At 70.1% G+C, this 43,096-nt stretch carries 42 protein-coding genes, 1 tRNA gene and 4 pseudogenes; 23 read left to right on the top strand and 24 right to left on the bottom strand.

Annotated features, from left to right (window positions below; translation table 11 throughout):
* The 7 genes from RUMESO_RS13365 to argF form a co-directional block, all read left to right on the top strand.
* A partial coding sequence (locus RUMESO_RS13365) for a DUF2927 domain-containing protein (protein ID WP_245639275.1) occupies nucleotides 1-888 on the top strand: 888 nt, incomplete at its 5' end.
* 115 nt (nucleotides 889-1,003) lie between these two features.
* A complete protein-coding gene (locus RUMESO_RS13360; protein ID WP_037280970.1) occupies nucleotides 1,004-2,122 on the top strand; it encodes an SPFH domain-containing protein in 1,119 nt (372 codons plus the stop codon).
* 107 nt (nucleotides 2,123-2,229) lie between these two features.
* Nucleotides 2,230-3,342, top strand: coding sequence for a TFIIB-type zinc ribbon-containing protein (locus RUMESO_RS13355; protein WP_037280968.1), 1,113 nt, complete (start codon nucleotides 2,230-2,232; stop codon nucleotides 3,340-3,342).
* A gap of 37 nt (nucleotides 3,343-3,379) precedes the next feature.
* Nucleotides 3,380-4,300: a carbohydrate kinase family protein gene (locus RUMESO_RS13350; protein ID WP_037280966.1), complete on the top strand. Its 921-nt coding sequence runs from the start codon at nucleotides 3,380-3,382 to the stop codon at nucleotides 4,298-4,300.
* Nucleotides 4,297-4,734, top strand: coding sequence for a D-aminoacyl-tRNA deacylase (gene dtd / locus RUMESO_RS13345; protein WP_037280964.1), 438 nt, complete (start codon nucleotides 4,297-4,299; stop codon nucleotides 4,732-4,734). Before RUMESO_RS13350 ends, dtd begins: the two co-directional genes overlap by 4 nt.
* A 171-nt stretch (nucleotides 4,735-4,905) precedes the next feature.
* Nucleotides 4,906-6,084, top strand: coding sequence for an aspartate aminotransferase family protein (locus RUMESO_RS13340; RefSeq protein ID WP_037280962.1), 1,179 nt, complete (start codon nucleotides 4,906-4,908; stop codon nucleotides 6,082-6,084).
* Between the two features lie 77 nt (nucleotides 6,085-6,161).
* Nucleotides 6,162-7,088, top strand: a complete 927-nt coding sequence (gene argF, locus RUMESO_RS13335; protein ID WP_037280961.1) for an ornithine carbamoyltransferase — start codon at nucleotides 6,162-6,164, stop codon at nucleotides 7,086-7,088.
* A 27-nt stretch (nucleotides 7,089-7,115) separates the two neighbouring features.
* Here the strand turns inward: argF and RUMESO_RS13330 are convergent, their stop codons facing one another.
* From RUMESO_RS13330 to RUMESO_RS13315, 4 genes are all read right to left on the bottom strand, one after another.
* Nucleotides 7,116-7,541 carry a periplasmic heavy metal sensor gene (locus RUMESO_RS13330; RefSeq protein ID WP_281177566.1) on the bottom strand — a complete coding sequence of 142 codons (426 nt, stop codon included), beginning with the start codon at nucleotides 7,539-7,541 and terminating at the stop codon, nucleotides 7,116-7,118.
* A 92-nt stretch (nucleotides 7,542-7,633) separates the two neighbouring features.
* A complete protein-coding gene (locus RUMESO_RS13325; RefSeq protein ID WP_037280997.1) occupies nucleotides 7,634-7,987 on the bottom strand; it encodes a hypothetical protein in 354 nt (117 codons plus the stop codon).
* On the bottom strand, nucleotides 7,974-8,564 hold the full coding sequence (locus RUMESO_RS13320) for an RNA polymerase sigma factor (RefSeq protein ID WP_037280995.1): 591 nt from the start codon (nucleotides 8,562-8,564) through the stop codon (nucleotides 7,974-7,976). Before RUMESO_RS13320 ends, RUMESO_RS13325 begins: the two co-directional genes overlap by 14 nt.
* A gap of 117 nt (nucleotides 8,565-8,681) precedes the next feature.
* Nucleotides 8,682-9,296 carry an EF-hand domain-containing protein gene (locus RUMESO_RS13315; protein ID WP_082484035.1) on the bottom strand — a complete coding sequence of 205 codons (615 nt, stop codon included), beginning with the start codon at nucleotides 9,294-9,296 and terminating at the stop codon, nucleotides 8,682-8,684.
* Nucleotides 9,297-9,742: 446 nt separating this feature from the next.
* Here RUMESO_RS13315 and RUMESO_RS13310 point away from each other — a divergent pair, with 446 nt between their 5' ends.
* Nucleotides 9,743-10,111 (top strand): DUF983 domain-containing protein, encoded by a 369-nt coding sequence (locus RUMESO_RS13310; protein WP_037280991.1) that lies wholly within the window; start codon nucleotides 9,743-9,745, stop codon nucleotides 10,109-10,111.
* Here RUMESO_RS13310 and RUMESO_RS13305 read toward each other — a convergent pair.
* Nucleotides 10,037-11,008, bottom strand: coding sequence for a fatty acid desaturase (locus tag RUMESO_RS13305; RefSeq protein WP_082484031.1), 972 nt, complete (start codon nucleotides 11,006-11,008; stop codon nucleotides 10,037-10,039). The genes RUMESO_RS13310 and RUMESO_RS13305 overlap by 75 nt on opposite strands.
* A gap of 118 nt (nucleotides 11,009-11,126) precedes the next feature.
* Between RUMESO_RS13305 and RUMESO_RS13300 the strand changes: the two genes are divergently transcribed.
* The 3 genes from RUMESO_RS13300 (at nucleotide 11,127) to RUMESO_RS13290 (ending at nucleotide 13,824) form a co-directional block, all read left to right on the top strand.
* On the top strand, nucleotides 11,127-11,984 hold the full coding sequence (locus RUMESO_RS13300) for a helix-turn-helix domain-containing protein (RefSeq protein WP_037280957.1): 858 nt from the start codon (nucleotides 11,127-11,129) through the stop codon (nucleotides 11,982-11,984).
* Nucleotides 11,985-12,040: 56 nt separating this feature from the next.
* The gene (gene tspO / locus RUMESO_RS13295; protein WP_037280987.1) at nucleotides 12,041-12,502 is read left to right on the top strand and encodes a tryptophan-rich sensory protein TspO; all 462 of its coding nucleotides are present in this window, start codon (nucleotides 12,041-12,043) and stop codon (nucleotides 12,500-12,502) included.
* A 143-nt stretch (nucleotides 12,503-12,645) separates the two neighbouring features.
* Nucleotides 12,646-13,824, top strand: coding sequence for a pre-peptidase C-terminal domain-containing protein (locus tag RUMESO_RS13290; protein ID WP_051521314.1), 1,179 nt, complete (start codon nucleotides 12,646-12,648; stop codon nucleotides 13,822-13,824).
* A gap of 341 nt (nucleotides 13,825-14,165) precedes the next feature.
* Here the strand turns inward: RUMESO_RS13290 and RUMESO_RS27860 are convergent, their stop codons facing one another.
* The 4 genes and pseudogenes from RUMESO_RS27860 to RUMESO_RS13270 all read right to left on the bottom strand — a co-directional run.
* On the bottom strand, nucleotides 14,166-14,288 hold the full coding sequence (locus RUMESO_RS27860; protein WP_281177565.1) for a hypothetical protein: 123 nt from the start codon (nucleotides 14,286-14,288) through the stop codon (nucleotides 14,166-14,168).
* A 717-nt stretch (nucleotides 14,289-15,005) separates the two neighbouring features.
* Nucleotides 15,006-15,079 (bottom strand) — tRNA-Gly (locus RUMESO_RS13280).
* Between the two features lie 44 nt (nucleotides 15,080-15,123).
* Nucleotides 15,124-15,798 carry an SOS response-associated peptidase gene (locus RUMESO_RS13275; RefSeq protein WP_037280953.1) on the bottom strand — a complete coding sequence of 225 codons (675 nt, stop codon included), beginning with the start codon at nucleotides 15,796-15,798 and terminating at the stop codon, nucleotides 15,124-15,126.
* Between the two features lie 241 nt (nucleotides 15,799-16,039).
* A pseudogene (locus tag RUMESO_RS13270) lies at nucleotides 16,040-17,610 on the bottom strand (bifunctional metallophosphatase/5'-nucleotidase); the annotation flags it as partial.
* A 219-nt stretch (nucleotides 17,611-17,829) separates the two neighbouring features.
* Here RUMESO_RS13270 and RUMESO_RS13265 point away from each other — a divergent pair.
* Entirely contained in the window at nucleotides 17,830-18,087 is a 258-nt protein-coding gene (locus RUMESO_RS13265; RefSeq protein ID WP_342670780.1) for a DUF952 domain-containing protein, read from the top strand.
* Nucleotides 18,084-19,139 (top strand): quinone-dependent dihydroorotate dehydrogenase, encoded by a 1,056-nt coding sequence (locus RUMESO_RS13260; protein ID WP_037280951.1) that lies wholly within the window; start codon nucleotides 18,084-18,086, stop codon nucleotides 19,137-19,139. Before RUMESO_RS13265 ends, RUMESO_RS13260 begins: the two co-directional genes overlap by 4 nt.
* Nucleotides 19,140-19,143: 4 nt before the next feature.
* Here the strand turns inward: RUMESO_RS13260 and RUMESO_RS13255 are convergent, their stop codons facing one another.
* From RUMESO_RS13255 to RUMESO_RS13245, 3 genes are read right to left on the bottom strand one after another with little or no spacing between them, the layout of a single operon-like run.
* On the bottom strand, nucleotides 19,144-20,457 hold the full coding sequence (locus RUMESO_RS13255) for an MATE family efflux transporter (RefSeq protein WP_037280949.1): 1,314 nt from the start codon (nucleotides 20,455-20,457) through the stop codon (nucleotides 19,144-19,146).
* The gene (locus tag RUMESO_RS13250; protein WP_037280947.1) at nucleotides 20,454-20,942 is read right to left on the bottom strand and encodes a PaaI family thioesterase; all 489 of its coding nucleotides are present in this window, start codon (nucleotides 20,940-20,942) and stop codon (nucleotides 20,454-20,456) included. Before RUMESO_RS13250 ends, RUMESO_RS13255 begins: the two co-directional genes overlap by 4 nt.
* Nucleotides 20,939-21,379: a PaaI family thioesterase gene (locus tag RUMESO_RS13245; protein WP_037280945.1), complete on the bottom strand. Its 441-nt coding sequence runs from the start codon at nucleotides 21,377-21,379 to the stop codon at nucleotides 20,939-20,941. Before RUMESO_RS13245 ends, RUMESO_RS13250 begins: the two co-directional genes overlap by 4 nt.
* Nucleotides 21,380-21,482: 103 nt before the next feature.
* On the opposite strand from RUMESO_RS13245, the gene RUMESO_RS13240 reads away from it, so the two are divergent.
* The 7 genes and pseudogenes from RUMESO_RS13240 to RUMESO_RS13210 all read left to right on the top strand — a co-directional run bounded on the left by RUMESO_RS13240 (nucleotide 21,483) and on the right by RUMESO_RS13210 (nucleotide 28,959).
* Nucleotides 21,483-21,866, top strand: coding sequence for a MerR family transcriptional regulator (locus tag RUMESO_RS13240; RefSeq protein ID WP_425414906.1), 384 nt, complete (start codon nucleotides 21,483-21,485; stop codon nucleotides 21,864-21,866).
* Between the two features lie 130 nt (nucleotides 21,867-21,996).
* Entirely contained in the window at nucleotides 21,997-22,392 is a 396-nt protein-coding gene (locus tag RUMESO_RS13235) for a MerR family transcriptional regulator (protein ID WP_037280943.1), read from the top strand.
* A gap of 28 nt (nucleotides 22,393-22,420) precedes the next feature.
* A complete protein-coding gene (locus RUMESO_RS13230; RefSeq protein ID WP_037280941.1) occupies nucleotides 22,421-24,196 on the top strand; it encodes an acyl-CoA dehydrogenase in 1,776 nt (591 codons plus the stop codon).
* A gap of 87 nt (nucleotides 24,197-24,283) precedes the next feature.
* Entirely contained in the window at nucleotides 24,284-24,922 is a 639-nt protein-coding gene (locus tag RUMESO_RS13225; protein WP_037280938.1) for a glutathione S-transferase family protein, read from the top strand.
* Nucleotides 24,923-24,933: 11 nt separating this feature from the next.
* Nucleotides 24,934-26,145: an acetyl-CoA C-acetyltransferase gene (locus RUMESO_RS13220; protein ID WP_037280936.1), complete on the top strand. Its 1,212-nt coding sequence runs from the start codon at nucleotides 24,934-24,936 to the stop codon at nucleotides 26,143-26,145.
* Nucleotides 26,146-26,248: 103 nt separating this feature from the next.
* Complete coding sequence (locus RUMESO_RS13215; RefSeq protein WP_037280934.1) at nucleotides 26,249-26,677, top strand: hypothetical protein; 429 nt, start codon at nucleotides 26,249-26,251, stop codon at nucleotides 26,675-26,677.
* Nucleotides 26,678-26,753: 76 nt separating this feature from the next.
* Nucleotides 26,754-28,959, top strand: a pseudogene (locus RUMESO_RS13210) (3-hydroxyacyl-CoA dehydrogenase NAD-binding domain-containing protein).
* 22 nt (nucleotides 28,960-28,981) lie between these two features.
* Here RUMESO_RS13210 and RUMESO_RS13205 read toward each other — a convergent pair.
* Nucleotides 28,982-29,914: a DMT family transporter gene (locus RUMESO_RS13205; protein WP_037280932.1), complete on the bottom strand. Its 933-nt coding sequence runs from the start codon at nucleotides 29,912-29,914 to the stop codon at nucleotides 28,982-28,984.
* Nucleotides 29,915-30,057: 143 nt separating this feature from the next.
* Between RUMESO_RS13205 and RUMESO_RS13200 the strand changes: the two genes are divergently transcribed.
* Nucleotides 30,058-31,074 carry a hypothetical protein gene (locus RUMESO_RS13200; protein WP_037280930.1) on the top strand — a complete coding sequence of 339 codons (1,017 nt, stop codon included), beginning with the start codon at nucleotides 30,058-30,060 and terminating at the stop codon, nucleotides 31,072-31,074.
* A 155-nt stretch (nucleotides 31,075-31,229) separates the two neighbouring features.
* Here the strand turns inward: RUMESO_RS13200 and upp are convergent, their stop codons facing one another.
* The 6 genes from upp to RUMESO_RS13170 form a co-directional block, all read right to left on the bottom strand.
* Nucleotides 31,230-31,925 carry a uracil phosphoribosyltransferase gene (gene upp / locus RUMESO_RS13195; protein ID WP_082484029.1) on the bottom strand — a complete coding sequence of 232 codons (696 nt, stop codon included), beginning with the start codon at nucleotides 31,923-31,925 and terminating at the stop codon, nucleotides 31,230-31,232.
* Complete coding sequence (locus RUMESO_RS13190; protein WP_037280928.1) at nucleotides 31,922-32,908, bottom strand: adenosine deaminase; 987 nt, start codon at nucleotides 32,906-32,908, stop codon at nucleotides 31,922-31,924. Before RUMESO_RS13190 ends, upp begins: the two co-directional genes overlap by 4 nt.
* The gene (locus RUMESO_RS13185; RefSeq protein WP_037280926.1) at nucleotides 32,905-34,080 is read right to left on the bottom strand and encodes a phosphopentomutase; all 1,176 of its coding nucleotides are present in this window, start codon (nucleotides 34,078-34,080) and stop codon (nucleotides 32,905-32,907) included. The genes RUMESO_RS13190 and RUMESO_RS13185 overlap by 4 nt, the downstream gene beginning before the upstream one ends.
* Nucleotides 34,077-35,390: a thymidine phosphorylase gene (locus RUMESO_RS13180; protein ID WP_037280925.1), complete on the bottom strand. Its 1,314-nt coding sequence runs from the start codon at nucleotides 35,388-35,390 to the stop codon at nucleotides 34,077-34,079. Before RUMESO_RS13180 ends, RUMESO_RS13185 begins: the two co-directional genes overlap by 4 nt.
* Entirely contained in the window at nucleotides 35,390-35,776 is a 387-nt protein-coding gene (locus RUMESO_RS13175) for a cytidine deaminase (protein ID WP_037280923.1), read from the bottom strand. Before RUMESO_RS13175 ends, RUMESO_RS13180 begins: the two co-directional genes overlap by 1 nt.
* An 84-nt stretch (nucleotides 35,777-35,860) precedes the next feature.
* Nucleotides 35,861-36,961 (bottom strand): cupin domain-containing protein, encoded by a 1,101-nt coding sequence (locus tag RUMESO_RS13170; protein ID WP_037280921.1) that lies wholly within the window; start codon nucleotides 36,959-36,961, stop codon nucleotides 35,861-35,863.
* A 94-nt stretch (nucleotides 36,962-37,055) separates the two neighbouring features.
* On the opposite strand from RUMESO_RS13170, the pseudogene RUMESO_RS13165 reads away from it, so the two are divergent.
* Nucleotides 37,056-39,360, top strand: a pseudogene (locus RUMESO_RS13165) (NADP-dependent malic enzyme).
* A 4-nt stretch (nucleotides 39,361-39,364) separates the two neighbouring features.
* Here the strand turns inward: RUMESO_RS13165 and RUMESO_RS13160 are convergent.
* The 5 genes from RUMESO_RS13160 to RUMESO_RS13140 all read right to left on the bottom strand — a co-directional run bounded on the left by RUMESO_RS13160 (nucleotide 39,365) and on the right by RUMESO_RS13140 (nucleotide 42,607).
* Nucleotides 39,365-40,258 carry a hypothetical protein gene (locus RUMESO_RS13160; RefSeq protein WP_037280919.1) on the bottom strand — a complete coding sequence of 298 codons (894 nt, stop codon included), beginning with the start codon at nucleotides 40,256-40,258 and terminating at the stop codon, nucleotides 39,365-39,367.
* A gap of 76 nt (nucleotides 40,259-40,334) precedes the next feature.
* Entirely contained in the window at nucleotides 40,335-40,703 is a 369-nt protein-coding gene (locus RUMESO_RS13155; RefSeq protein WP_051521313.1) for a hypothetical protein, read from the bottom strand.
* Between the two features lie 31 nt (nucleotides 40,704-40,734).
* On the bottom strand, nucleotides 40,735-41,154 hold the full coding sequence (gene csgH, locus RUMESO_RS13150; RefSeq protein WP_037280917.1) for a curli-like amyloid fiber formation chaperone CsgH: 420 nt from the start codon (nucleotides 41,152-41,154) through the stop codon (nucleotides 40,735-40,737).
* A 62-nt stretch (nucleotides 41,155-41,216) separates the two neighbouring features.
* A complete protein-coding gene (locus RUMESO_RS13145; RefSeq protein ID WP_037280915.1) occupies nucleotides 41,217-41,663 on the bottom strand; it encodes a hypothetical protein in 447 nt (148 codons plus the stop codon).
* Between the two features lie 179 nt (nucleotides 41,664-41,842).
* Entirely contained in the window at nucleotides 41,843-42,607 is a 765-nt protein-coding gene (locus RUMESO_RS13140) for an NAD kinase (RefSeq protein WP_037280974.1), read from the bottom strand.
* 165 nt (nucleotides 42,608-42,772) lie between these two features.
* Here RUMESO_RS13140 and glyA point away from each other — a divergent pair.
* Nucleotides 42,773-43,096 (top strand): annotated as a pseudogene (glyA, locus tag RUMESO_RS13135) (serine hydroxymethyltransferase); the annotation flags it as partial.

Here is a 43,096-nt window from a genome sequence, read left to right as displayed (position 1 = left end):
CCCGCGGTGCGGCCCGCGCCTCCGCCGCCCGCTCCCGTGACGGCTGCGCCGAAGACCGAGCCGGTCGCGCCGCCTCCGCCCTCGGAGGAGAGCCTGGCCCTCTCCGAGTATTACCGCCACCTGCAGGAGGATCTCCTGGCCCAGGGGCTCCTGCGCGGGGACGCAGGCGACGAGGACGCGCCCTTCACCGACACGATGCTGGCGCGCGACTTCATCCAGATCGCGCTCTACGACGAATACGCCCCCGGGGCCGACACCAGCACGCCCCAGGCGCAGCTCAGCCGGTTGCGCCGCTGGGACCAGCCCGTCCGCATGGAGATGGTCTTCGGCCCTTCGGTCGCCGCCGGGCAGGCGGCCAAGGACCGCGCCAGCGTCCAGGCCTACGCCGCGCGCCTCTCCCGCCTCACGGGCGTGCCGATCGAGCAGGTGAGCGGCAATGCCAACTTCCACGTGGCGGTCCTGAGCGAGGACGACCGCAGGGACTTCGCTCCCAAGCTGCGCGACATGGTGCCCGGAATCGCCGAGTCCTCGGTGCGCGCCTTCACGAATCTGCCGCGTTCCACGCTCTGCCTCGTTATCGCCTTCGGCTCGGGCGAGGGGTCGGGCTACACGCAGGCCGTCGCCCTCATCCGGGCCGAGCATCCCGACCTCCTGCGCACCGCCTGCATCCACGAGGAGCTGGCCCAGGGCATGGGCCTCGCCAACGACAGCCCGACCGCGCGCCCGTCGATCTTCAACGACGACGAGGAGTTCGGGCTGCTCACGCGCCACGACGAGCTCCTCCTCCAGATGCTCTACGACCCGCGCCTCAGGACCGGCATGACCATCGACGAGGCGACGCCGATCGTGCAGCGGATCGCGGCCGAGCTGGTGGGCGGCCCGGTCTGAGGGCCCGCAAGGTCAGGAAAGCCCGACGTAGCGAAACGGCCCTGTCATCGCTATATCTGGACGCGCCCGGCCCGGGGCGTCGCCCCGGCCGCCACCCACTCAGGAGCTGCCCGCCATGGCCTTCTTCGACTTCCTGTCCGGCCAGTTCATCGACGTCATCGCCTGGACGGACGACACCCGCGACACCATGGTCTGGCGCTTCGAGCGCTACGGCCACGAGATCAAGTACGGCGCCAAGCTCACCGTCCGCGAGGGGCAGGCCGCCGTCTTCGTCCACGAGGGACAGCTCGCCGACGTGTTCGGGCCGGGGCTCTACGAGCTTCAGACCAACAACATGCCGATCATGACCACGCTCCAGAGCTGGCCCTACGGCTTCAAGTCGCCCTTCAAGTCCGAGATCTACTTCGTCAACACGACCCGCTTCAACGACCAGAAGTGGGGCACGAAGAACCCGATCATGTGCCGCGACCCCGAATTCGGCCCCGTGCGCCTGCGCGCCTTCGGGACCTACTCGATGCGCGTCACCGACCCCGGCACCTTCATCAAGGAAATCGTGGGCACCGACGGGGAGTTCACGACCGACGAGGTGAACACCCAGATCCGCAACGTCGTCGTGCAGGAGGTCAGCAAGGTCCTCGCCGGGTCCAAGATCCCGGTGCTCGACATGGCGGCCAACACCGGCGACCTCGGCAAGATCGTGGCCGACGCGATCATGCCCACGATCACGGCCTATGGCCTCTCGATCCCCGAATTCTACATCGAGAACGTCTCGCTGCCCGAGGAGGTCGAGAAGGTCCTCGACAAGCGCACCTCGATGGGGATCGTGGGAGACCTGCACAAATACCAGCAGTTCTCGACCGCCGAGGCGATGACGACCGCCGCCGCCAACCCGAGCGGCGGGATGGGCGCAGGCCTCGGCATGGGGATGGGCATCGGCATGGCCGGGGCCGCCGGTCCCTGGGGCGCCCGTCCGGCCGAGCCGGCGCCGGCCGCCTCCGCCCCGCCCCCGCCGCCTCCCCCTCCGGCCGAGACGCAATGGCACCTCGCCGACAACGGGCAGACGAAGGGTCCGTTCGGCAGCGGCGACCTGTCCCGCATGGCGCGGGAGGGCACGCTCACGCGCGACTCGCTCGTCTGGACCGCCGGCCAGGACGGCTGGAAGAAGGCCGGGGAGGTGGGCGCCCTCGCCTCCGTCTTTGCCCAGGTTCCCCCGCCCCCGCCGCCCGCCGGCTGACCCCGACGCCGGAGCCACGGGAACGGTTCCACACAGAGGGCGGGTGTTGCCACCCGCCCGGCCCCTTCGCATAACCTTCGCCTAGACCGCGCCTCCAGGGGACCTTCATGCCCGACCACCGCTTCCCCTGCGAGAACTGCGGGGCCCAGCTCGTCTTTGCCCCCGGCCAGACCTCTCTGACCTGCCCCTATTGCGGCCACGTCCAGCAGATTCCCGAAGGCGCGGAGGAGGAGCAGGAGGAGGCGCTCCAGGAGATCGACTACTCCGAGACCATCGCGGGGATGCAGCGGACCGCCGAGAAGGAGGAGACGCGGGTCTTCAAGTGCCCCAACTGCGGGGCCGAGACCTCCTTCCCCGAGGGAACGCAGGCCACCGTCTGCCCCTTCTGCGCCACGCCCCTCGTCGCGCAGGCCGGGATCAGCCGCCACATCAAGCCTGCTGCCCTCATCCCCTTCCAGATCGACGAGCGGACGGCGCACAAGGCGATGTTCGACTGGCTGGGGTCGCTCTGGTTCGCGCCGAACGGTCTCAAGGAATACGCCCGGCAAGGGCGTAGGCTCGACGGCATCTACGTCCCTTACTGGACCTTCGACGCCGACACCGCGACGGACTACCGGGGGCGGCGAGGGGACGACTACTACGTTACCAAGACGCGGACGGTGAACGGCCGGACCGAGACCTATCAGGAGCGGCACACGCGCTGGCGCAACGTCAGCGGCCACGTCGCGCGCTTCTTCAACGACGTTCTGGTGATGGCGTCGAACAGCCTTCCCCGCACGCACACCGACGCGCTCGAGCCCTGGGACCTTGGCGCGCTCGCGCCCTACCGGCCGGATTACCTCTCCGGCTTCGCGGCCGAGGCCTACCAGGTGGAGCTGGAAGAGGGATTCACCCTCGCCCGCACCAAGATGGACCAGGTGATCGAGGGCGACATCCGCCGCGACATCGGCGGCGACCATCAGCAGATCATCTCGAAGCAGACGGTCGTCAGCGAAGTGACCTTCAAGCATGTCCTGCTGCCCGTCTGGATGGCCGCCTACAGGTTCCAGGACCGGAGCTTCCGCTTCGTGGTCAATGGCCAGACCGGCAAGGTCCAGGGCGAGCGTCCCTGGTCCAAGTGGAAGATCTTTTTTGCCGTGCTCGCAGGGCTCATTCTCGCCGGCGGGGCCGCCTATGTCTACCAATGGGCGGTGGCGAACGGTTACATCCGGACTCAATGACGCTACTAGGGCAGCGAACCGACCAAGAGGCCCCGGAATGATTCTATCCTGCGGCGAAGCGCTGATCGACATGCTGCCCCGCACTACCCCGGCGGGCGAGTCCGCCTTCGCGCCCTATGCGGGCGGCGCCGTGTTCAACACCGCCATCGCGATCGGGCGCCTGGGCGCGCCGTCGGGGTTCTTCTCGGGCCTCTCGTCGGATCTCTTCGGCGACCTGCTGCGACAGGTGCTTCGGGAATCCAAGGTGGACACCTCCCCGGCCCATGTCTCGCCCCGCCCGACGACGCTGGCGTTCGTCCGACTGACGGACGGTCATGCGACCTACACCTTCTACGACGAGAACACCGCCGGCCGGATGCTCTCGCCCGACGACCTTCCCGTCCTCGGCGAGGCCACGCAGGCGCTCTTCTTCGGTGGCATCTCCCTGGTGGGCGAACCGGCCGCCACGGCCTACGAGGCGCTCCAGGCGCGTGAGGCGCCGCGTCGCGTCACCATGGTGGACCCGAACATCCGTCCGAGCTTCATCACGGACGAGGAAGGCTACCGCGCCCGCATCGAGCGAATGCTGCGCCGCGCCGACATCGTGAAGCTCTCGGACGAGGACCTGCACTGGCTCGTGGGGGCGGGCGACAGCCACGACCAGGCACGCAAGATCCTCGACCTGGGACCAAGCCTCGTCTGCGTCACCGAGGGCGCCCGGGGCGCCGTCGGCCATACACGGGTCGGATACGTCCAGGTTCCCGCCCCCCGGGTGACCGTGGCTGACACCGTCGGCGCGGGCGACACCTTCAACGCGGGAGTCCTCGCCGCGCTCTGGAAAGCCGGGCTCCTGACCAAGGCCGCGATCCGTTCCCTCGACGAGGAGGCGCTGCGCGACGCGCTGTCCCTTGGCGTCCGCGCCGCCGCCATCACCGTGAGCCGTCCCGGTGCCAACCCGCCCTGGGCGCACGAGTTGTGAGGGCCCTGGTCCAGCGCGTCTCCGAGGCCGCCGTGCGCGTGGACGGCGAGACGCTCGGGGAGATCGGGCCGGGGATGTTGGTCCTCGTCTGCGCCATGCAGGGCGACGACGACACGAGGCCCCGCATCCTGGCCGAGAAGCTGTCCAAGCTCCGCGTCTTCAAGGACGATGCGGGCAAGATGAACCTGTCGCTCAAGGACACCGGCGGCAGCGCCCTGGTCGTGAGCCAGTTCACGCTCGCCGCCGACACCTCGCGCGGGAACCGGCCGGGCTTCTCCTATGCCGCACCACCGGCCGAGGGCGAACGCCTCTACGAGATGTTCGCGAAGGAGGTCGAGGCGCTCGGCATCCCTGTCGCCCGGGGCCGGTTCGGCGCCGACATGAAGGTCTCGCTCGTCAACGACGGCCCGGTGACGATCTGGGTCGAAGTTTAGGCTTGCGTGCCCTCGGGTCAGCCTCTATGGCCGCTGCATGAGCCAGAGCCTCGCTGTCCGACGTCGACGCTGACCTTCCGGCCCCTCTCGGGGCCTGCTCCCGCTCGTCCTCCCGTTGACACCGTTCCGGCCCTCCTGCATCGAAGGGCCTTCCATTTCCGGGGCCAGTCCATGATTTCTGCCGTCCTGCCCACCTACAACCGCGCGCCCCTCTCCTTCGAGCGCGGCGAAGGCGCCTGGCTTTATGCCGAGGACGGCCGCCGATACCTCGACCTCGGCGCCGGGATCGCCGTCAACGCCCTCGGCCACGCGAACCCGGCCCTGACGGAGGCGCTGACGGCGCAGGCCGGGAAGGTCTGGCACCTGTCGAACCTCTATCGCATCCCGGAGCAGGAGCGGCTGGCCGAGATGCTTGTGGACAGGACCTTCGCCGACACCGTGTTCTTCACCAACTCGGGCACCGAGGCCGCCGAGCTCGCCGTCAAGATGGCCCGGCGCTACTGGTACGACCACGGCCGCCCCGACCGCACCCGCATCCTGACCTTCGAGGGGGCATTCCACGGCCGATCCTCCGCCGCCATCGCCGCCGCCGGGTCCGAGAAGATGACCAAGGGCTTCGGCCCCCTCCTTCCGGGGTTCACGCAGCTCGCATGGGGCGACCAGGAAGCGCTGGAAAAGGTCATCCGCGAGCCTGACGTCGGCGCGGTGATGATCGAGCCCATCCAGGGCGAGGGCGGCATCCGCACCCTCCCTGATGCCTGCCTCAAGGAACTCCGGGCGCTCTGCGACGAGACTGGCGCACTCCTGATCCTCGACGAGGTGCAGTGCGGGATAGGCCGGACGGGCAGGCTCTTCGCCCATGAATGGGCGGGTGTGACCCCGGACATCATGATGGTCGCCAAGGGCATCGGCGGTGGCTTCCCGCTGGGCGCGGTCCTCGCCACCGAGAAGGTGGGCAGCGTGATGACCGTGGGCACCCATGGCTCGACCTACGGAGGCAACCCGCTGGGTTGTGCCGTGGGCGCCGCCGTCATGGGGATCGTGTCGGACGAGGGCTTCCTTGCCGAGGTGCGCCGGAAGGCCGGCCTGTTCCGGCAGGGGCTCGAAGGGCTCGTGGCCTCTCGTCCCGACGTGTTCGAGGGCGTGCGCGGCACGGGCCTGATGCTGGGCCTCAAGACCAAGGTCGCCCCCGCCGACTTCGTCAAGGCGGGTTATGACGCCGGCATCCTGACCGTTCCCGCCGCCGACAACGTCGTCCGTCTCCTGCCGCCGCTCAACATCCCCGACGAGGACATCGCCGAGGCCCTCCGACGACTCGACCAGGCCGCGAGCAGCCTGAAGGCCGCCTAACCTCTTTCCTTGGCTCCCAATATCCTCCGGGGGTCCGGGGGTGGAAAACCCCCGGGGCCTTCCGCAAGAGAGACGCGATGAAGCACTTCCTCGACATCGACAAGACCGCCCCGACCGAGCTCCGGTCCATGATCGACCATGCCCAGAGCATGAAGTCCGCCCGCAATGGCCGCCCCAAGGGCAGCCCCGACGACGAGCAGCCGCTCAAGGGCCGCATGGTCGCGCTGATCTTCGAAAAGCCCTCGACTCGCACCCGCGTCAGCTTCGACGTGGGCGTGCGGCAGATGGGCGGGCAGACCATGGTCCTCTCCGGCGCCGACATGCAGCTCGGCCACGGCGAGACGATCGCCGACACCGCGCGGGTCCTGAGCCGCTACGTCGACCTCATCATGATCCGCACCTTCGAGGAGGCCACGCTCCTCGAGATGGCGGAATACGCTACCGTCCCGGTCATCAACGGCCTGACGAACCGGACCCATCCCTGCCAGATCATGGCCGACCTCATGACCTACGAGGAGCACCGGGGCCCCATCGCCGGGCGCAAGGTCGTCTGGTCCGGCGATGGCAACAACGTCTTCGCCTCCTGGGCGCAGGCGGCGGGGCAGCTCGGCTTCGACATCACCTTCACCGGCCCGCCGACGCTGGACCCCGACCCCGCGCACCTCGACTTCGCGCGGTCCAAGGGATCGCGCGTGCAGGTCAAGCGCGATCCCTTCGAGGCCGTGAAGGGCGCGGACCTGATCGTGACCGACACCTGGGTCTCGATGCACGATCCGCAGAGCGCCAAGGAGCGGCGGCACAACCAGCTCCGCCCCTACCAAGTGAACGAGCACCTAATGGCCGCCGCCAAGCCGGACGCGCTGTTCATGCACTGCCTTCCCGCGCATCGCGAGGACGAGGTGACGAGCGCGGTGATGGATGGTCCGCAGTCGGTGATCTGGGATGAGGCCGAGAACCGCCTCCATGCCCAGAAGGCCGTCATGCGCTGGTGCCTGGGCGTCTAGCGTGGAATCCGTCCGGGGCTCGACCGTTCAGTCGGGCCCTGGTCCGTGACCCAACTCGGCCTGCAGCCGATCGGCGAGGGCCGCGCGCTGCTCCGCCGTCATGGCGGCAAGGCGATCGAGCAGTGCGCCCTGAATCATGCGCTCCAACCCCTGAATCCTCTCGGCCTGGGCCGACAAGGCGGCCTCGGCGCGGATCCGATCGAAGGGCTCGGCCCTCAACGTCGCCAGAATCTCGCCAAAGGCAGCGGCACGCTGCGCCTTGGACAGCGGCTGGAGGTCCGGGTTGCCGCGGAGGCTCTGCAGGATCGCACGGCGGTCAGCGGCGTCCATCGCGCGCGCGAAGGGACCAAGCGCGAGCTCCACCGGGCGCGGACCACGGCCGCGGCCGTGGTCGCTCACGATGTCGCCGATCACCACCCCTGCCACGAGGAGGTTCAGCGCGAGCGATACCATCAGAAGCACCCGCATCCAGAGCGGCGCGCCAGCGGCGGGCGAGGCGCCCGGCTTCGCGGCATGGCCCGGGGCGGAGAGGTTTCGACGGCCATTCAGCCCTCCAGAAGGCTCAGGGGATCGACATCGACCCCGAGGTTCACGCTCACCTGCTCGCCCCAGACGGAAGCGGCGATGTCCGACAAGGCGGCCGGCTGCGCCACGCCGATCCAGAGCCCGGCCACCGTCGAGGCGACGAGGCCTCCCACCGCCGGCCAACCGCCCAGGGTCCGCAGCCAGTTCCGCCAGCCCGGCCCTGCCGACACTGGCCGGACAGGCCGTTCGCGCTCCGCCGCGACGGCCTCGGCATCCGCGAGGATGCGGGCCATCAGGTCGTCCCCGGGCTCGGGCCGCAGCGCCCTCGCTTCGGAGAAGAGGTTCTCGAGGTCGTCCCGTTCAGTCATCGCCATACCCCAGTTCCTCCTTTCGTCCCCTTAGCGTCGCAGCGAGCGCCCGTTTCCCACGCGCCGTCAGTGATTCCACCGCTTCGACCCCGATTTCCATGATCGCCGCGATCTCGGGGTTGGAGAGCCCCTCGAGGTGCCTCAGCGCCACGGCCTGGGCCTGCCGGTCGGGCAAGGCGGCCAAGGCATCCGAAAGAGCCCGCATCCTCGCCTCGCCCTGCATCCGGTCGGTGACCGACGGCGTAGGGTCGGGCGGCTCGGCCACGTCGTCGAGGCCCACCCCGCGTCGCCGACGCAAGCGGTCGGTGCAGAGGTTCGAAGTGACCCGGTAGAGCCAGGTCGCGACCCGCGCCTCGCCTTGCCGCCAGTCCGGCGCCACGTGCCAGAGCCGCAGCATGACCTCCTGAGTCACGTCCTCCGCCTCGGCCCGGTCCGACAGCATTCGCGTGGCCTGCCCCAGAACGCGCGGAGCCAGCGATACCGTCAACTCCCGCGCCGCCTCCCTGTCGCCGTTGGCATAGGCGAGCAGCAACGCCCCCTCGGCATCGAGGGGCGCGGGCGAGGCGAAGGGCGTCTCGTCCATCAAGGGCATCGCTCGTGCGGGGTGGCTCATCGGGTCCTGTCCGGATAGTGCCCCCGGCGGGCAAAGGGAACCCGCCGGGGAAGGGACCGGCCCCGCTCAGGCCCGGTCCCATCGCGGTCAGCCGCCGTGGCGGCCGTGCCCGCCCAGGAACCGGCCCAGGAATCCCCCGGGACCACCCCGCCCCATCTGTCCCGCATCCAGCTCCTCTTGCGTGATCCCGCCGTCGTTGTCGGCATCGAGCCGATCGAAGATGGGCGCGAGTTGGGGCGTGCGGGCGTCGATCTCCTCGGATTGGAGGAGGCCGTCGCCGTTGTCGTCGAACCGGGCAAGGCGCTCGGCGGCGCCGGCCGTCTGGATCTCCAGCCGGATCGCCTCCTGCAGAGCGACCAGCTCCTCGGCCGAGAGCCCGCCGTTGCCGTCCGCATCGGCGGCGGCGAAGCGGGCCGTCTTCCTGGCCTCGATCTCCTCCTGGGTGATGCGGCCATCGCCGTCGGTGTCGTAGATCGCGAGCGCGAGCGGCGCCATGTTGGGAACCTCGCCCATCGCATCCGGACCGCCCTCGCCGCGGCCTCCCCGCCGTCCGTCCCGCTCCATGTCGCTCCTCGGTCCCATGTCATCCATGGGATCCATGTCACCCCTTGGGCCCATGTCGCCCATGGGCCCCATCTCGCCGCCGGGGCTCATCCCGGGCATCCGGCCCATGCGGTCCATCATGTCGCGCATCTGCCCCATGAGGTCGCGTATCTCCTCGGCCGTGGGGGTTCGGAGCCCTCCCCAGGCACGGGCGTCACGGCCTCGGCCTGGGCTGGCGGCGCGGTGTCGGCCTGGGGGCGGTCGCGGTCTGCGCAAACGCCGCTGCGCCCGTCGCGCCGGCCAGGAGACCGGCCATCAGGATTGTTCGTCTCATCGTTGGGCTCCTCTTCCATCGCTCCGTCGGGCCCGTTCGAGCCGGACATGCCCCTTGAACGGGACAGCCGCCGGTTTCCGTCGCACACCGTCGCGGGGCGCAGCGACATGGCGCCGCAAGGTGCGTACCGGGCCTTTTCAAAGCTGCCGTCAGGGTCCAGATCAGCCCGGCACCTCCCCCAACGACGAGGTCCGTCATGGACGACCACGCCCGCGCGGCCCAACCTTCTCCCGGCTTCATCGCCCCGGCGGCCGTCACGGTCCTCGAGACCATGGACGAGCGCCCGGTCTGGCCGGCCGTGCGTCGCGGGTTCCTCCGCCGCTGCCCGAACTGCGGCGAGGGTCGCTTGTTCGAGGGATACCTGAAGGTCACCGACAGTTGCCCCGCCTGCGGCGAGGTGCTCTCGCATCATCGCGCCGACGATGGACCGGCCTACCTCACGATCCTCATCGTGGGGCATATCGTGGCGGTCCTGATGCACTTCGTCTGGGTGACCTTCCGGCCCGAGCCGCTGGTCTTCGCCACGTTCCTGACGGTGGTCGCGGTGGGGATGTCGCTCTGGCTGCTACCGCGCTTCAAGGGCGCCATCGTGGGTTACCAGTGGGCCCACCGGATGCACGGCTTCGGCGACGGGCCCTGAGGTCTCGCGGCGGAGGATCGGGTGTGGCACCGGGTCCTTCGGGCGGAACAGGTAACGCGCGAAGACCTCCGCATAGGAGCGGTAGCGGTAGCCGTCGTTCACCCCAAGGTAGCGCTCCGGGTTGGCTCCGTAGAGCTTCGGAAGCCGGTACCACGGCACGCGCGGGTGCATGTGGTGCACGACATGGAGGTTGTTATTGAGGAACAGCAGCGCAAGCGGCCCCCGATCCTCGATCACCACCGTACGGCCGCGCACCTTATCGTGGGCCTGGTGCTCCAGAAAGGTCCGTATCTTCAGCAGCGACAGCCCGAGATAGGCGCCCGCGAGGTAGGCCCAGACCGGCATCGGCGAGACGGCCACCACGGCGAGCACGAGCGCCATGGCCGGAAGGTGCCGAAGCCACCCCTCGGCCACACGCCGGTCCCCCGCTCGTGCCGCGCGGAAGTCCGATCCGACCCAGAACACCTGTCCCACGACCGGCCCGATGAGGAGCCGCCCGGCCAGCGTGTTGTTCAGCCGAAGCACCGCCTTCAGCCAGAGAGGCAGCGCGGCCCAGTCGTGCTCGGCGAGGTAGTTGGACTCCGGGTCGTCGTAGGGGTCCGTCAGGTTCGAATCCCGGTGATGCGCGAGGTGGCTGTCGCGGAACCGGTCATAAGGGACGACCAGCGCCAAGGCAGGGAACACCAGAAGGGCGTTCAGCCGGGAGTCACGGAACGGGTGCCCGTGGATCGCCTCGTGGCAGAGCGAGGAATGCTGAGCGATGAACCACGCCGCCGCTGGCACGGCGAGCCAGAGCGACACCGTCGCTAGCCAGAACACCGCCAGCGCCCAGCCCGCGTAGCAGGCCAGCACCAGCACCAGGGTCGGCCACTCAGGCTCCCGGAGCAGTCTTGTCATGTCGTCCCTTTGCGCCGCCGGTCCCGGGCGGTCATGCGAGCATCATGCGCCTGCGGGCTTGACGCGACCATTCCACATCTGCGCAACTTCGATCCAACTTCGTTGCGTCTGGTAAGCGATGTTTCCGAAACTCGACAAGCGTTCCCGCTCCGCCCTCTTCCGCGACCGTCTGCAGGCCGCGATGACGCAGCGCGGCACCACCCAGGCTGCGCTCGCCCGCGACATCGGCGTGGACCGATCGACGGTTTCGCAACTCCTCGACCGCGAGGGCGCGCGGCTCCCCAACGCCCAGGTCGCCGCCGAATGCGCCTCCGTGCTCGGCATCTCGGCCGATTGGCTTCTCGGTCTCTCCGACCGGCAGGAGCCTGCCGCGCAGCTTGTCGCCGGCGCCCTCACGATGACCGAAGCCCCCCGCGCGCTCGTGGACGACCAGATATTCGCTTGGCACCGCGAGGCCGCCGGCTACAAGATCCGCCATGTGCCCGCGACGCTGCCGGACATGCTCAAGACCCCGGAAATCCTCCACTGGGAATACGAGCCCGCTCTCGGCCGCACCGTCGAGCAGTCCATCGGCGCGAGCCGGGACCGACTCGACTGGATGCGGGGCGCCCAGTCCGACCACGAGATCGCGCTGCCGCTCCACGAACTCGCCAGCTTCTCGCGGGCGCAGGGCTACTACGAGGGGGTCCCCGCTCCCCTGCGCCGCGCCCAGATCGCGCGCATGACCGAGCTGCACGCGCAGCTCTATCCGACGCTCCGGGTCCACCTCTACGACGCCCGCCGCATCTACTCGGCGCCGATCACCGTCTTCGGGCCGCTCCTGGCGGTGCTCTACCTCGGCCGCAACTACCTGGCCTTTCGCGACACCGAGCGGGTGCAGGCCATGACCCGCCATTTCGACACCCTTGTCCGCGAGGCGGCCGTGCCCTCGCGCGACTTTCCCGAACACCTTGAGCTTCTGGCTCGCGATATCTGAACTTGTCGGGCCCTCGCATGGCAGGCAAGCTCTCCGGGTCTCTCCTAGAGGTCGCGATGCTCCTGTTCCTGATCTTCCTCCTGGCCTGCGGCTGCGCGGCCATGACCGGCTGGCTGTTCCCGACGGGGGAATGGTACAAGGGCCTGCACAAGCCCGACTGGACGCCGCCCAACTGGGTGTTTCCGGTGGCCTGGAGCACGTTGTATCTCCTCATCGCCTTCGCCGGCGCTCGCGTGGCGGCCATCGGAGGCCCGGGCGCCACTACGGCGCTCGCCTTCTGGGCCCTCCAGATCGCGGCCAACGCGCTCTGGACGCCCACGGTCTTCGGCACCTACCGACTGCGCCTGGGCCTCGGGGTCATCGTCCTCCTCTGGATCGCCGTTCTCGGAGCGATGATCGCGCATTGGCGCGTCTCGACGCTCGCGGGGGTCGCGCTTCTTCCTTACCTCGGCTGGGTCACGCTCGCCGCTGCGCTGAACGCGGAACTCATCCGCCTCAACCCGAACGAGCGACGCTGAACGCAACGACGCCGTCGCCAACCGTCGCCCTGGGTCCCGTTATCCGATAGCGACGGCCCGCTTACGCCCTGCAGGCCCACGCTTTTCCATCTCGCGGCGACCCTACCTAGCTGGGGCTCACACCACCGGCCACAGGGACCATCATGCCGCTCACCTTCAGCTTCGACGCCAGCACCCTCACTTCCGCGGGCTACCTCGACCGCGCCGACCTCACCACCGGGTCCTATCCCGGGCTGGACTACCCGACCTACTTCTCGGGCGTCGCGCCCAGCCAGTCGATCGCGACTTCGGGCGGCGTGGATGTCTTCGCCATGACCCTCGTCGCCGGTGGGACCTACAAGTTCGACATCGACAGCGGCGTCATCGATCTCGAGCTCGACATCATCGACCAGACGGGCCTGCGCGTAGGAGGCAGCGACAACTACGGCACCAGCATCGACCCGTTCCTGAGCCTCACGGCCAGTCGGACCGGCACCTACTTCGTCGCGGTGCACCACGCGGCCAACGACTACGTGGACGGTTCGTTCCGGTTCGAGGGAACGCCCGGCCCCACGGGCGCCTACAGCTTTGCGGTCTCCACCCCGACCCTGCCGACCTACAACTATACCCTGACGAATCTGAGCGATTCCAAGAGCTACTCGGACAATTCTCAGACCGTGCGGGCACTGGGCGGCAACGACTCTGTCTGGCTCAACGGCGGGAACGACATCGGCCTTGGCGGAGACGGGGCCGACACGGTCTATGGCGGGATCGGATCGGACGAGCTCTCCGGCGCGGCCGGCCAGGACCGGCTAGATGGGGATGCGGGCGACGATGTCCTGCGCGGTGGTGCCGACTCGGATCGGCTCGACGGCGGCTCCGACCGGGACAGCCTTCAGGGTGGCTCGGGCAACGATGTGCTCTCCGGCGGGTCGGGCAACGACATCCTTTGGGGCGAGAGCGGAGGCGACACCCTGTATGGAGGCGACGGCAACGACGTCCTGCGCGGCGGTGACGGGCTCGACGTGATGTATGGTGGCGCAGGCGTGGACACCTTCCACTTCCTCCCCGGCGAGGCACCGGCCAACGACTACGCCACCGAGGATCGAATCGAGGACTTCCAGATCGGCGACGTGATCGACCTGAGCGACCTCGCCTGGGGGGTGCTCTCTTGGCGAGGGACCCTGGGGTTCACCGCCGCCAACCAGGTGCGGATCGTGGAGCTTTCGAGTGGCTACACGGACGTGCGCGTGAACCTCGACGCCGACTCCACGGCCGAGTTGGAGGTCCTTGTGAAGCCCGTCGGCGGCTTCCACCTGATCCAGGACGACTTCATCCTCTGATCTCGGAGGAACGGGCCGAGCAGGGCCCGATGGGACGGCGTTCGGTTCGAGGCGTGCTCCGTGCGCAGGGCGCGCCTTCGATCCGGGGGCCACTCGGACTCGCGGGGCAGTGCGTGTGGCCGGACGGAGTGGAGCCGGCCTCACCTGGCAGCTCGGGGAGAGTGACGAGGCCCGATTGGCTCAGCCGCCACGCTCGCCCGGGTCGCGGCGCAGGGGAAAGTGCGCTCTGGCAAGAGCGCACGGCGCCGAGCTCTCGGGCCAAGGACATCACCCGTTTGTGCGGCCAACTCTTCTGCCTGAGATCCAACAGGCCTTGAACGCCCTGCAAGACCCAGGCCGTCTCAGGAAGCCAAGAGGAGGACCAGCACGATCGCTGTCACGAGGAGCGCACAGGCCGCCACGCCGCGCCAGAAGGCGACCGAGCCACCGCCTCCGCTGAACCGCTCGCCGATCTCGTTGCCCAAGCCGTTGGCGAGCCCTTCGCCCAGTGCCCGACCCAGCCCCTCGCCCAGGCCGGGACCTGTCGTTTCCTGCCAAGCCTCCAGGGGCGCGTCGTATGAGGTCGGCTCACCTCCGAACCCTTGCGGCTCCCCGACCGAGAACCACGAGCCGCTGCGGCCATCGGACCGCCCCGATCCCGCCCAGGAGTGCCCTCCGTTCCCGCCTCGCGTCCAGCCGGCTCCCGACCCGGACCCGACGCGGGACGAGGAGGCGCCGTGATTCTTCGAGGTCCCCTTGGACCCGGACTTTGAGCCGCTTTTCAACATGACACTCTCTTCCCTTGGTCGGACCATGTGCACGGCAACGCCGCGAGCGTGTCGCCGCTTGGTGCCCATCGGTTATGCGGCGTGAGCGCCCGGCTCGCCATGCCGGTATTCCCGCCCCCGGCTCCTTTCCATCGACGCCCGACGGGGGGTCTGGTCGATGGGAACTCAGGCCGATCGTGAGGCAACCTTGAAGACTCGTCGGCAGCGGGAGGCCGACAGGCTGCTACGCGACGCCGCCTCGGAAGCTGCCCCCTCATGCGGGCGCCCCTGCTCCGTGGCATGGCTTGGCTTTCCGGCCTCTGGAACGTGTCAGAATGACTTGGCCGCTGCAGAACACGTCGGCCCAGCGCCTAGACGACCAAAGGGACTGCAGCGCGTCGGATCCGCTATGGCTTGGCGTCACCGTCGTAGGACTGGAGCGGCTAGTGGGAATCGAACCCACCCCATCAGCTTGGAAGGCTGAGGCGCTACCACTACACCATAGCCGCGCGCCCGCCGATATAGGCTGATGGGCGGGCGCGGCGCAACCCCATCAGGCCGGGTTGAGCGGAACCGGGACGATCAGCCCGTCGCCCTTGGCCTTGCTCGAGTTGATCTCGGTGCCGACTCGCACCATCGTCAGCTCCCCGTCCGGCACCGGCTCCATGAGCCGCGCCGCCCCCTTGCCCTCCTCGCCGAGCCAGAGCGCCCAGTCCTCGGGCTCCAGGATCACCGGGAGGCGGTCGTGGACCTGGGACATCTGCGCGTTGGCCGGACAGGTCAGGATGGCACATGTGCTCACCCGCTCCTCGCCGTGTCCCCAATCCTGCCAGAGCGCGGCGAAGACCATGGGCGCCCGGTCCGCGCGGGTCACATACCAGGGAAGAGGCTTCTTCGGGTCGCTCCGGTCCCATTCGTAGAAGCCCGATGCGGGCACGAGGCACCGCCTCTCGCGGATGGCGGTGCGGAAGGCGGGCTTCTCGGCCACCGTTTCGCTCCGCGCGTTGATGAGCAGCGGCCCGTCGTTGGGGGCCTTGTACCAGGGCGGGATCAGGCCCCAGCGCATCGGGCGGTAGAGGCGGCGCCCCTCCTCCGACGTGCAGACGGCGATCCGCTGCGTCGGGCAGACGTTGTAGTTCGGCACCTCCGGCAGGTCGTTGGCCGGCTGCGCGAGAAAGAGCTGCGCCATGGCGTCATGGGGCAGCGTGATGGCCATGCGTCCGCACATGGGGCAAAGGTGGCGCCCGAAGGCGCCACCGGCAAGGGGCCTGTTCCTACTGCACCGGTTCCGCCTCGGCGGGCGCGGCCTCGCCCGAGGCATCGGCATCGCCGGTCGTAGCGTCGTCCTCCGCCGGAGCTGCCTCGGTCGTGGTTCCCTCGGCAGGCGCCGCGTCCCCGGTGGAGGCCGCGTCTCCGCCCTCGGCAGGAGCGGCCTCTTCGGCCGGCGTCGGAGGCAACGTGCCTACCACTGTGATCCGTCCATCCACGAAGGGCTCGTAGGGCTGATGTGCGGCGAGGTATTCCGCCGTCACGTCGGCCAGGTCGGGGCCGAAGTCGTAGGCGTTCTCCGCATCGATGAACATCTCGTAGCCGTCGCCGCCGGTGCGGACGTAGTTGTTCGTGACGAGGCCATAAGTTGCTGCCGGGTCGATGGGCGCCCAGGCGTCGCCGCCGACCAGCACCTGCACGTCGGACACGCGGCTGCCGGCGGGCTTGGAGAGGTCGATGGTGTACTTGAGCCCCGCGACCTGGGCGAAGCGGCCCGCCTGCTCCTCGATCTGGCTCGCGCCGTTCTCCAGCGCGTCGATGACGGTCTGGCCGTCGGTCTGGAAGGTCGAAAGCGTGTTCTGGAACGGCAGGACCGTCAGCACCTCGCCCATCGTGACCGGCCCGGCGTCGATGGAGGCGCGAAGGCCGCCGCCGTTCGCGATGGCGATGGTGATGCCCTGGTCCTTGACGCGGTCGAGCATCGCCTCGGCCACGAGGTTCCCCATCTCGCATTCGACGGCGCGGCAGGTCTCGCGCTGGCCGTCGACGTCGTCCGACGTCTCTGCGACGACCTCGTTCCGCAGTTCGTTGAGCGGCGAGGCCAGCTCCGCGACCCGCGCCTTAACGTCCGGGTCCTCGGCGACCGAGGCGTCGAGGAGGATCGGGTCGCCCGAGGCCGAGGTCACGTTGCCGTCGTCGTCGAAGGTGACGTGGAGCTCGCCGAGATACTTGCCGTAGCTCCGCGCCGTCACGATGGGCACGTTGTTGACCATGGTCGGATAGGGCCCGGCGGCCCCTTCCTCGGTGTTGCTGAGGAGCGTGTGCGAGTGCCCGCCCACGATCACGTCCACGCCCGTCAGCTCCTGCGCGAGGCGCTGGTCCTCGACGTAGCCCACATGGCTCACGAGGATGATCTTGTTCACCCCCTGCCCGGTCAGGTCGTCGATCTCCTGCTGTGCGGCGTCGTAGGGGACGAAGTTCACGTTCGGCCCGGGCGAGGCGATCTCGGGCGTCTCGGTCGTCGTCAGGCCGACGATCCCGATCTTCTCGCCCCCGACCTCGACCACGGCGGACTTGGCGAACTTGCCGGCCAGGAGCGGCTCCTGGCTCGCATCCACGTTCGCCGAGACGACCGGGATGCCGGCGGCGCTCAGCGCATCGAGGAAGGGGGCCAGCGCGGTGGGGCCGTCGTCGAACTCGTGGTTGCCGAGCGTCGTGGCGTCGTAGCCGGCCTTCGGCATGAACTCGGCCGCCGTGGCCCCTTGTATTGCGTGTAGAAGAGCGAGCCCTGGAAGTGGTCCCCAGCGCTCAGGAAGATGGCGTTCCCATCCCTCTCGCGCGCCTCGTTCACGGCGGTGACGAGTCGGGCGATGCCGCCGAAGCATTCGTTGGCGGCGGCCTCCTCCTCCGAGCAGGTGGAGTCGAAGGCGTTGATCGGCTCCCACCGGTCATGGAAGTCGTTGGTGTGCAGGATCGTCAGGTCGAAGTCGGCGAAGGCCGTCGAGGCGCAGAGCGCGATTCCCGTCGAGGACAGGAGGAGGCGAACGGTCATGGAAGTCTCCCTGTTGTTTTGAGCGGGAATCTGGAGCGGATGACGGGGCTGTCAAAGATGACCTTACACGAGAAAGGTTAACGAACGATGAAGCGATCCCGCCGCGCTTGACCGGCCTGCCCGGCCGGCGCATCACACCCCGCATGGCCTACTACAAGATCCTGCGCGCCCCCGAATGGGAGGCCTTCGCCGCAAAAGGGCCGCTTCGCGGGCTCTCCCGTGGACCTCGCGGACGGCTACGTCCACCTCTCCACGGCCGAGCAGGTGGAGGAGACCGCGGCGAAGCACTTCGCGGGCGAGGAGGGGCTGGTCCTGCTGACGCTGGACAAGACGCGCCTCGACCCGGCGCTGAAGTGGGAGCCGTCGCGGGGCGGGGCGCTGTTCCCGCACCTCTACCGCGAGCTCCAGATGGAGGACGTGATCTTCTACCAGGACCTGCCCCTCGAGGGCGGCCTTCACGTCTTTCCGACGCTGTGAGGCGCGCGTTCGAGCAGGCGGGTCTGGGCGTGCTGCGCCGCATGGACCCGGAGGCGGCCCATGGCCTCGCGCTCAGGGCGCTGGGGCTGGGCATGGGACCGACCGGTGGCCCCGTCACGTCGCCGCGCCTGAGGACGAGCCTCGCTGGGCTTGAGCTTCCCAACCCGATCGGCGTCGCGGCGGGGTTCGACAAGAACGCGGTGGCGCTGGACGGCCTAGCGCGCTGCCCGCTGGGCTTTGCCGAGATCGGCGCCGTCACGCCGCGCCCGCAGGAAGGGAACCCCCGTCCCCGCCTCTTCCGCCTGCCGGAGGATCGGGCGGTCATCAACCGCTTCGGCTTCAACAACGAAGGGATGGAGGCGGTCGCCGCGCGACTGGCCCGGAGGCCGACGTCGCTGGTTCTGGGCGTGAACCTTGGCGCCAACAAGGACAGCGAGGACCGCGCCGGCGACTTCGCCCGCGTCCTGGCCCGGCTGGGGCCGCTCGCGGACTTCGCCACGGTGAACGTCTCCTCGCCCAACACGGAGCGGTTGCGCGACCTGCAGGGCCGGGCGGCTCTCTCGGCGCTCCTGGCCCGGGTCATGGAGGCCCGAGGCGCCCTGCCCCGGCCGATCCCGATCCTCCTCAAGATCGCGCCGGACCTGAGCGAGGCCGAGCTCGCCGACATCGCCGAGGTGGCGACCGAGGCCGGTCTGGACGGGATCGTCGCCACCAACACGACGCTGTCGCGGGAGGGGCTGCGCAGCCCCCATGCGGGCGAGAAGGGTGGCTTGTCCGGCGCGCCGCTGTTCGAGAGGTCCACCCGGGTCCTGGCCAAGCTCTCCACGCTCACGCCCTTGCCGCTGATCGGCGTGGGTGGCGTGTCCTCGTCCGAGGAGGCGTTCGAGAAGATCCGGGCGGGGGCGAGCGCGGTGCAGCTCTACACCGCGCTGGCCTATGGGGGCCTGTCGCTCGCAGGGGACATCGCGCGTGGGCTCGATTCGCTGCTGGAGCGAAACGGGTACGCGAACGTCGCCCAGGCCGTCGGGACGGGCCGCGGCCGCTGGCTCTGAGGCCTCAGGCGAGGGCCGCCCGTTCGAGCGCCGGATAGCGCCAGGCGAGCGTCACGGCGCGAAGCATCCAGCTCAGGGTGAGGGCCGCCCATAGGCCGTGATTGCCGAAGGCGGCCGTGAGCGGCCAGGCGGTGGCGAAGTAGAGCGCCACGGCGACCACGGTCATGTTCCTCATGTCCCGCGAGCGGGTGGCGCCCACGAAGATACCGTCGAGCATCCAGGACGGGAGGCCGACGAGCGGGACGGCCACGATCCAGGGGAGAAAGCGGGCGGCCTCGTCCCGCACCTCGGGCGAGGTGGTCATCAGGGCGACGATGGCGGGGCCGGCGGCAAGGTAGGCGAGGCCGAGCAGCAGGCCCATGCCGAGACCCCAGATCGTGGCGACGCGGATGCCCTGCCGCAGCTCTCCGATCCGGCCGGCGCCGAAGGCCTGGCCGACCAGCGCCTCGGTCGCGAAGGCGAAGCCGTCGAGCGCGAAGGCCGCTATGTTGACGAACTGCATCAGGACCTGGTTCGCGGCGAGGGTCACGTCGCCCATCCCGGCGCCCCAGAACTGGAAGCTCACGAAGATGGAGAGGAGGAGCACCGTCCGGATCAGGATGTCGGCGTTGACCCGGGCCATGTTGCCGAGGCGGTTGGGGTCGAGGACGCGCGCGGCGTCCTTCCAGGCGGTGCCCCGGAAGGCGTCGCGGCAGAGCCAGAGGCCGAGGAGGAGGCCCGAGGCCTCGGCCAGCGCGGTGGCCGTCGCGACGCCGGGCACGCCCCAGCCGAGGCCCAGGACGAAGCCGATGGCGAGCAGGATGTTGAGGAGGTTGGTGCAGAGCTGGAGGACGAGGACCGAGCGCGTCCTTTCCTGCCCGATGAGCCAGCCGTTGATGCCGTAGACGGCGATGGCGGCGGGGGCGGACCAGATGCGGATGGCCATGTACTGCCGGGCGAGCGCCTCCACCTCGTCGGAAGCCGGCGAGACGCGGAAGGCCAGCGCGAAGAGCGCTCCCTGGACGAGGACCAGGAGCAGCCCTCCCCCGATCCCGATCAGCAGCGCCCGGGCGAGCAGCGCGGCCACCTCGGCCCGATCCCCGGCGCCTTGCGCCTGCGCGGTGAGGCCGGTCGTCCCCATCCTGAGGAAGCCGAAGACCCAGTAGATCGAGCTGAGGACTACGGCGCCGATGCCGACCGCGCCGATGGGCGCGGCAAGGCCGAGCTGGCCCACCACCGCCGTGTCCACGGCGCCGAGCAGCGGCACCGTCGCGTTGGACAGCACGATGGGCAGCGCGATCCTCAGGACCCGCCGGTGGGTGATCGCCTGGACCGTCACCCCGCGTCCGGCATCAGGAAATGCCCCGTGGCCTGGGCGAAGAGCCGCGCCCGGTTGTCCTGCCAGGCCTCCACGTGGACGCTCGCGTAGCGCCGCCCCGACCGGTTCACCCGAGCGCGGGCGTAGGCGTCGCGGGGGAGGCCCGAACGGAGGTAGTCCACCGTCAGGTCGATGGTCTTGGGCAGCCGCAGCGGCGAGTCGGGCGCGATCCGCCCGGCCTCCAGGTCCTCCCACATCGCGGTCCAGGAGAGCTCGACGATGGCGGCCGTCTCTAGGAACCCCGCCGTGGCGCCACCGTGGAGCGCGGGCAGAAGGGGGTTGCCGACCAGCTCCTCGCGGTAAGGAAGGACGGCGGTGAGTTCGTCTCCGCGCCGGTCGAAGCGGATGCCGAGGAACGCGATGAAGGGCACGCCGCCCACCAGCCGCTCCAGCGCGGCATCGCGCCGGCCCTTGACGACCTGCACGGGTTCGGGCGGGGCCCTCATGGGCGGCTGCCCTCGACGGTCCAGGCGCCGGTCGCGGTGGCGAGCGGCCGCTCCTCCCCATCCGTCGCGGTGGCGCGCACGAAAGCCACCGTCCGGGTGACATGGTAGCACTCCGCCCGCGCGCGGATGGCCTGCCCGGGCCGCGCGGGCCTCATGTAGTCGATCCGCAAGTCGAGGGTCGCAGTTCCACCCGGTCCCGAGGGATGCGCGATGACCGCGAGGCTGGCGCAGGTATCGAGCAGCGCGGAGACCGCCCCGCCGTGGATCACCCCCGTCGCGGGGTCCCCCACGAGGCGGTCGTCCCAAGGCATCTCCATCTCGGCCCGCCCTTCGCCGCAGGACACGAGCGTGAGCCCAAGCGCCTGTGCGAACGGAAGCGCCGCCACGAAGCGGCGGGCGCGGTGCTCGATGGGTGCGGCGGAGGTGTCCTCGGTCATGAGGCGATCCTGCCAGCCTGCGCCGGGACCGCAAGGCGAACCTTGCGTCGCGCGGTTGCCGCTCCGCTGACGCGAAGGTAGGCTCGCCGCGCAGCGAGGGGCCATGCCAGAGACGATTCCCGAGATCCGGCTTTCCTTCAAGGAGATGTGCGCGCGGTTCGACGTCACGCCGCGCACCCTTCGCTATTACGAATACATCGAGCTTCTCTTCCCCGAGAAGGAAGGTCGCGCCCGCTTCTACGGCCCACGCGAGATCGCGCGGATGACGCTGATCCTGAGGGGGCGGAAATACGGCTTCTCCCTCGAGGAGATCCGGCAATGGCTCCTCATCTACGACCACCAGGGGACCGAGGTGCAGATGCGCACCTTCCTCGACATGGCCGACCGCCGGCTGGGCGAGATGGCCGAGGAGAAACGGCAAATCGAAGCCAACATGGACGAGCTGCGCCAACTCCGTGAGGAGACGGCACAATCGCTCCTCGTCTGACCCCACGGCACACTGCGACGTGACGCCGCGTTACGTTAACGTCAACACACCTCGGGCTTGTAGGATGGGATGAGTCGGCCCATGTCCCGCCAGCCACGGCGGAGCCAAGAACAAGAGGGCCAACCCAGTTATGACCGATCAGTTGATGACCATCCGCGAGATGTGCGAGCAGTACGACGTGACAGCACGGGCGCTCCGCTTCTACGAAGCCAAGGAGCTGCTGTTCCCCATCCGCGAGGGGACGAAGCGCCTTTATACCAAGGCCGACCGCGCGCGCCTGACGCTCATCCTGCGGGGCAAGCGCTTCGGATTCTCCCTCGAGGAGATTCGCCAGCTCCTCGACCTCTACGAGGGCGGCAAGGGCCGGCGCCAGCAGCTCGCCAAGGCCTGCGAGGTCGCTGAGCATCATCTGCGCGAGATGGAGGAGCGGCGGGCCGCGCTCGACGCCACCATCGTCGAGCTCAGGGACCAGCTCGCCTGGGGCCGGGCCGAGCTCGAGCGGGAGGGCCGCGCCACGGCCGCGTGACGACCACGACAGGGGGGACCAGAGGGGAATGCAGAGCTACCAGAGCCCGCTCCGGGACATGCAGTTCGTCCTTCACGACGTGCTGCGGGTGAGCGAGGACGACGTCCCAGGCTACGCGGAGCTCGACCGGGACACCACGGCCGCGATCCTCGAAGAAGCGGGCCGCGTCGCCTCCGGCATCCTCCTCCCCCTCAACGAGGTCGGCGACCGCGAGGGCTGCACTCTCGAGAACGGCGTCGTCCGCACGCCAGCGGGCTTCAAGGCGGCCTTCGACGCCATCCGCGAGGGTGGCTGGACCTGCGTGGATCTCGACCCCGCGTTCGGGGGCCAGGGCCTCCCCCACGTCATGCACACCGCCTCGCAGGAGGCGTTCGTGTCCACCAACATGGCCATGAACATGTACTGGATCCTCACCCACGGGGCTTGGAACGCCATCCATGCCCATGGGACCGAGGCCCAGAAGGCCATCTACCTGCCCCGGATGACCACCTGCGAGTGGACCGGGACCATGAACCTGACCGAGCCGCACGCCGGCACGGACCTCGGGCTCATGCGGACGCGGGCGGTTCCAAACGGCGACGGCACCTACGCCGTCACCGGCACCAAGATCTTCATCTCCTCGGGCGAGCACGACCTGTCCGAGAACATCGTCCACCTCGTCCTCGCCAAGATTCCCGGCGGGCCCGAGGGCATCAAGGGCGTCTCCCTCTTCATCGTGCCGAAGTACCTCGTGAACGAGGACGGCTCGCTCGGCCCCCGCAACGGCGTCTCCTGCGGCAAGGTCGAGCACAAGATGGGCATCCACGGGAACGCCACCTGCGTGATGAACTACGAAGGGGCGACCGGCTACCTCCTGGGCGAGGAGCACAAGGGGATGCGCGCCATGTTCACGATGATGAACGAGGCGCGGCTCGGCGTGGGCCTTCAGGGCTACGCGCAGGCCGAGATCGCCTTCCAGAACGCGCTCGCCTATGCGCGGGACCGCCGCCAGGGGCGGGACATCGCGGGACAGGCGAACGGGGCCGATGCCGATCCGATCATCGTCCATCCCGACATCCGCCGGACGCTGATGGACCAGAAGAGCTTCGTCGAGGGGGCCCGCGCGCTGACCTGGTGGGGCGCCACGCTGATCGACCGCTCGCACCGGATGGGCGACGCCGAGGCCGAGGCGCTGATCTCGCTTCTCATCCCGGTCATCAAGGGGTTCCAGACCGACAAGGGCTTCGAGATGGCGGTGGCCGCCCAGCAGGTCTTCGGCGGGCACGGCTACGTGGAGGAGACGGGCGTGTCGCAGTTCGTCCGCGACGCCCGCATCGCCATGATCTACGAGGGGGCGAACGGCATCCAGGCGCTCGACCTCGTGGGGCGCAAGCTTGCGGCCGACGGAGGCAAGCCGCTGATGGGGTTCTTCGAGCGGATCAAGGCCTTCCTCAAGGCGCATGAAGGGGACGAGGAGCTGAAGGCCAGCGTGCTCGACCCGCTCAAGGCCGCGTCCAAGGACCTGCAGGCCGCCGCGATGTACTTCATGGGGACGGCGGGCAAGAACCCACGCGACGCGCTCGCCGGGGCCACGGACTTCATGCACCTCATGGGGCACGTCTGCCTGGGCTTCATGTGGGCGCGGATGGCGGTAGCGGCCAAGGAGGCCCTTGGCGCTGGGACCGGGGACCGCGCCTTCTACGAGACGAAGCTCGCCACGGCCCGCTACTACGCCGCGCGCCAGCTTCCCGCGACGGCGATGCACCTGTCGCGCATCCAGAGCGGGTCCGCGCCCGTGATGGCCTTGGAGGTCACGGCGTTCTAAGGTCGAGCCGACTGCTTTGGGGGAGAAACGGCGGATGGGACGCAGAGGCATCCAACACGGCGACCGGGCGGGCTCGGTGGCCCGGGCATGACCGTCCAGCTCCAGTGCTTCGGCGAGTCCGGCAACTCCTACAAGGCGGCGCTGACGCTCACCCTCTGCGGCCTCGACTGGGAGCCGGTCTGGGTGGACTTCTTCCACGGCGCCTCGCGCAGCCCGGAGTTCCGGGAGGTCAACGTGATGGGCGAGGCGCCGGTGCTGGTCGATGGCGACCGGGTGATGACCCAGTCCGGCGTCATCCAGCTCTGGGCGGCCGAGCGGTCGGGCAAGTTCCTCGGAGACCGCGACGAGGCGCTGCGCTGGGTGCTGTTCGACAATCACAAGGTCTCGGGCCAGGCCGGGGCGCTGCGGTTCCACATGAACTTCCTGCCCAGGGACAAGCAGGTCCCTGAGGTCGTCGAGTGGCTGACGGCCCGCCTGCGCGGCGCTTTCCATGTCCTCGAGAGCCAGCTCCAACGGACCCCCTGGCTCACCGGCGAGGGGCCGACCATCGGCGACCTCGCCTGCTGCGGCTACCTCTACTACCCCGAGCCCTTCGGCTTCGATCGAGCGGAGTGGCCGGCCATCGACGCCTGGCTCGACCGGATCGCCGCCCTGCCGGGCTGGAAGCACCCTTATGACATGATGCCGAGGCGGGAGGGGCGGAGCCCCACGCTCAAGGCGAGCTGACGGAGAGAGCCATGCCCGACGCCTATATCTACGACGCGATCCGCACCCCGCGCGGCAAGGGCAAGCCCGACGGCTCGCTCCACGAGGTCACAGCGCTGCGGCTCTCGGCCGGGGTGCTCGACGCCCTGCGCGAGAGGAACGATCTCCCCGCCGATGCCATCGAGGACGTGATCTGGGGCAACGTGGCCCAGGTGGGCGAGCAAGGCGGCTGCCTCGCGCGGTCGGCGGTGCTGGCCTCCTCCCTCGACCAGAGCGTGCCGGGCCTGTCGATCAATCGCTTTTGCGCCTCCGGGATGGAGGCGGTGAACCTTGCGGCCAACCAGCTCCGGGGCGGCGCGGGCGAGGCCTACATCGCGGGCGGCGTGGAGATGATGGGGCGGGTGCCCATGGGCTCGGACGGGGGCGCCATCGCGGTGGACCCGAGCCTCGCCATGGAGACCTACTTCGTGCCGCAGGGAATCGGCGCGGACCTGCTGGCCACCAAGTTCGGCATCACCCGGGACGAGGCCGACGCCTTCGCGGTGCAGAGCCAGAAGCGCGCGAAGAAGGCCTGGGACGAGGGGCGCTTCGCCAGCGCCGTCGTGCCGGTCAGGGACCAGAACGGCCTGACCATCCTCGGGCATGACGAATACATGCGCCCCCAGACGGACATGCAGGCCTTGGGGGCGCTGGAGCCCTCGTTCCGCGCCATGGGCGAGGTCATGCCCGGCTTCGACAAGGTGGCGCTGCTCCGCTACCCGGAGTTCGAGCGCATCGAGCACATCCACCACGCCGGCAACTCCTCGGGCATCGTGGATGGCTCGGCGGGCATCCTGTTGGGCACCAAGGAGTTCGGCGAGAGGCATGGGCTCAAGCCTCGTGCCCGCATCAGGGCCACGGCCAAGGTCGGCTCGGACCCCACGATCATGCTGACCGGCCCGATGCCCGCGACCGAGAAGATCCTGCGCGAATCGGGGATGGGGATCGGCGACATCGACCTCTTCGAGATCAACGAGGCCTTCGCCTCCGTTGCGCTCAGCTACATTCGGTCCTTCGACCTCGACGAGGAGACCGTGAACGTGAACGGTGGCGCCATCGCCATGGGGCACCCGCTGGGCGCCACCGGGGCCATCATCATCGGCACGCTCCTCGACGAGCTCGAGCGGCAGGGCAAGGGCGTCGGACTCGCAACGCTCTGCGTCGCCTCGGGCATGGGCGCCGCGACCATTATCGAAAGGATCTGACGCCGTGGCCACCCTGGCCTCTGCCATAATCTTGCTGCATTGTCGCGTCAGGATCGTGACATGATCCGGCATGGCGCCAAGGCGGCGGCGCCAAGGGGGCCTGATGGAGGATGCGGACCGACGACCCCTCGGGGTCACGGCTTTCTTCGCCGAGATGGGCGAGCGTTTCGTCGATGGACGCCTGGAGGAGATGGCCAGCGTCTGGTCCTTTCCCTGTCCCATAGAGATGGACGGCCAACTCGTCGTGATGCACGACCCTGGGTTGTTCCGGGACTACCTGGCCGACCGCCGAGCGGCCGCGCTGGCGTCCGGCATGACGGCCATGACGCCCCGCATCTCTGCCATCGAGATGCCAAGCAGGAGCCGGTTCCGGGTCTGGCTCCGCTGGCTCTACCACTTCGGCGGCCATGTCGAGGAGGCCAACCATGGGACCGTCTACTTCATGGCGGTCGCGCCGGATGGCTGTCTTCGCATCGAGATGATGGACCTCGTCCAGCTTCCCTCCGACCAGTCCGCGGCCCGGATCGCTTGATCCGCTACGATTCGCCGGACCTCGGGGCGTCCCTTGCGGCGCCCTGCCCGCATTTCCGCCACAGGAGCCTCGTCCCATGACCGACTTCACCCTGCGCAAGGACCCCGATGGCGTGGCCGTCGTGACCTGGGACATGCCCGGCCGCTCCATGAACGTCCTGAACCTCGAGTCGCTGAAGGAGCTCGATGCCTGCATGGAGCAGGCGCTGGCCGACCCCCGAGGTGAAGGGGATCGTGGTCACGTCCGGGAAGAAGGACTTCGCCGCCGGCATGGACCTCAACGTCATCGCGGCGATGAAGGACAACGCCGGAGACGAGCCGGCGCGCGGCCTTTTCGAGGGCATCATGTCCATGCACAAGGCGCTCCGCCGGATCGAGCGCGCGGGCATGGACCCCAAGACGCTGAAGGGCGGCAAGCCCGTGGCGGCAGCGCTTCCCGGTACCGCGCTCGGCATCGGCTACGAGATTCCGCTCGCCTGCCACCGCATCTTCGCGGCGGACAATCCCAAGGCCAAGATCGGCCTGCCGGAGATCAAGGTCGGCATCTTCCCGGGCGCGGGCGGCACGACTCGGGTCGTGCGCAAGATGGGGGTGCTGGCCGCCGCGCCCACCCTCCTCGAAGGGAAGACGCTCGACCCGCAGGCGGCCAAGGCGGCGGGCCTCGTGGACGAGGTCGTGCCGGCCGAGGAGCTGATGGACCGCGCCCGAGCCTGGGTCCTGGCCAATGTGGGCGGGGAGCTGGCGAAGCCCTGGGACCGCAAGGACTACAGGATGCCGGGCGGCACGCCCTACCATCCGGCAGGGTTCCAGACCTTCGCCGGCGCCTCGGCCATGGTGAATGGCAAGACGCTCGGCGCCTACCCCGCCGCGAAGGCGATGCTGTCGGCCATCTACGAGGGGGCGCTGGTCAACTTCGATAATGCGCTCAAGATCGAGGCGCGGTGGTTCACCAACGTGCTGATGAACCCCTCCTCCTCGGCGATGATCCGGTCGCTGTTCATCAACATGCAGGCGCTCCAGAAGGGCGCGCGCCGTCCCGCCGACATCCCCGACCAGAAGGTCCGGCGTCTGGGGGTCCTCGGCGCCGGCATGATGGGCGCGGGGATCGCCCATGTCGCGGCGCAGGCGGGAATCGAGGTCATCCTGATCGACTCGACGCAGGAGGCCGCCGACCGCGGCAAGGCCGCCTCCGAGAAGCTCCTCGACAAGGACCTCTCGCGCCGCAGGATCACCGAGGCGCGCAGGGCCGAGGTCCTCGACCGCATCGAGCCCACGACGGACCACGGCGCGCTCTCCTCCTGCGACCTGATCGTCGAGGCCGTCTTCGAGGACCCTCGCGTCAAGGCCGAAGTCACGCGCAAGGTGCTGGCGCACATCCCGCAGGACTGCGTCTTCGCGACCAACACTTCGACGCTCCCGATCAGCGAGCTCGCCAAGGCATCGGACAAGCCCGACCAGTTCATCGGCATCCACTTCTTCTCCCCCGTGGACAAGATGCAGCTCGTGGAGATCATCCGGGGGCGGGAGACCGGCGACCGCGCCGTCGCCAAGGCGCTCGACTTCGCACGCCAGATCGGCAAGACGCCCATCGTCGTGCACGACGCGCGCTTCTTCTACGCGAACCGCTGCATCATCCCCTACCTGAACGAGGGCATCCGCATGGTGGCCGAGGGCGTCTCCCCCGCCCTCATCGAGCACGCGGCCCAGATGGCCGGGATGCCGATCGGGCCGCTGCAACTGATCGACGAGACCTCGCTCGACCTCGGCGTGAAGATCGCCAAGGCGACCAGGGCCGCGCTCGGCGACGCCTACAAGGACGAGGCCGTCGATCAGGTCCTCTTCCCCATGGCCGACGAGGGCCGCCTCGGCCGCAAGGCCAAGGCGGGCTTCTACGCCTACGACGAGAAGGGCGAGCGGACCGGCCTCTGGGAGGGCCTCGCGAACCGGTTCCCGCGCGCCGGGGCCCAGCCGAGCCTCCAGGAGGTTCAGGAGCGGCTCCTCTTCGTGCAGGCGCTCGAGGCCGTCCGCGCTCTCGAACAGGGCGTCCTCACCGACATCCGCGAGGGCGACGTGGGCGCGATCCTCGGCTGGGGCTTCGCGCCCTGGTCCGGCGGCCCCTTCTCCTGGCTCGACATCCTGGGCGCGCCCTACGCGGTGGAGCGGGCCGAAGAGCTGGCGCGGGAGCATGGCGAGCGGTTCGCTCCGCCCCAGCTCCTGCGCGAAATGGCCGAGCGGGGCGACAGCTTCTACGGCCGCCTCGGCGAAGCGAAGAAGGCCGCGTGACCTGCCAGTGGCGCGAGGGGGCTCACGCCTCCTCGCGCTGATGCGCCGCCCTGGGCTCGCGCAGCGCGATCAGCATCCCCGCCGCCGTCACGAGGACCAACCCCAGCGCCTCGACCGGCCCCGGCACCTCGCCCCAGAGGATCGCGGCCCAGATCGTCGCGAAGACGAGGAGCGCGTTCTCGAACACGGCCACGAGGGTCGCGTTGGCGACCTGATAGGCACGGACGAGCATCCCCACGCCCGCGAGCGACCCCACCCCCTGCACCACGATGACCACGAGGAACAGGCCGCCGGGCGCCACCCAGCCGCGCGTGGCCCATCCCGCGGCCCCCTCCGCCACCGGCAGGGGATTGAGCCAGAGCACGAGGCACCCCAGGGCCCCCCATGCGAACATCATGACGAAGAAGCCCCCGAGGAGCACCAGCGTCCCCTCGCCCGCGCACCACTTCCGCGTCGCGAGGTTCCCGAGCCCGTAGAGCGCCCCCGCCAGCACCGGCAGCAGCGTCCAGCCGGTCATGTCCTCGGCGTCCAGCCCGAGCGCGAGGAGGATGCCCGCGAAGCCCAGGATCACCGCGAAGGTCCGCCAGGGCCCCACCCTCTCGCCGAACAGCGTCACCGAGAACAGCACGACGAAGAGCGGCGCGGTGAAGAGCCCCGCCACGACCTGCGCGATGGGCATGAAGCCCAGGGCCCCGAAATAGATCACCATGGCCCCCGAGTTGAGCAGCGATCGCGCCAGCACCCGCGAGGGCCGTCGTGGGCGGAGCGTCGCGCCGAAGGCCCAGGCCATGGGGACCAGGATCGCGACCGCCAGCCCCGCGCGCAGGAAGTGGAACTGCCAGAGCCCCGCCTCCGCGGTGACGAGCCGCATGAAGTTGTCGATGAGCCCGTAGAGCGCCATCGTCCCCACCACCAGCACCGCCGCCAGCGCCGGCCGCTCCGCCCCCGCCTCCATGCCCGCCTCCTTGCCTTCGTGCCTCCCTAACCGGGCCCGTGGCATGGGAACCGCCCGGAAGCGACATTTCCAGGGGGCCCCGCCGCACCTTCCACTTCCCTGGCGGCCCGGGATATGGTGCGGCCAGTTCGTTCCCGAGGATCATGACCGCCCTTTCCCAATACGCCCGGCTCGAAACCACGGGACTCTGGCGCACGGGTCCAGGCGACGCGGGCCGCGAGGTCGTGGTCTCGTTCGGCAAGGCGACGCTGGTGCTGTCGGATTCGGCGGGCCTGCCGCTGACCCATTGGTCGCTCCCCGCGATCACGCGCCTGAACCCCGGCGCCGCGCCGGCTCTATATGCGCCCGACATCGACGGCTCCGAGACGCTGGAGGTCGAGGACGACACCATGGTCTCGGCCATCGAGACGGTCCGCGCCGCCGTCGCCAAGGGGCAGGCCGCCGCGCCGCGCCAGATCCGCTGGGTGGCGGGTTGGTTGGTCGTCGCGGCCGCGCTGGCCGGAGCGGTCCTCTGGCTCCCCGGAGCGCTGCAGCGGGAGGCACTCGCCGTCGTGCCGGATGCCAAGCGGACCGAGATCGGCGCCACGATCCTCGGCCACCTCCAGCGGACGCTCGGCGGTGCCTGCCGCGACCCCCTCGGCGCGGAGGCGCTGGCCCGGCTGCATGATCGCGCCCTGGGGAACGGGGGTCAGGCCGTCGTCCTGCCGCTCGGCCCCGCTTCGCCGATCGAGCTGCCGGGCGGCATCACGATCCTGTCACGCGAGATGGTGGAGCGCGCGGCCGAGCCTGCCGTGGTCGCGGGGCAGCTTCTCGCGGCCCGCGTGGCGGCGGGCGACGATCCGCTCGCCCGGCTGCTCGACGACGTGGGACTCTGGGCGACGCTGAAGCTGCTGGCTACCGGCGATCTCGATCCCGACGCGCTGGCCCGCCACGCCGAGGACCTGCTGGCCGCGCCCGCGCCGGCCCTCGGCGCCGACCGGCTGGGCCCCGCCTTCTCGCAGGCGCAGGTGCCGCTGAAGCCCTATGCCCTCGACCGCGACCCGACCGGGGCCGGCGTGGCCGACCTCCTGGCCGCCGACGCCCATGCGGCCCAGGAGCCGCCCATCCTCCTCACCGACTCGGAATGGGTGGCGCTCCAGGGCATCTGCGAGGGGGGCTGAGGCGCCGCCTCCGGAGAAGGGGTCCGCGGCGGGCCCTCTCCCTCCCGCAGCGGCGACCGACCGATCGTTCGCCCTTCCCCGGGGCTGGCCCGGGGACCGTGCCACGGGACCCCCGCGACGTGAAGTCGCCGCTCCGGCAACAGTCTGTTAATGATCTACTTCGTCCCGAACATCCGGTCGCCGGCGTCGCCCAGGCCCGGGACGATGTAGCCGTGGTCGTTCAGGTGGCTGTCGATGGCCGCCGTGATGATGGGCACGTCGGGATGCGCCTCCTGCATCCGCCGGATGCCTTCGGGCGCGGCGAGGAGGCAGAGGAAGCGGATGTCCCTGGCCCCCGCCTGCTTGAGCAGGTCCACCGCCGCTGCGGAGGAGTTCCCTGTCGCGAGCATCGGATCCACCACGATGGAGATGCGGTCCTCAAGTTGGCCCGGCACCTTGAAGTAGTACTGCACCGGCTGAAGCGTCTCCGGGTCGCGGTAGAGTCCCACGAAGCCCACCCGCGCCGCCGGGATGAGGTCGAGGATGCCGTCCATCAAGCCATTGCCGGCCCGCAGGATCGAGATGAGCGCGAGCTTCTTCCCCTCGATGGTGGGCGCGTCCATCTCGGTCAGAGGCGTGCTGATCCGCTTGGTGGTCATCGGGAGCGTCCGCGTGACCTCGTAGGCGAGGAGCAGGCTGATCTCGCGCAGGAGGCGGCGGAACGAGGCCGTGGAAGTGTCGTGCTCCCGCATCAGCGTGAGCTTGTGCTGCACCAGCGGGTGATCGACCACGGTGACGCCGGCGGGCGCCACGGACGGTGCGGCGACGGGCTGCACGGGGGTGTTCGGGGCGAGGTCGGGCGAGTCGGTCATGCGGCCTCCAGTCTCTTGCGGATGCGGTCCTTTGTGGCGTCGTCGCAGAACGCCGCGTCAAGCGCCACCCGGTTCAGCGCCGCGAGGTCGTCCTCGTTCCACTGGAAGGTCCTCTCCAGCATCTCCCATTCGCGGGTCATGGTCGTGCCGAAGAAGGGCGGGTCATCGGTCGAGACGGTGACCTTCACCTCGCGCCCGCGCAGGGTCTCGATGGGGTGCTTTTCCCAGGAGGGCACGGCACCAAGGTAGACGTTGGAACCGGGGCAGACCTCCAGTACGATGTCGTCCTCGGCCAGGCGCTCCATCAGCGCGGGGTCCTTGGCGGCGGCGATGCCGTGGCCGATCCGCTCGGGGCGAAGGTCGCGCAGGGTGTCGGTCACCGTGTCGGGCCCTCCCCATTCCCCGGCATGGCAGGTGAGGCGCAGCCCGGCCTCCCGCGCGCAGTCGAAGCTCCAGGCGTAGTCCTTGGGCCTGCCCACCGTCTCGGCCCCCGCCATGCCGAAGCCGGTCACGAAGCCGCCCATCGTCTCGGCCGCGCAGCGCGCCACGCGCTTCGCCTGGTCCGGCCCGAAATGACGGATGCAGGTCACGATGCCGCGCAAGGTGATGCCGTCCCGGACCTCGGCCTCGCGCGCGGCGTCCTCGATGGCGGCGAGGTGGTCGCGCCAGGCGGCCACGTCGCCCCCGCCGCAGAAGTCGGGGCACAGGAACGTCTCGGAGTAGACGACGCCGTTCGCGGCGCTCTCCTCCAGCACGGCAAGCGTGAGCCGGCGGTAATCCTCGGGCGAGGTCAGCACCGTGCAGGCGGCTTCGTAGACCTTGAGGAAATGCTCGAAGGTCCCGGTCCGGTAGCGGCCGCGCTCGTCGAAGATGCCCGAGATGTCGATGCCCTTCTCGGCCGCGAGGCCCCGGATGAAGGCGGGCGGCGCGGCGCCTTCGAGATGGAGGTGCAGCTCGACCTTGGGGAGGTCCCGCCAGCTCACAGCACGCTCCTTCCAGGCCCCAGGCTCGGCACGCCCAGATGCGCGGCGACCGAGGCGCCCACGTCCACGAAGCCGATGAGGCCCAGTTCCCGCGCGCCGACCCCACGCATCAGCACTGGCACCCGCTCGCGCGTGTGGTCCGTGCCCGTCCAGGTCGGGTCGTTGCCGTGATCCGCCGTGATGACGAGGAGGTCGCCGTCGCGCAGCTTGAGCAGGAGTTCAGCGATCCCGGCGTCGAACCATTCGAGTTGCCGGGCGTAGCCGGCAGGGTCGCGGCGGTGGCCGTAGTCGGTATCGAACTCCACGAAGTTGGCGAAGGTGAGCGAGCCGTCCTCCGCCTCGTCCGCGAGCCGATGAAGGTGGCCCATCAGGTCTCGGTCAGGTCCCTTGGACAGCGTGTCGATGCCGCGCATGGAGAAGATGTCGCCGATCTTTCCGACCGCGTGAACCCTGAGCCCAGCCTCGTGGACCCAGTCGCAGAGCGTGGGCGCGGGTGGCGCGATGGCGAAGTCCCGTCGATGCGGGGTGCGCTTGAAGGTCCCGGGGCCGCCGAGGAAGGGGCGCGCGATGACCCGCCCGACCCTCATCGCGTGAAGCGTCGGCGCGAGGTCGCGGCAGAGCGCGATCAGGCGGTCGAGGCCGAACCTCTCCTCGTGGGCGGCGATCTGGAAGACCGAGTCGACGGAGGTGTAGCAGATCGGCCAGCCGGTCCGCAGGTGCTCCTCGCCCAGTTCGTCGATGATGGCGGTGCCGGAGGCGTGCCTGTTGCCGAGGATGCCCTCCGTCCCGGCAAGGCGGCAGACCTCGGCTACGAGGTCGGGCGGGAAGGCGGGCTCGGCGTCGGGGAAGTAGGTCCAGTCCCAGGGGACGAGGACCCCGGCGAGCTCCCAATGGCCGGAGGGCGTGTCCTTGCCCTTCGAGACCTCGGTCGCGGCGCCCCATGCGCCCGTGACCGGGCCGCCGAGGCCGGGCGCATCCAGCCCGGAGGCGAGCTTGATGGCGGGGCCGAGGCCCATCGCGGCGAGGGTCGGCACCTTGAGCCTGACCGCCTGAGCGATGTGGCCCACGGTGTTGGCTCCGGTGTCGGGCACGTCGCCGTTGAAGAACGATCCGGCATCCGGCGCACCGCCGATGCCGACGGAGTCCATGACGACGAGGAAGGCCCGGCTCATCCCACCCGCTCCCGCACCAGGGGCCCCAAGTCTGGCGCCTCGCCGATCCGGATGGCCGCAAGGACGGCCCCCATCGCGGATCGGGCGGCTCCCTCGTCACGGGCATGGACGCGCGCCAGGAGATCGCCACACCGGACGCGCTGGCCTCGGCGCGGCACGTCGGTCAGCCCCACGGCGGGATCGACGGGATCGGTCTCCTTGGTGCGCCCGCCGCCAAGTCCGACGACGACGAGGCCCAGCGCCTCGCCGTCGAAGGCATTGACGAACCCGTCCTGCTCCGACGTCACCTCCAGGACCACCGGGGCACGCGGCAGCCTCTCCCGCCATGTCGCCGACAGGTCCGCCGGCCCGCCCATCATCGCGACCATCCGCTCGAACCGCTCCATCGCGGCGCCCGAAGCGATGGCATGGGCGATGCGCTCCTCTCCCTCGCCCTCCTCCTCGCCCGCGAGCGCCAGGAGGCGGCCGCCCAGCGCCACGGTCAGGTCGTGAAGCCGAGGCGCCATCTCGCGCCGGCCGTCCATGACCTCGAGGCAGACCGCGACCTCGACCGCGTTCCCGAGCGCCGGACAGAGCGGCTCGTCCATGTCCGTGACGAGGGCCGCTGTCGAGCACCCGGCCCCGTTCGCGGTCGCCACGAGCGACTCGGCCAAGGCTCGGGCCTCGGCCTCGGTCTTCATGAAGGCGCCGGAGCCGACCTTCACGTCGAGCACTAGCCCCTCAAGCCCGGCGGCGAGCTTCTTCGACAGGATCGAGGCGGTGATGAGGTCGATGCTCTCGACCGTGCCGCTCACGTCACGGATGGCATAGAGCCGCCGGTCGGCGGGCGCGATCTCGGCCGTGGCCCCGGCGATGGCGCAGCCGACCTCGGCCACGATCAGGCGCAGGAGGTCCTCCGAGACCTTCGGCTCCACGCCCGGGATCGCCTCCATCTTGTCGAGCGTCCCACCGGTATGGCCGAGACCTCTGCCCGAGATCATCGGCACCGCCACCCCGCAGGCGGCCAGCGCGGGAGCGAGGATCAGCGAGACCGCGTCCCCCACGCCGCCCGTCGAGTGCTTGTCGAGCACGGGCTTGTCGAGCCGCCAGTCCAGAACGCGCCCGGAGTCCCGCATCCCGAGAGTCAGCGCCACGCGCCCCTGCTCGCCCAGGCCCCGCAGGCAGACGCCCATCGCGAAGGCCCCGGCCTGCGCGTCCGTCACTGCACCGGAGGCGAGCCCACGCGCGAACCAGCGCAGCTCCGCCTCCGTAGGCACCTCGCCCCGGCGGAGCCGCCCGTTGACCCAGCGCGCGTCGAGCCGGGGATCCATCACGCCATGTCCTTGTCCGTGAAGGCGCCGGGCAGGAGTTCGGCGATGCTGGTCTCCTGAACGGCGCCGCGCGTCGTGGCGAGCGTCACCTTGACGTCTCCGGCCCCGAACTCCGCGAGCTTCTGGCGGCAGCCGCCACAAGGGGGCACCGGGCGCGGCGCGTCGGCGATCACGGCGATCTCGGCGATGCGGGTATCGCCGCCCGCGATCATGGCGGCGATGGCCCCGGCCTCGGCGCAGGTTCCTTCCGGGTAGGCGGCGTTCTCGACGTTGACGCCCTGGTAGACCCGGCCCGACTCCGCCCGGATCGCCGCGCCCACCTTGAAGTTGGAATAGGGGGCGTAGGCCCGCTCGCGCACCTCGGCGGCGGCCTCAAGAAGGGTCATGGCAGGGCTCCTTAACGTTCGGGTGCAACTTGGGGCACGGAACGGGCCGGGCGCAAGACGTGGGCAGGCGGACCCGGCGCGATGTTACGCCGGGATCTCCACGGGAGCGGTCCGGAACCGGCCCGGCAGCGTCACCTCCAGCACCTCCAGATCCGAGGAGGGCCCGGCCCAGCGGGTCGCCATGCCGGGCGGGATCACGAAGGCGTCGCCGGCGCTGAGGGTGTAAGGGTCCTTCCCCTCGCCTTCCAGCGTGAAGCCACCCTGCATGACGAAGCCGAAGAGGATGTCGGCGTCGTGGGTCGCCCGGCCGTGCTCCCCTGCCCCGGGCCGGACCACCTGCACGCCCGCGACGCCCTTGGTGCCGTCGGCGATGGTCGTGTCCCGCGCCTCGTAGCCCGAGAGGCGGAAGGGTCGCCACTCCGCCCCCTCGGCCTTGTTGTGGACGAAGCGCTGGCCGTCCCATTCGCGGTCCGGGCGCTCGACGGGGGTCGGAAGCGTCATGTCGTGGTCGATCTCGGTGACGTGCTCGGCCGGGACGCCGATCTCGATGACCTCGATGCCGTCCGACGCCTCAAGGACCCGGTGCCGGATGCGCGGCGGCTGGATGAAGCAATCCCCAGCGGTGAGGCGACGCGGACCGCCCTGGTCCTCGTAGACCACGTCCACCCAGCCCTTGATGCAGAAGATGAGCTGGAAGCCGACCTTGTGGAAATGCACCATGTCCGGCACCGGCCCGCCGTCCGGGATGCGGATATGGCTCGCGATCATCGCGCCACCAAGGCGCGAAGGCACGAGGTCGCGGTAGTGCATCCCCGCGCGTCCGATGATCCAGGGCGCCTGGTCGGCAAGGCGGCGCACGACGAAGGCGTGCTCGGTCCGGGGCATGACCACCGGTGGATTGAGTTCGTCCACCTCGACCCGCGTGCCGCCCGGCGAGGTCAGTTCCCTCTGGCCGCCTGCGAACTCGGCATCGTCGGTCAGGAGCCGCAGCACACCCGGCGTCCCCGGCCCCTGCTCCACGCGGACCCGCAGGCCGTGACCGGAGAAGACGGCCACCGACGGGTTGTCCGCCGGGTAGATCATGTCGAGCCGCATCCTCAGCGTCTTGGTGAAGAACGGCAGGTCGGCCCGGAGGTCGGTGGTGGGCAGGCGCGCCTCGGCGCGGATCTCGGCAGCTTGTGTCATGGTGCCGCGACCTTCCGCGAGCCCTCGCGGCTTTGCAAGGGGCGCGGCCCATGCTTAAAGCGGTCAAAACAACGATGCAGGCGGGAGGGGCGCGATGCCCGACGACGGCAAGAGGATCCCCGACGAGGGCAAGGAGGGGCTGCGGCAGGCGGCACTCGATTACCATCGCTTCCCCAGGCCCGGAAAGCTGGAAGTCCGGGCGACCAAGCCGCTCGCCAACGGCCGCGACCTGGCCCGCGCCTACTCGCCCGGCGTGGCCGAGGCCTGCCTGGAGATCAAGGCCGAGCCGGCGACCGCGCGCGACTACACGTCGAGGGGCAACCTCGTGGCCGTGGTGTCGAACGGCACCGCCGTCCTCGGCCTCGGCAACATCGGGGCGCTCGCGTCGAAACCGGTGATGGAAGGCAAGGCGGTCCTCTTCAAGAAGTTCGCCAACATCGACTGCTTCGACATCGAGCTGAACGAACCCGACCCGGAGAAGCTCGCGGACATCGTCTGCGCCCTGGAGCCGACCTTCGGCGCCATCAACCTCGAGGACATCAAGGCCCCCGACTGCTTCGTGGTGGAGAAGCTCTGCCGCGAGCGGATGAACATTCCGGTCTTCCACGACGACCAGCACGGCACGGCCATCGTGGTGGGCGCGGCGACGACCAACGCGCTTCGGGTCCTCGGCAAGCGGTTCGAGGACCTCAAGGTGGTCTCGACGGGCGGCGGCGCGGCGGGGATCGCCTGCCTCGACATGCTCGTGAAGCTCGGGGTGAAGCGCGAGAACGTCTGGCTCTGCGACCTTGCCGGCCTGGTCTACGAGGGCCGCGAGGCCGAGATGACGCCACAGAAGGCGGCCTACGCACAGGGGACCGAGCCCCGGTCGCTGATCGAGGTCATCGAAGGGGCGGACATGTTCCTCGGCCTCTCGGGTCCCGGGGTGCTGACCGAGGCGATGGTGCGTCGGATGGCCGAGCGGCCGATCATCTTCGCCCTCGCCAACCCGAACCCGGAGATCATGCCCGACCTCGCCCGCGAGGCCGCGCCGGGGGCCGTCATCGCGACGGGACGGTCGGACTTCCCGAACCAGGTCAACAACGTCCTCTGCTTCCCCTTCATCTTCCGTGGCGCCCTCGACGCGGGCGCGACCACGATCAACGACGAGATGAAGCTCGCCTGCATCGAGGGAATCGCGGAGCTCGCGCGCCAGACGACCAGCGCCGAGGCCGCCGCCGCCTACCACGGCGAGGACATGGCCTTCGGCCCCGACTACCTGATCCCCAAGCCCTTCGACCCGCGCCTCATGGGCGTCGTCGCGACGGCCGTGGCGCGGGCTGCGATGGAGACCGGCGTCGCCACGCGGCCCATCAAGGACCTGAAGGCCTACAAGGAGCAGCTCGACGGGTCCGTCTTCCGCTCGGCCCTCATCATGCGGCCGGTCTTCGAGGCGTCCCGGACCGCCGCGCGCCGGATCGTCTTCGCGGAAGGCGAGGACGAGAGGGGTGCTGCGCACCGCCTCGGCGATGCTGGAGGAGACCGACGACAAGCCGATCCTGATCGGTCGCCCCGAGGTCATCGACGTCCGCTGCCGGCGTCTGGGACTCCCCATCGCCCGGACCGCGACTTCGAGCTGGTGAACCCGGAGAGCGATGCGCGCTACCGCGACTACTGGGGAACCCCTACCACGAGCTCCTGGCCCGGCGCGGCGTGACGCCCGACCTCGCGCGCACCGTGATCCGCACCAACACCACCGCCATCGGAGCCGTGATGGTGCATCGGGGCGAGGCCGAATCCCTCATCTGCGGGACCTACGGTCAGTATCTCTGGCATCTGACCTACATCCGCCAGATCCTCGCGCTGGGGGGGGGTTGCGGCCGGTGGGGGCACTGTCGCTGATGATCCTGGACGACGGGCCGCTCTTCATCGCGGACACCCAGGTCCACACCGATCCCACGCCCGAGCAGGTGGTGGACGCCACCATCGGCGCCGTCCGCCACGCCCGGCGCTTCGGCGTCACGCCCAAGGTCGCGCTCTGCTCGCATTCGCAGTTCGGGAGCCTCGACACGCCCTCGGGCGTGAAGATGCGGGCGGCGCTGGATCTCCTCGACCGACGCGAGCCCGACTTCGCCTACGAGGGCGAGATGAACGTGGACGCCGCGCTCGACCCCGAGATCCGGGAGAGGCTCCTGCCCGGCGGGCGGATCGAGGGAGCCGCCAACATCCTGATCTTCTCGGGCACGGACGCCGCCTCGGGCGTGCGCAACATCCTCAAGATGAAGGCCCGGGGGCTCGAGGTCGGGCCGATCCTGATGGGCATGGGCAACCGCGCCCACATCGCCACTCCCTCGATCACCGCGCGAGGGCTGCTCAACATGAGCGCCATCGCGGGGACGCCGGTGGCTCACTACGGCTGAAGGGTCACGGGGCGGCGACGAGGGCGCCGTCCCGCACCCCGTAGCGGCGCTCGCAGGCCTCGGCGCCCGACAGCCCGCAGTCGGAGCCGTCGAGCCGGAGCAGGACCTCGCCCGGCGCGGGCAGCACGATCTCCTCGATCAGCGCGGAGAGGAGCGGCCGGTAAGGTCCGTCGCGGTCGGCCAGCCAGATCTCCTGCGTGCAGCCGCCCGAGCCGCAGTAGTCGTGGGATTCGCCGCAGGTCAGCGCCCCGAAGTCGAGGATCGCATCGTTGAGCCCATCGCCGTCCACGTCCTCCTGCCGCAGGAAGCCCGGCCCGACCGCCGGCGTTCCGTCCGTGCAGAAGGCCTCGTTGGCGGCGATGGCATCGCCGGCGGGGTTGTCGCTGGGGGTCGCGTCCAGCGGCGGGCTGTCGAGGATCGGGTCGGCAAGGGCGCCGGTCCCCGGGACGGGGCAGGCGGCGATGGCCGCCCCGATAGCGTCGGCCGAGCCCTTCAGGCCCAGCGGCACGACCAGCCCTCCCGCCGCGGCGTCGAGCGTGATCGTCGCGGAGTCGCCCCAGCGGAGCCGTCCGAGCATCCCGTCCATCGGAATGGGCGCGTGGAAGGCGTCGCCGTCCGCCGCGAAGCCGTAGGTGACCGGAGGCTGGCCGTCCGCCACGGCGATGGTCGCATCGAAGCCCTCGGGCAGGGCTCCGCCCCGCAGGATCAGACCGAGCCGGAGGTCTTCGCCGGGCCGGCAGGAGACGCTGAAGCAGAGGTCCCCCGTCCCGGCGCCCGTGGGCGAGCAGGTGATGGCGCCGGCCTCTCCCGTGGACGGGTCCATCGGCGACCAGTCCTGTGCCGACGCCGTCCCGCCCAACAGCAGAAGCACCGCCACCGCTCCGAACAACCGCCTCATGGGCCACTCCTCCGTCCGATCCGGCGGACAGGATAGGAGGGGGTCGAGCCGCGGCCAATGTCGGGTTTTCCCGACCTCACCAGCCGTATTGCACCGAGACGCCCGCTTCCCCGCCGGTCTGGGCGACTTGGGTCCGGGCCCCCCGGCCGAGCTGGATGATCGCGTAGGCGTTGCCGCCGCCGGTCTGGTCCAGGGTCGCGGAATGGCCGCTGCCCCGCTGGACGATCAGGCCCTGGTTGTCGGCGCCGGACTGGCTCAGGGCCGCCTGGTTGTTCCGGCCGGATTGCAGCACGGAGGCGCCCCGCCGCAGGGCCTGGGCCTCGAAGGCCCTTCGGAGCGCCTCGCCTGCCCGGTCGCCATGCGGGGTCCAGGTGGCGGAGAGCGTCTCGGCCCCGGCCCCGAGGGGCGAAAGGACGAGGAGGAGGATGGCGATGGGACGGAACATGGCGGCGATCCTTTCTCGCCCGGGGGTGAAGTCACATCTCCTGGAGAGGGCAGCCATAGGTCCGGCCGCCGACCGTGACGGTCAGGCTGGCGTCGAGGCTGTCGGCCGTGCCGGAGATGCTGGCCTGGCCCAGGGTCGTGGTCTCGCCCGCCGCAAGGCTCAGGTCGCCCCCCTGGTCGATGGAGACGCCGGGACCGCGCACCTTGAGCGCGTAGGTCGCCGAGATCGCCTCGCGCGCCTGGAGCAGCGCCTCGAGGCCCGTCCCGCCGCCCTCGGGGCGGGCGACGAGGGAGCAGGCGAAGGGCGCGCTTGGCGCAAGGCTCGGGGCCGGGCTGGCAGTGCCCGGGGCCTCCTGCGCCTGGGTGGGGGCCGCCGGGCCGCCCAGGGCCAGGCCGTAGATCGACAGCGCCAGGGCCATGAGGCCCATCAGAGCGGGGGATCGGTTCATCATCGGGTGTCCTCCCAGGATTGGAGGGACGCGCGTCGGCGCGTCCCCATGGCCGGGTCGCGGGATCAGTCCTGCACGATCACGGCGACGTTGCCGTGGCCGTACTGCTGCGCCGTGACCTGCCCGCCTCGGCCGGTCTGGATGATGCCGATCGCGCTGCAGCGCCCCGCCTGATCCACGTCCGCCGAGTTGCCCGAGCCGAACTGGGCGATGCCAAGGACGTTGCAGCGCCCCGCCTGCGAGGTCGTCGCGCTGTTGTAGGAACCGGTCTGCCCGATCGCGGTGCGGTTGCGGGCGCCGTCCTGCGTGGCGATGGTGGTGTTGCGGGTGCCGTCCTGCGTCACCGACAGGCGGTTGCGATGTCCGTCCTGGCTCAGGCCGACGCCGTTCTGGGCGCCCCACTGGTCGAGGCGGACGAAGTTGTGGCCACCGCCGTCGGCGAGCGCGGGCACGGCCGGCAGCCCGATGGAGAGGGTCAGGGCCACGGTCGCGAGAAGGGTCTTGAAGGTCATCGTCGTTCTCCCGTTGGGCGTCTTGGTCGCCCCGTTGCTGGCGTCGGCCCGAAGCGCGGGTCCGATGCGGCAAGGAAAGGCTTCGGCCCCCGACAAGGCAAAAGCGCCACAGCGATAGAGGCTTTCGACGGTCGGCAACGTGACCGCTATTGACTAGCGGCCCCTGCGCAACAGGCCCGTCAGGCGAACTGCTCGCGGATCAGCCGCTCGTCGAGGCCGTGGCCCGGATCGAAGAGGAGATGGTGCCGGACGGCGGGCTCGGAGGCGACCTCGACCCAGGCCACCGCCTGCACGGGTCGCGAATCGGCATCGGCGCGGACGGGGCGCTTCTCGGGGTCCACCACGTCGAAGCGCACGCGGGCGTCCTTGGGGATCAGCGCGCCACGCCAGCGCCGAGGGCGGAATGGCGCGATGGCGGTCAGCGCCAGCACCTCGGCCCCGATGGGCAGGACCGGGCCGTGGGCCGAGTAGTTGTAGGCGGTGGAGCCGGCGGGCGTCGCCACCAGCGCGCCGTCGCAGACCAGTTCCTCGATCCGCACCCTGCCGTCGACGCTGACCCGGAGCTTGGCGGCCTGGGGCCCCATGCGGAGCAGCGAGACCTCGTTGATCGCCAGCGCTTCCTCCAGGCCGCCCGCCACGGGGGCGGCGCGCATACGGAGCGGATTGATGATGAAGTGCTCGGCCCGGTCGATCCGCTCGCGCAGGTCGCCCTCGCGGAAGGCGTTCATCAGGAACCCGACGGTGCCCCGGTTCATGCCGTAGACCGGAACCTCGCGCCCTTCGACGGCGTGCAGCGTCTGGAGCATGAAGCCGTCGCCGCCCAGGGCGACCACCACGGCGGCCTGGTCCAGAGGCACCTCGCCGTACTTGGCGGCGAGGCGGTCCCGGGCCGCGCGTGCCAGTTGGGCGTCGCTGGCCACGAAGCAGATGCGGTGCGACGGCATGGGCCGGAGCGTCCCCCAGGTTTCCCATGGGTTGTCCGCCGCCACGATGCGAAACGCAAGCGCCCGCTCGGTGGCGTATCGGTCAGCCATCGCGTCGCTTTGCGACTCGCCCGGATGCCGGGTTGCCGCTATGAGGCCGCAACCCGACTGACAAGGATCCCCCGGATGCTGGACCAAGGCTTCTTCGACACGCCACTTTCGCAGCGCGACCCTGGGATTGCGGCGGCCATTGGGTCCGAGCTGGGCCGGCAGCGCCACGAGATCGAGCTGATCGCCTCCGAGAACATCGTGAGCCGGGCGGTTCTGGAGGCGCAGGGCTCGGTGCTGACCAACAAGTATGCGGAGGGCTATCCGGGGCGGCGCTACTACGGGGGCTGCGAGTTCGTGGACCTGGCCGAGAGCCTGGCGATCGAGCGGGCGAAGGAGCTCTTCGGCTGCGCCCATGCCAACGTGCAGCCGCACTCGGGCAGCCAGGCCAACCAGGGGGTC

Origin of the sequence: Rubellimicrobium mesophilum DSM 19309 (genome assembly GCF_000600335.2) — a bacterium.
Lineage (GTDB): Bacteria > Pseudomonadota > Alphaproteobacteria > Rhodobacterales > Rhodobacteraceae > Rubellimicrobium > Rubellimicrobium mesophilum.
This window is presented reverse-complemented; position numbering and strand designations above follow the sequence as displayed.

Excerpts from the sequence above, each read along its gene's own strand:
- RUMESO_RS13350 (WP_037280966.1), top strand. The coding sequence starts at position 3,380 with ATGATTCTATCCTGCGGCGAAGCGCTGATCGACATGCTGCCCCGCACT.
- RUMESO_RS13180 (WP_037280925.1), bottom strand. The coding sequence starts at position 35,390 with ATGGATCCCCGGCTCGACGCGCGCTGGGTCAACGGGCGGCTCCGCCGG.
- RUMESO_RS13330 (WP_281177566.1), bottom strand. The coding sequence starts at position 7,541 with ATGGTATCGCTCGCGCTGAACCTCCTCGTGGCAGGGGTGGTGATCGGC.
- RUMESO_RS13320 (WP_037280995.1), bottom strand. The coding sequence starts at position 8,564 with ATGGACGAGACGCCCTTCGCCTCGCCCGCGCCCCTCGATGCCGAGGGG.
- RUMESO_RS13240 (WP_425414906.1), top strand. The coding sequence starts at position 21,483 with ATGCCAGAGACGATTCCCGAGATCCGGCTTTCCTTCAAGGAGATGTGC.
- RUMESO_RS13310 (WP_037280991.1), top strand. The coding sequence starts at position 9,743 with ATGGACGAGCGCCCGGTCTGGCCGGCCGTGCGTCGCGGGTTCCTCCGC.
- RUMESO_RS13250 (WP_037280947.1), bottom strand. The coding sequence starts at position 20,942 with ATGAGGGCCCCGCCCGAACCCGTGCAGGTCGTCAAGGGCCGGCGCGAT.
- RUMESO_RS13325 (WP_037280997.1), bottom strand. The coding sequence starts at position 7,987 with ATGGCGATGACTGAACGGGACGACCTCGAGAACCTCTTCTCCGAAGCG.
- RUMESO_RS13200 (WP_037280930.1), top strand. The coding sequence starts at position 30,058 with ATGACCGCCCTTTCCCAATACGCCCGGCTCGAAACCACGGGACTCTGG.
- RUMESO_RS13305 (WP_082484031.1), bottom strand. The coding sequence starts at position 11,008 with ATGACAAGACTGCTCCGGGAGCCTGAGTGGCCGACCCTGGTGCTGGTG.
- RUMESO_RS13275 (WP_037280953.1), bottom strand. The coding sequence starts at position 15,798 with ATGTGCGGACGCATGGCCATCACGCTGCCCCATGACGCCATGGCGCAG.
- RUMESO_RS13140 (WP_037280974.1), bottom strand. The coding sequence starts at position 42,607 with ATGCCGTCGCACCGCATCTGCTTCGTGGCCAGCGACGCCCAACTGGCA.
- RUMESO_RS13355 (WP_037280968.1), top strand. The coding sequence starts at position 2,230 with ATGCCCGACCACCGCTTCCCCTGCGAGAACTGCGGGGCCCAGCTCGTC.
- RUMESO_RS13290 (WP_051521314.1), top strand. The coding sequence starts at position 12,646 with ATGCCGCTCACCTTCAGCTTCGACGCCAGCACCCTCACTTCCGCGGGC.
- RUMESO_RS13340 (WP_037280962.1), top strand. The coding sequence starts at position 4,906 with ATGATTTCTGCCGTCCTGCCCACCTACAACCGCGCGCCCCTCTCCTTC.
- RUMESO_RS13225 (WP_037280938.1), top strand. The coding sequence starts at position 24,284 with ATGACCGTCCAGCTCCAGTGCTTCGGCGAGTCCGGCAACTCCTACAAG.
- argF (WP_037280961.1), top strand. The coding sequence starts at position 6,162 with ATGAAGCACTTCCTCGACATCGACAAGACCGCCCCGACCGAGCTCCGG.
- RUMESO_RS13235 (WP_037280943.1), top strand. The coding sequence starts at position 21,997 with ATGACCGATCAGTTGATGACCATCCGCGAGATGTGCGAGCAGTACGAC.
- RUMESO_RS13245 (WP_037280945.1), bottom strand. The coding sequence starts at position 21,379 with ATGACCGAGGACACCTCCGCCGCACCCATCGAGCACCGCGCCCGCCGC.
- RUMESO_RS13185 (WP_037280926.1), bottom strand. The coding sequence starts at position 34,080 with ATGAGCCGGGCCTTCCTCGTCGTCATGGACTCCGTCGGCATCGGCGGT.
- upp (WP_082484029.1), bottom strand. The coding sequence starts at position 31,925 with ATGACCGACTCGCCCGACCTCGCCCCGAACACCCCCGTGCAGCCCGTC.
- tspO (WP_037280987.1), top strand. The coding sequence starts at position 12,041 with ATGCTCCTGTTCCTGATCTTCCTCCTGGCCTGCGGCTGCGCGGCCATG.
- csgH (WP_037280917.1), bottom strand. The coding sequence starts at position 41,154 with ATGATGAACCGATCCCCCGCTCTGATGGGCCTCATGGCCCTGGCGCTG.
- RUMESO_RS13215 (WP_037280934.1), top strand. The coding sequence starts at position 26,249 with ATGGAGGATGCGGACCGACGACCCCTCGGGGTCACGGCTTTCTTCGCC.
- RUMESO_RS13145 (WP_037280915.1), bottom strand. The coding sequence starts at position 41,663 with ATGACCTTCAAGACCCTTCTCGCGACCGTGGCCCTGACCCTCTCCATC.
- RUMESO_RS13175 (WP_037280923.1), bottom strand. The coding sequence starts at position 35,776 with ATGACCCTTCTTGAGGCCGCCGCCGAGGTGCGCGAGCGGGCCTACGCC.
- RUMESO_RS13205 (WP_037280932.1), bottom strand. The coding sequence starts at position 29,914 with ATGGAGGCGGGGGCGGAGCGGCCGGCGCTGGCGGCGGTGCTGGTGGTG.
- RUMESO_RS13220 (WP_037280936.1), top strand. The coding sequence starts at position 24,934 with ATGCCCGACGCCTATATCTACGACGCGATCCGCACCCCGCGCGGCAAG.
- RUMESO_RS13170 (WP_037280921.1), bottom strand. The coding sequence starts at position 36,961 with ATGACACAAGCTGCCGAGATCCGCGCCGAGGCGCGCCTGCCCACCACC.
- RUMESO_RS13155 (WP_051521313.1), bottom strand. The coding sequence starts at position 40,703 with ATGTTCCGTCCCATCGCCATCCTCCTCCTCGTCCTTTCGCCCCTCGGG.
- RUMESO_RS13230 (WP_037280941.1), top strand. The coding sequence starts at position 22,421 with ATGCAGAGCTACCAGAGCCCGCTCCGGGACATGCAGTTCGTCCTTCAC.
- RUMESO_RS13160 (WP_037280919.1), bottom strand. The coding sequence starts at position 40,258 with ATGAGGCGGTTGTTCGGAGCGGTGGCGGTGCTTCTGCTGTTGGGCGGG.
- RUMESO_RS13300 (WP_037280957.1), top strand. The coding sequence starts at position 11,127 with ATGTTTCCGAAACTCGACAAGCGTTCCCGCTCCGCCCTCTTCCGCGAC.
- RUMESO_RS13315 (WP_082484035.1), bottom strand. The coding sequence starts at position 9,296 with ATGGGGCAGATGCGCGACATGATGGACCGCATGGGCCGGATGCCCGGG.
- RUMESO_RS13360 (WP_037280970.1), top strand. The coding sequence starts at position 1,004 with ATGGCCTTCTTCGACTTCCTGTCCGGCCAGTTCATCGACGTCATCGCC.